A 57,671-nucleotide genomic window follows, 5' to 3' on the forward strand; every position below is an offset into this window, starting at 1 on the left:
TTCAAAATAGCATCGAAAAAAACTTCCGGGAAATCACTGGTAAACTTGCCCTCATCATTATAACCGATCAACCTTCAACAAGAAGAGGGTGTGTCACCATGAAGTGAACACGAGAAAACAGGTAGCTTACTGTATATTTTACTTGACTATTTTTTACCCGGTCGTGTTTTTCCAAAAACACGTACGTAATTTTCAAGAAACACGTACGTGTTTTTTCGAAAACATGTACGTGTTTTACTCAAATCTCCATCATAATTTATATCCATCTAATTATAAGCCAGTTATAAACCATTTCAAACAAATGCTTTATTGTATTTTTTTAATCCGTTTACTCTGTAGGCTACTTCAATGGCACAATAGAGTAAACTATTCATCAACTTGCACCTAATTATCACAAAAGACTTCGTATATTTACACCTTCTATTAACGTTAGTTAATCACAAAATTCGATGCGAAAAAGCCCTCTTGCACTCCTATTATCGCTTATCTGCCTGATCTCGTCTCATAACGAGATACAAGCGCAAGGACATCCCCCGACAGATTCATTGCGACAACGGGCCGCAGCGAGCGTGGGTAAGGAAAAGCATGATCTACTGATGCGTATAGCCATGTCCACCAACGATATCGCCGACTGGGACGCTACGCTCAACGACGCTATCGACCGGTGCGACACCCCGGCCATCTGCCGATCAAGGCTGAATCGCATACAATGCCTCTTTAATTTCTACTCCGTGGATTCGGCTATCATCGAGGCACGAGAGAGCCTTCCTTTTATATTGAATGCCAAGCAATACAGTTTCTACTTCTCCACCTATAATACTTTTATATCCGGATTGTTCAAGCAAAGACGGTTCGACGAGGCCCGTGAGGAAGCCACAGCCATGTTCGAGACGGCGCAACAGGTTAAACAACCGGTAGGCATGACGATGGCCTTGCAGGTACAAGGCAGCATGTATTATAAACTCGGCTTGTACGACCAAGCCCTCACCTCGCTGGAAAAAGGGATCGCTATATGCCCCACTTACGAGAATGGCGAGAACCAAGTACTCTACATCTCGGCCGTTCTTTACGAATGGCTCTTCATGACCGCCCTGAAGGTAAACGACACGGAACGCATATCCCGTTATGCCGACAGCTATGCCGCCCTCGTCAACTGGAGGGACGAGCATGGGAAAGTGGATCCTACCGGACATTATCCTGTCACCTCCCGCTCTCTCCAAGCCTTCTCTTTCCTAAAGAAAGGGCAAATAAAAGAGGCGAGACGATTGTTGGATGAGGCAGTCCGGTTTATTCATCCCCAAATCCCGGCCAACGCCTATGAGCATTTTTACGAAGCTCGCCGAGAATTACGGGAAATGACAGGAGATTACCAAGGGGCTATCAAGGATATGGATATCCTGTTAGCTGCTCATGAGGGCGACCTATCTTTCTATATGGACGATTTGTTGAAGAAAGCGGAACTTCTGGCTCATTCCGGAGATCCCCGGTCCTGTATATCTCTCTATCATACGTATATACAGGTGAAAGACTCGGTAAACCGGTTGGATATCGCCTCTCGGATGGATCAACTACGGACTATTTACGAGGTAGACCGGCTCAACCAAGAGAGGCAATACGCAAGGAACTGGATGTTCGCCGCCTTTACCGGTTGCTTGCTCCTTGTCCTTTTGCTAGCGGGATATATCATTTATTCCCAATGTCTAAAAGCAAAGAATCAAGTGCTTTACAGACGTATACAGGAACAGATCCGGCAGGAGAATAAGGCGGTGGAAACCATTAAGCAAATACCCGAGAACGATCTTTCCCGGGAATTACGTTTATTCATAAACTTGAACGAGTTATTGGAAAAAGAAAAGCTATACACCGATCCCACCTTGAACCGGGATGATCTGGCACAACGTTTGGGGACCAACCGTACCTACTTGATGGAAGCCGTACGTACTTACAGCGGGAATATGACCGTCCGCGAATATATTTATGACTTTCGTCTAAAGCATGCCGCCGAACTGCTCTCCTCTCCCTCCGCCCTCTCGATCGATCAAATATGCTATGACTCCGGGTTCGCTTCCCGCTCGGTATTTTACCGCCTTTTCCGACAGAGCTATGGCCTGTCTCCTAACGAATATCGAAAACTTGCGGAGAAAGAAAAAGAAAATTAAAATACTATATTTCAAAAACTTGCGCCACACGGACAAATGTTTTGCGCCACACGGACAGCTTTTAGGATTACTATTCGCATATTGAAACGATATCTGTTAATCCTAAAAACAAGCTATATATGAAGACAAATTATTTTTTTCTCCTTTTCTTTCTTTTGATTCTGATGGGATGTTCGGATGACAAAAACATTCCGGATATCCCGGCCTCCACAGAGGATACCTATGAAGGAGTACACGATCTGATCAGTTTCACGAAAGAAACCGAAGATTTCACGTATGGAGACCTGACTTTCCACATCAAGACTCCCGACGGGAACATTATCCAACGGAAAGCCAAGCACCGGCGATTATCCGGGACTTCCCTATTCACTATGGAAAAAGGGCTGAAGGAGGGTAAATACCAGCTACTATATATGGAATATACCATCCAATCGGATTGCCCGGACATTGACGGGCGGAATGGGGAGTTCGGCATGGGGTGCTACATTACCGTCAATGAGAATGGGATCTCCACCGAAACCAACCGTGACGAGCGAATCGGCCTGTATGGGAACGGTACGCCGGAAGATCCGTACCGGATAACCTCTGCCGATGATTTGGCGAAGATACAAGAAGCGATCCTCAACTTCCACAACAATGGTAACCTTGTTAATTCCTACACCTGCTTCGAACAACAAAATGACATTAGCATGGCCAACTATAATGACCAATGCGGCTGGGAGGGCAACTGGTACCAGATCGGATTATCAGCCAGTTATCCTTTCACGGGCTATTATGACGGCAACGGCTATACGATCCGGGATTTGAAAATGTTAGATAAAAACGCCGTGGGCGCTAGTTTGTTCGGCTTCGTAAATCAAGCCATCATCTCGAATCTCACCATCGAGAAAGCCACCATAACCGGCTATGGAGCGCTATCGGCTATCGTAGGAGCCGTTACCACCAAGGGGGGAAGCATCAATAAGACATTTATAAAAGGGTGCGTAGTAAAAAAATCCACCATCGAAAGCCGTAGCGATGGCGTAGTCACGGACGGCATGGCCATAGGCGGGATCGCCGGCATGGTAGACCCGAACGTAAATCTCTGGATAGATTCCTGCTCGGTAGAGGATTGCACTATAAACGGGGCGATTGCCGTAGGAGGAATCCTTGGCGGAGGAACAGTGTACTCAATGACACAAATCACGAACTCCCACAACCGGAATACCAAGGTAACCGCATCTTACAATTGTGCCGGAGGAATCGTTGGGTACGCCGATACGCTCTATGTATATTCATGTAGCAATAATGGCACTATCAAAGGTGCCGCATCCACAACCGCTCCTCCCGGAAACCTTCCTGCCAATTCTATATATAATGTAGGAACGGGCGGGATCGCCGGAGGAAGCGGATTGAGCACCATCATTTCCAGCCGAAACAGCGGGACGGTGCAAGGAAGCAGGGGCGTAGGGGGAATTATCGGAAGCACACTGGTAACTACCCAGCCGAAAACTTATTATAATAACACGTTTATCGGTTTTTGCTCGAACTCGGGGAATATAAACGGCGACAGTTATATAGGAGGATTATGCGGTGAGGCGCAACTTGGCGCTTATAAATCGTATAATGAGGGTATGATCGAGGCTAATTCATCCTTCGCTGGTGGAATTTTAGGATTCGCTCCCTTGGCCTCCATCACCAACACGGCGAATTTCAATAAAGTAATCGCCTCCTCTTATAGCGGAGGAATAGCCGGTTCCATCCTTGCCGGCTCGTTGGGTATTAACACGAATCTAGGGGAAGTAGCCTCCTACCATGAATATGCCGGTGGTATGATAGGAAGGGCAGGGAATACGCTTGCCATGAACTATTGTTCCAATTTCGCGCCGATATCAGGCTCCTCATACCTCGGTGGTATGATCGGCGAGGTAGGCGACGCAAAGAAATGGACGATCATGGATGGCGTATCCTTGGGGTTTGCCACATTCGAGCTGGCGTCTACTCTTGTCGGATTTGTCCCTTTCGCTAAAATCGTGGGAGAAAGCGGAGAAATCCTTGTTAACTGCGCCCTTACAGTACTTAGCCTCGTCTTAAATGATATCGATATTTTATCAGAAGGTTTTAGCGTATTCGGGCTTATTTCACACGGTCATCCGGAGATTATAGAAACAGAGAGGCTGAAAGGTGTCATTACCCATGATATCGCCATGTTGGAATCAGACATGGACACGAAACTGGCCAATAAAATAGATAACCTATCGTTCGCAAGCATCAAACTGAGGAGCAAAGATATGACAAATAGGTTCATGTCTAATCGAAAGGCATTAACAGAATGGTTTGAAAGTGGGGCAAACCACCAGATTTATAGTGACGCGATGAATTATAAGAGAGGGTTGCTCTCCAAACAGATCCTTAAAAGCAAAAAAAACGAAGAAGTTCTACATACGGTTGTCAGTGGTGTTTGTTGCGCGGTCAATTCAGCCTTGCTTTTTGTTACAGTTATCACTTTCCCCGAAGGTGTTCCCGCTGTAGCCTTGATGGGAGGTGCGCTAGCGTTAGTCAGTTTCGGCAATTCGGTTTCGGCCACTCTTGATGATTTCGTGGAAAACTCCGTCGTTATCACACAATGCTTAAACGCCGGAGAGATTGGCCAATATAGCAGCGGAGGCTTGGTAGGCCAACTTCAGCAAAGCTGCCTTATCTCCGATTGTATAAATATGGGACGCTCAAATAAAAGAGCCAATGCCCTAATTGGAGTTGTCAATCCAAACGTAAGGGTAGGCAGGAACTTGAATGTCGGGGAGAATTGGTATCTTTTCGCACCTCCCGCATCCGTTTCTTATTTTGGGAATTACTGCATGCTGGGCACTGTAGAGCAACCGAATCCTGTGATTATGAACATATTCAGCTTACAAGACTTAAAGTCGGAAAAGACCTTTACTGGATGGGACTTTGATGTAAAATGGGAAATACCATCCAACGAAACAGGCAGCTTTCCGATCCCTAAGAAATCCGAGATGCAATTTGATAAACCTAATTTATAAATAAACGAACAAACATGAAAACATACACTAAAACAATATGGAATATATGCGCATGCATGCTTATCATCTTGCTCGGCGGATGCGCAGACGATGACATCATACGAAACGACTGCGGATCGACCTTGCAAGAGACAGAATCTCATCTAATAAGCACGTTCTCCTTGCCGGAAGGCAAAACTCCCATACAAGATACGAGAGAACAGATCTTTTTCCAGTTGAGATCGCTGAGCGATAACTCCATACAGCTCATGGAAGGTAAGATCCGGAAAAACGCGGGGATTCTTTCCTGTGAAATGTTTATCCCCAATAATCTGGTATTAGAAGATGGAGACTATATACTTTGGTTAAAATTCGATGAAGAAGGCAGCGTCTATCCACTAAGCTATCATCTGACATTCCGTGACAAGATGGTCAGTATGGTACGTGATACTAAATATATTTACGAGATGCTGAATGGCGAAGGTACAGAAGAGAATCCTTATCTGATTACTTCCACCAACGATTTCGCCTATCTCGTGTCTCAATTAGCCACGTACGACAGTAATTACGGATACGGGCAATTCTTCAAGCAAATAGCCGACATCAAAGCTCCTATCCCCAATTGCCTGTATCAAGGCAACGCTTATAAAAGCGCCCCGTTCGCAGGAAACTACGACGGTGATTCCCATAAGATACTAAACCTAACCTATCTCGGGACGAACGGCGGAGAGCAAAGCGACGCAATCGGGCTTTTCTCCATTTTACACGACGGGGCAGTGATCCGGAATCTTGATATAGAAGGAGCGGATATAGAGTATCCGGGGAATTGTTGCGGATTGCTTGCGGGAGTAGCTAACGGAAATATACGAATCGAGAATATAACCTTAAACGGGAATATCAAGTCCACGAAGGATAAGGTTGGCGGTTTAATAGGCTATATCGAGGGCAACGCCCAGTCGTTGGCACAAATCAGTATCCGGAATGTGCGATTGGGCGTCTCATTCTCGGAATCCGGCAGCTCTTATATCGGAGCGTTGATCGGCTGGGCCGAGAACGCTTCCATTCAAGTGGAGGATATCAGTAGCGACGGGATTTTCAAAAACTTGAGAGGGAATAATCATGTGGCCGGTCTGATCGGGAAATTATATGGTCAAATCGATGCCAGAAAAATTAAGCTGCAACATACCACCTTAAACAATTTCCCGATATCCGGAAACCAGAACGTAGGCGGATTGATCGGTGAGGCATTCTTACAGGCGGCATCCAATTTCAAAGACATAACCATCGACATGCCGATCAAAGGTAGCTCCTATGTCGGCGGATTGATCGGTCAGATCCGGTCGGAAACCCCTACCAATATCCTCATCGCCATCGAGAACTTCCAGTTGTCCAATCCGGCAAATCGGTCTCAAATCCAAGGGGGTAGTTATGTGGGTGGAATGATCGGATATTCCCACAAAACACACGCTAACGCATTTACGATAGAGCTTAAAGGGGAATCCTTGTTTCATGCCTCGATAACCGGGCAGTCTGTTATAGGAGGTATTTTCGGTTCTTTAGATGATACCCAAATACAATTTACCCCGGCCTCACGATTGTATATGGATAATGAATCCCTTGAAGCTTCTTCAGGGATTTGTGGCACTTTAGCCGGAGCCTTATCTTACCAAGAACCGGGGAAAGAAATTCTTTTGGATCCGGAAATATTGGTGATTAATCCCAACATCAAAATAAAAGGAGGAAATAACGTAGGAGGAATCATCGGAAAATTATATAATGGGACGTTGACAGGAACCTATACCCCCGAATTCAGTACCACGAACGTAATCGTGAGCAAGATTCCACGACCTATTTTCCCGGGTAACATAAATTCGGAAAAACCCTATCGAGAAAATGCCGCTTCTATTGGAGGAATTGTCGGATATGCCGATAAATCTACTCTCAGAAGACTCTTCACGCAACCTTCCATTTACGGCAGAAGTACAGTCGGAGGAATCATCGGATATGCGAGCGATACTCAAATATCAGATTGCGGCGTGAAAACAGAAACATTTAATAATGGGAATAATAGCGCCATTATGGTAGGAGGAATTATCGGACAAGCATCGTGCTCATCCCACTGTGAGTTTTCCAATCTAGTAAATTACAGTAATATCTCCTCAGGATCCAATTATATCGGAGGCATTTTCGGGAGTATGGTAGCGGGAACTAGCGTAAAGATCAATAAAGTCGTGAATTTAGGTAAGATATCAGCCACAAATAACGTAGGCGGTATCATAGGGAAAACTTCAGGAAAAGACATAGAGGTTTATGACGCAGCTAATTTCGGCGTAATCCAAGGTATCGCAGGAGATAAAGAATGCGGAGTGGGCGGTATAGCCGGTGCCGCCGAGGATGCCATTACAATTTATAAATCCGTTAACCACGGAAATATCACCATAAACAGGAATGCCAAGTATTATGGAGCAGGAGGTATCTTGGGGTATGTGAAGCAAGGGGGAGCACATGTCCGTTACTGCTGTAACCGGGCAAATATAGACTATCCGAAAGATAAAGAAGACAGCCATGGCATTGGAGGTATCGTGGGTAGCATAGAAAAGGCTAACGATAACGACGACAGTTACGTACTGGATTGCTACAATATGGGAGAAATCAACGGACAGCAAAAAGCGACCAGCACGCTTGGTACCGACTACCGGGGAGGGATCGTAGGAAACCTCGGAAGCCACGGGAGATGTTACCGGGCCGTGAACGGGGGTTATGTCCGCTTTGGAAACGCAGGTGTCGGATACGGCAACAAGAAGAACCTGACACATATCTATATCTCGCCCGGTACAGGCAAAGACTTTGGGGCAACGTCTATCCCTCTACCAATCAGAGAAGATAAAAATATTTACCAAGGATTCGACTTCACGGGAGATCATGATCCAAACCGGCAACCGGTCTGGGTTCTGGGTGGCACATATAGCTCGGAGAATAAAATGCTACCCTACTTGCATTCAGGAAAATGTTATTTCCAGTTCGCAAAATATGCCCCATAGAGGATTGACAAACTATACAAGGTAGCAAGCATTCCCATAGCTATAACGTAAAGCTGGAAGATTGGTAAATTTCAAGGTCTCTCTGAGAAGTACCGAGAAAATATTATGGATGGCATGATAATTCTAGAAACAAATTTATATTATGAAGACAAATTATTTTTTCCTATACTTTTTCTTTATCATCCTTACCGGATGTTCGGATGATAAAATAACACCGGAATTACCCCCAAATACAAACGATACGTATGAAGGGGTTCATGATCAAATCAAGTTTTCAAATGAAACCGAGGACTTCACGTATGGAGAACTAGCTTTCTATATCAAGGTACCAGACGGAAGTATTATCGAACGAAAGGCTAAGCACCAACGGATTTCTGGAATATCCCATTTCATCATGGAAAAGGGACTGAAAGAGGGTAAATACCAATTACTCTATATGGAATATACCGTGAAATCGGATTGTCCGGAAATCGACGGACTGAAACGCCAATTCGGATTATGTTGCCAGATAAACATAACCCCGGATGGTATCCGGATAGAAAGCACCTATAACTCCAATATGAAACTTTACGGAGCCGGTACCCCCGATGATCCTTATCTGATCGGATCAAATGATGACTTGAATAAGATCAGAACCGGAATATCCAACCGATATGTGTCCTCTTCCACTTGTTATTCCCAACAAAACAATATTGACATGACCGGCTATAACGACAAATGCGGCTGGGAGGGAAATTGGTACCAGATCGGGCAATCCGCGACTTATCCATTTACCGGATATTATTACGGGAACGGATACTCGATAAAGAACATGACCCTCAAAGATCCAAACAAGATTGCCGCCAGCTTGTTCGGATACGTAAACAAGGCTGTCATCATGGACCTGACAATCCAAAACGCAGACATCACCGGCTATTGTGCCGTATCCGCCATAGCTGGAGCGATCGTCACATCGGGAAGCGGACAAGATCCAACCTTTATCAAGGGATGCACGGTAAAATCATCGACCATCCAAAGTCAAGGGGACGGTATGGGAATCGGTGGAATTGTAGGTTCCGTAGATCCAAACACTAAATTATGGATCGATTCATGCAAAGTAGACGATAATACCGTACAAGGAGCTATAGCCGTAGGCGGTATTCTTGGCGGGGCCAACGTACTTTCGACAACACAAATCACCAACTCCAGTAACGAAAAAGGCAAGGTAGAGGCATATTACATGAACGCAGGAGGAATTGTCGGCTACGCTGATTCCTTATACGTCTATCTCTGCACGAACAAATCGCAGGTAAAAGGCGGCACACACTCACACAAACCTGATCGATTATCTGGTTTCATGGGTACCGGAGGTATCGTCGGCGGAAGCGGAATCAGCTCAATCATAACCTGCCGGAACGAGGGGAGCGTAAATGGTCAGAGAGGTGTTGGAGGGATCATAGGAAGTACTTTAGTCATTCTTAATCCGGCAACATATAATAATACATTTATAGGATATTGCTCTAATAAGGGCAGAGTCAACGGAAAAGAGAATGTAGGCGGACTATGCGGTGAAGCACAATTAGGAACTTACAAATCTTACAATGAAGGAAAGGTAACAGCAGATGGCTACTATGCCGGTGGCATAATCGGGGCTACCCCATTATCCAGTATCACCAACACGATCAATTTCGGAACTGTATCTGCCTCACGGTTCAGTGGCGGCATGAGCGGACAAATACAAAGCGGATCATTGGCGTTAAATGTGAATATGGGCAAGATCTCGGGGAGTACATATATCGGAGGGATGGCCGGTATCGCAGGAGGTTGCCTATCCATGAACTATTGCGCTAACTTAGCAGATGTAGAAGGAAATGGGTATATCGCCGGATTAATCGGAGAAGTCGGCGATTCAAGGGAATGGACAGAGGCCGAGAAACGCTCCGCCATATTCGCCACTATCGAGCTTGGCCTTTCAGTTTTTAATACCGTTGTCGGTATCGCTGATGCGGGAACGACAATCCTTAACAATCTAATCACGTCACACGACGCAGTAATGGAAAGTATCAGTGCCTATTCATTGGGAAAAGAAATGGCCGACCTTTTCCGTCCAATGCAACGAAAGGACTACACAACTTCGCTTAGTGGATTAGTCACCAAGGGGATGGAAAAACTGGAAACAGATATGGATAATATACTGCGAAATAAATTATCAGCTCTTCAGTTTAGTACACCCAATCTTCAATATGGGCGAATGATCGATCAATTCATGAACGAATACAGGAAAAAAGTGATTGCTTGGTATGAGACCGGCAAAAACCATGAGGATTTCCGTGACGCGATGAATTACAAAAGAAATCTTCGCTATAATCAAATACTGGATATCAAGAAAACAGAAAAGATCATCCATACCTTGGCAGACGGGGTATGTTTTATAGCCAGCACAGCCGCTTTTGTCGCCGGATTCGTTGCCACAGGTGGTGTCAGCACGATAATCGCCGCGGCCGGTGTGGTCGTCAGTGTGGTCGGATACGCAAACTCCATAACAGCTATAGCGGACGATTTCCAAGAAAATGCTGTGGTAATCAGCCAATGTGTCAGCTTCGGAAACATTAGGGCGAAAACAGGCCCGTACGGCGATTACAACGGAGGACTCATCGGGCATTTTGATGAAGGTTGCCTGATATCGGATTGCCTAAACGGAAGCGATGGCAATAAAATAGGAGGAGCTACGGTAGGAAGTCCGGAAAAGCAAGCTGTCGTAAAAAAATGCCTGAATATCGGTAGCCAGTGGAAAAATTTCGCCTATACGGGTAATGCACTAAGCCGATTTGAAGATAACTATTGCCTAGAAAATACGATCGAAAATAGAAATATCCATGGTGCCACCGGCTTAACCCTGCCACAATTATCGACCACTTCCACATTCCAAGGCTGGGATTTCCAAAGACTTTGGAAGATTCCCTACACAGGACTGGGCTACTTCCCGGTTCCTTATCAATCTGAGATGCAATACAAAGAACCCCAATTATAAAAACAAGCAAATATGAAAACGATTAATAAGCCTATCTGGCACTTACTTCTATACCTGTTCATCTTATCGCTGGCCGGAAGTTGTTCAGATGACGATATGCGGAGAAACAGCATCGGTTCTTCCTTGAAAGAAAACGGCGACCATTCGGTCAGCTCCTTTACTTTGCCCCAAGAGAATAGTGAAATCATCAATAAGGACGGGATCATATACCTACAACTCACGTCATTGAGTGACAATAGCACTCTCGATTTCGAGGGAAACTTAAGATTCCTTTCGGGAAATCTCACTTGCGAAATCTATATCCCGAACAATCAAGAAATCGCCGACGGGGATTATATAATGTGGATACGGAGCGAAATGGAAGGAAATTTATACCCTCAAGGTTATCGCCTTACGTTCCAAGAGCAAATGGTAAGCGCTGTACTTGCCACTGTACATAAATATGACCAATTGCAAGGAAAAGGCACAGTAGATCATCCCTATTTGATCACGTCCACCGAGGACTTCGCATATATGGTACAGCAGCTCCTTATGTATGACAGTAGCCATGGTAAAAACCAATATTTTAAACAGGTAGCCGATATTTTAGCGCCTGTCACCGACTGTCTTTACCAAGGAAATGGTTATAAATGCGCCCCCTTTGCCGGCATATACGATGGAAACTCGAAACAAATACAGGGTATGGCGTTCACTGGAAGTTCCACGGAAGAATCAGTTGGCCTATTTTCCACGCTCCTTGACGGAGCCATCATCCGTAACCTTACCCTTATGGGTGCGAATATCCAAAGTCCAGGCTCCAAATGCGGTCTTCTTGCAGGAGTAGCACAAGGGGAGGTACGTATAGAGAACGTGGAGGTACGTGGTACGATTAATATGGGAAAAGATAAAATCGGAGGGCTGATTGGCTATGCGGAAAAAGCAGGCAACAAACAAGGCCACCTCACGATCAATGATACTAAATTCTATGTAACCTTCGTTGATAACGGATCTTATGTCGGAGGATTGGTTGGATGGGCCGAAAGCGTACAAATGGATATCAATAATATAACAACATCCTCTCCCTTCGGCATATTAACCGGAAAAGATAATACAGGAGGTTTAATCGGTAAATTGTATGGTACAATATCCGCCAATAACATTAAATTGACACACACCACCGATGATCCGAATATGAAAATCATCACAGGAAATAATCGTACCGGAGGATTGATAGGTGAATTCTATATGACCAATTCTTCCTCTTTAAATAATATCACGGTTAATCTGCCTATTGATGGACACGATGAAGTGGGAGGATTGATTGGGAAGTTGTATGTATCTTCAACGAGTTCTTTCACGCTAAGCATAGACACTTATAACAAATCTACGGGATCTCAAGGAGATCAACCTATTAAAGGAGAAAGTAAGATAGGAGGACTAATCGGTTTATCATCCGCAAAACAAGGTAATATCATTTTAAAATTAATCGGGGAATCCACAATCACATCCCCTATCACTTCTTCTGGCAAATATGCGGGGGGTGTTTTAGGCCAAGCGCAACAAACAAAGATAGAATTTAACAATTCCGCCAAAATAAATTTAAACATCGCAAACATAAAGGCCAATCAGTATGCGGGAGGTTTCGCCGGTTCATTGGAAAACGGTGGAACAATTAATGTAAATACACAAAAAGTACAATTAAGCCCTTTAATGTCTATTAGAGGAAACAGTGGATTAGGAGGTTTCTCCGGAATAATTGTATCAACGAATCTCAAAGGAGACTATAAGCCAAACTTCAGCGATACCGATGTGATAACCAATAAGGACAATACGCCATTCTTCGCAGGTAAAATCAATTCTGACGACAAGAGTTCTAGTGCCCAATACATAGGTGGTATAGCGGGAAGCGTAGATAATTCAAGTATAGAAGGCTTCTATGTCACTCCTTCTTTATGTGGCAATCGATACGTCGGTGGAATTGCCGGAAGCGTAAATAACACAACCGTCTACAACTGCGCAGCCAATTGTGGCGTATTTAACAACGGAAGTTATAGCGAAGCCTATTCGTTGGGTGGAATCATCGGATATTTATCCAACAACAAAGCGTGCAACTACGAGAATTTGGTGAATTATACATCCATTAATGATGTCGGAGATGGTATAGGAGGTATAATCGGACATGCAGACTGTTCCTCAAACATTACATTGAGAAAAGTCGTAAATCTCAAAAATTTAACCGCTAATTATAGAATAGGTGGTATTATTGGGTACATTTCGGGAACAAGCGTAGTTAAAATTTATCACTCCGCAAATTACGGAGATATCAGCGGTAAAAAAGGAAGATGGGATAAAAACGATGCCATAGGTGGTATCGTTGGCTACTCTTCGATGAATGTGCAGATCCATAACTCCGTAAATCACGGACATGTCACAGCAAGTAAAGACTATTGGGGCGCAGGTGGAATTTTAGGATACGCAAACTGTAGTATTCCATGGGTTAATTGTTGTTGTAACTGGGGAAATATAGATCTCTCCAGAGACTCTGAAAAAGAAAATGGCGGTATAGGTGGTCTTATCGGTAGCATCGAACATACGAAAGCAGGCAATTGGAACATAACAGATTGTTATAACCAAGGAACTGTCACAGGGCAAAAGCACTCAACATCCTGGGGAAGGAGAGATTACAGAGGAGGTATTGTCGGAAATATGGGAAAAGACGCAAATTGCCACTTCGTCATAAACGCCGCAAAAGTGGACTATGGGAATGCCCTTGCCGGGTATCTTACCGATAAAAACATGAAGTCGAGCTATTTAGTAAAGGATACGGGAAAAGATTTCGCAGCAACCGCAACCCTGCCAGATAGCCGTAAAGGAGACGAAAGCGAAAAGACTTTATATTCCGGATTCGATTTCCAAGGAACTTGGCAGATAGGAGGAACACACAACCAAATATGCGCACAACTCCCTTATTTGCAATCTTGTTATTTCCAATTCGCAAAATACAACCCATAAGATACGCCCCTTTTAACATCATCTATATATATCCAAATCGGGTGCAAACTATTCATCGGTTTGCGCCCGATTATCACAAAAGACTTCGTATATTTGTGAAGTTTATATCTCATATACATTACTTAATACACGAATACAAAATGAAAAAGTATCTTATTCTTGCCGCATCAGCCCTGCTCCTAGCCGCATGCAGCGAAAAACCGGGTTACGAGATCAACGGTACCGTAGCGAACACCGATCTAAACGGAAAATACGTTTACCTGTATGAATATGGCGTACAAGACGCCGCCCCAATGGATAGCGCATTGGTGCAGAACGGCACGTTCACGTTCAAGGGAACACAGAACGCCCCCGCCTTACGCAAGCTTGCCTTCGCCGAGGATGTCGTGGAACCCAAACGTGCCGCTTCCGGCGAGAACGCCCCTTTCACAAGCATATTCGTATTGGAAAATGGTAAATTACAGGCTATTCTTGACGAGGCAGCTTCCGCCGTTTCTGGAACACCGGAGAATGACGGATTGAAAGCCCTGCAAGCACAAATGAAGACTTTGCGTGCGAATCTGGAGAAGCTTTCCGCCGACATGAAATCAGAGGATAAGGAAGTCGTAAGCGCCGCCGAGAAGAAATATGACGAGATCGACCAAAAGGTAACCGATGCCGTCAAGACTTACATATTGAATAATACGACCAAGCAATCCGCCGCCAAGTTATTATACGATTTCCGTTATAGCTTGGACGAGGCGGCCCAGAACGAGATTATCGCCAAGGCGGACTCCGCTTTCAAGGCCGTTCCAAACATCGATAAGCTCATGGCTCACCTAGATGTACTGAAAACCGTAGCCGTAGGCAAGAAGTTCGTGGACTTCGAGATGGCCGACCCGAACGGTAAGACGCACAAGCTATCCGAGTTCGTAGGCAATGGCAAGAACATCGTGTTGATCGACTTTTGGGCAAGCTGGTGTCCTCCTTGCCGCCGGGATATGCCAAATTTGGTAGCCGCTTACAAGAAATACAAGAACAAAGGTTTCGAGATCGTCGGTATCTCCTTGGATAGCAAGGCTGACGCATGGGCGAAAGGCGTAAAGGACCTAAATATCACATGGCCCCAACTCTCCGACTTACAAGGCTGGAAAAACTCCGGTGCTCAACTATACGGGGTAAACAGCATCCCTCACACCGTATTGGTGGATAAGGACGGAACGATCATCGCCAAGAACCTACATGGCGAGGAGATCGACGCTAAACTTCAAGAAATATTGAAATAATAATAACAATAACACGATATGTCCGCCCAAATCACGTTAAACTGGACGAAGGACTCGACTTTCGAGACCTTGCTGGACGGCCATAAGGTTACGATCGACACAACAGCCGAGAACGGGGGTAATAATGAAGGCCCCCGTCCCAAGGCTTTAATGCTGGTCGCCTTGGCCGGATGCAGCGCAATGGACGTAATCTCCCTTTTCCTTAAAATGAGAGTACGTTTCGACAAAATCTCTATCGACGTAACCGCAGAGACTTCGGATACGATCCCGATGGTATATACCGCATTCCACGCTACATACCATATCGACGGGAACATCGGGGACGCCGCCAAAATAGAGAAAGCGATTCGCCTTTCACAGGAAAAATACTGTGGCGTAGGACTTATGATGAAAAAGATAGGCCCGATTACCTACGATATCTTACTGAACGGCGAACCGCTTAAACCACAAAAACATGAAGATTAGAAAACAGTTCTTACTTTTATTTATCTCTACCAGTCACTTGTTCGTATATGCGCAAAACACGGAACCTTCAATGTTTACGAAAGAGGCTAACGAACAAGTGGTGAAATCACTCCCGTTTGATAACAAACAAGATTTTGAAGACGCTACCCGTGGCTTTATCGCCACGATAGACGAACCTTCCATTACCGACGAGACAGGAAAAGAGGTGTATGGATTAACCGTCTGGGATTTCCTGCGTCAAGAGACTCCGGCATCCGCCAACCCTAGTCTTTGGCGACAAGGGCAACTCAACCGCATACACGGCTTATTTGAGGTATTACCCGGTAAAATATACCAGATACGAGGATTCGACCTCGCAAATATGACGTTTATCCGTAGTGATAACGGTTGGATCGTCATAGATGTATTGCTCTCGAAAGAGACGGCCCTAGCAGGTTATAATCTTCTGAAGAAACATGTAGAAGATCTTCCGGTCAAGGCGGTTATCTATACGCATCCTCATGTGGACCATTTCGCGGGAATAGACGCTATATTGGAGAACGCCCCCAATAAGCCCGAAACGATCGAGATCATTGGCCCCAAGGGTTTCTTTGAAGATGCCGTCAGCGAGAACCTGATGGCGGGTGTAGCCATGGGGCGAAGAGCGACCTATATGTATGGCCGCAGTCTACCTAAAAATGAGAAAGGAAATATAGGTACTGGTTTAGGACAAACTACCGCGGCAGGAACTACGGGCTTGGTCCCTCCTACCCGTGAGATATCCGAGGAGGGCGAGACTTTACGAATTGATGGTGTCGAGATCGTATTCATGTCCGTACCCGGCGCCGAGGCTCCCTCGGAAATCATGATGTACTTCCCTGAGATGAAAGCTTTCTGCGTAGCCGAGGAAATCAACCGTACCCTGCACAACCTGCTGACCTTACGAGGGGCGAAGGTCCGGAACGGCCAATTATGGAGCAAATATATCGACCGGGCGATCACGGAGTGCGGCGATCAGGTAGAGGTATCCTTCTCTACCCACCATTGGCCGACTTGGGGCAATAAGAACATCGTCGCTTACTGGGAAAAGCAGCGGGATCTATATCGCTACTTACACGACCAGACACTTCACCTCGCCAACCAAGGATATACACCTCGAGAAATAGCGGAGATGATTAAATTACCAAGCTCTATCGCCAACGAGTTCGCCAACCGGGGATATTATGGAACCGTTAGCCATAACGTAAAAGCCCAATATCAAATGTATTTCGGCTGGTTCGACGGCATCCCCGCCCATCTGAACCCACTCCCGCCGGTAGAAGAAGGTAAAAAATACGTAGAGGCTATCGGAGGAGAGGACGAGGTAATGAAAAAGGCGCGAGAGGCATACAATCAAGGAGAATACCGTTGGACGGCTACTTTGCTGAACCATCTCGTTTTCGCTAATCCAAAGCATAAACCCGCCCGCCAATTACTTGCGGACACGTACGCTCAATTGGGCTACCAAGCGGAAAGCGGCCCGTGGCGTAATTTCTACCTGACCGGAGCTATGGAACTGACCGAAGGCATCGCTGGTAAAGGCAAGGCCAACTCAAACCGGGCACGTATGTCCCAGAACCTAAGTCCCGAAATGCTATTCGATTTGCTCGCTATCCAAATAAATGGAGAAAAAGCGGCCGATAAAGACTTAATAATAAATATTATCTTAACCGATACGAACGAACAAGCCACCTTGATCTTAAAGAACGGCGCCTTATCGAACCGTATCGGCAGGCTCCATCCGGCCCCTACCGTAACTTTGGAAGGAGACAAACAAGTCATCTACGCAAGCCTCATGCAGCCGGAGAATATAGCGGCAAATCTGCAAGCCCATAAGTTATCGGTAACCGGGAAACTTGAAAGCCTAAAAGAGCTATTCTCCACTTTTGAGGCTCCGGACGCTTATTTTAATATCATCGAGCCTTAAACCTTTCCCGCCTCTTGCATGGCTGGATTAAAAAATTTATCTTTGTGCGATCTTTAGAGAAAGCGATATTACTATAAAATTAGCATAAGGTTTTATTACACTTTAATATAATAAATTAGCGATTATGATTTATTCACATGAAGTTCAACACATGTGTGTTGTAAAGAAGGGAGCTAACCACCAGTGCGCTCCGATTCCTGAAGAAGGAAAGTGGGTTAGAGCAACTCAGATCACTGATATCTCTGGTTTGACTCACGGTATCGGTTGGTGCGCGCCGAAACAAGGTGGATGTAAGCTGACATTAAACGTTAAAGAAGGAATCATCCAAGAGGCTCTTGTAGAGACAATCGGTTGTTCCGGTATGACTCACTCAGCTGCTATGGCTTCTGAGATCCTTCCGGGTAAAACCCTTTTGGAAGCATTGAACACAGACCTTGTTTGTGACGCTATCAACACCGCTATGCGCGAGTTGTTCTTGCAGATCGTCTACGGTCGTACACAGTCCGCTTTCTCAGAGGGAGGTCTGCCTGTAGGCGCTGGCTTGGAAGACCTTGGTAAAGGTTTGCGTAGCCAAGTGGGTACGATGTTCGGTACATTGGCTAAAGGTCCCCGCTACTTGGAGATGGCCGAGGGATATTGCACGCGCATGGCATTAGACGCTGATGACGAAGTAATCGGTTATGAATTCATCCACTTGGGTAAATTCATGGATATGGTTAAGAAGGGTATGGACGCTAACGAGGCACTGGAAAAGGCGAAAGGCTCTTACGGTCGTTTCAAAGAAGCTGTAAAATATATCGATCCTCGTAATGAATAAGAAAACATTTACACGTGTCCTCATCGGGCTGAGCGTTATCACGGCTGTGGCTACGCTTATCACGTATTTCGTGATGAAGCCGGAGAAACCGTGGTTGGCGTTTTACGTGGCTTGTTGTGGCGGTGTATTGGTTTTCAACTTTCTGATATCTTTATTCCTAGTAAATAAGAATTTTAAAAAGTAAAAAAATAATATGGCTTTATTTGAAAGTTATGACCGTCGTATTGATCATATCAACGCGGTATTAAACGAATATGGTATCAACGGTATCGAAGACGCAAAGGCTATCTGCGATGCTAAGGGTATCGACCCTTATACAATGTGTAAGGAAACTCAACCGATCTGTTTCGAGAACGCTTGCTGGGCTTACGTAGTAGGTGCCGCTATCGCTATCAAGAAAGGTTGTACGAACGCTGCCGAGGCTGCCGAGGCTATCGGTATCGGTTTGCAGGCATTCTGTATCGCTGGTTCTGTTGCGGATGACCGTAAGGTGGGTATCGGCCACGGTAACTTGGCCGCTCGTTTGCTTCGCGAGGAGACGAAGTGTTTCGCTTTCTTGGCTGGACACGAGTCTTTCGCCGCAGCTGAGGGCGCTATCAAGATCGCCGAGATGGCAAACAAGGTTCGTAAAGAGCCGTTGCGTGTTATCTTGAACGGTTTAGGTAAGGATGCCGCTAAGATCATCTCTCGTATCAACGGTTTCACGTATGTACAGACTCAGTTCGACTACATGACAGGTGAGGTGAACGTTATCGAGGAGAAAGCTTACTCTAACGGTCTTCGTGCGAAAGTTAAGTGCTACGGCGCTGACGACGTTCGCGAGGGTGTGGCTATCATGCGTAAGGAAGGTGTTGACGTATCTATCACGGGTAACTCTACGAACCCGACTCGTTTCCAACACCCGGTAGCCGGTACTTATAAGAAAGAATGTATGGAGAACGGTCACCCGTATTTCTCTGTTGCTTCTGGTGGTGGTACGGGCCGTACTTTGCACCCGGACAACATGGCCGCTGGTCCTGCTTCTTATGGTATGACGGACACAATGGGCCGTATGCACGGTGACGCTCAGTTCGCCGGTTCTTCTTCCGTACCTGCTCACGTAGAAATGATGGGCTTCTTGGGTATGGGTAACAACCCGATGGTAGGTGCTACGGTTGCCGTAGCGGTTGCTATCGAGGAAGCTATGAAGAAGTAATCAACTAAACAATAAAATAATTGTTTATATATAGACTCCTGTAATCTTGATGGTTGCAGGAGTTTTTATTTTACTTATCAAAAGGAGGAAAAGGATGACACTAAACATAGACCAAGAGAGTTGCATCAAATGCGGGAAATGCGTACGGGTATGCCCTTCGGATATATTCACGCAAGAAAGGGCCGGAGAGACGATCGGGCTGGTACGTGTGGAAAGCTGCATCGTTTGCGGGCATTGCGTGGACGTATGTCCGACGGGCTCCGTGTCGCACAGCGAATTCCCGCCGGAGAAAACGCACACGATCGATTACAGCCAGATGCCTACGCCGGATCAGGTGATGTTGCTGATCAAGTCACGCCGTTCCAACCGGACATTGACCTCGAGGCCCGTCCCCAAGGAGATGCTGGACAAGATCGTGGAGGCCGCTCATTGCGCACCGACGGCGACAAACTCCCAAAGCCTCTCGTTTACCGTCGTCACCGATCCGCAAAAGCTACGGCAGGTGAGCGATTATACGATAGGCGTGTTCGACTCCTTGGCGAAGCTATTATTGAATCCCGTCGTGAAATGTGTGGTCAAGCCGTTTATGAAGGATGTCTATAAATACGTACCGGTATTCAATCGGTTGAAAGAGGAACACAAGGCGGGTAAAGACCCGATTCTCCGGAAAGCCACCGCCCTGCTACTGATCCATACACCGAAGTCCAACCGATTCGGAAGTGAGGACGCTAACCTCGCTTATCAAAACGCCTCCTTGATGGCGCAATCGCTTGGGGTAAGCCAGATCTATATGGGCTTTGTGCTCACCGCCATCCGGCAGGAAGGAAAAGATACGCTCGCCAAGACGCTAGGGATCGACGGCAAGATACAAGCGATCATGGCGCTCGGCATACCGGCTTTCAAGTACCCGAAGTATACGGACCGGAAAGAGATCGTCAAGAACTATATCGAGTGAGACTTGATGGAGACAACCTTGTCGACCGGGGTGTGCGATCCATTGGATTACGCATCGTAAGTCAATGGATTACGATACGTAAGTCATTGACTTATGGTTCGAATCTCATAGGTTTACCGGGCTAGGATCACTCCCGATCACCAGAACTTATTATGCTCCGGGCTATATTCGAAACCAGCGTCTTTAAGCTTTGTAAGAAGGGATTTCTTGTTCACTTGCAAATCCTCGCATAAATCGTCGAGGGAGGGATAATTGTCACGAAGTTTCATATTGATGAAGCTGAATAGCATCATCGGATCGTTTGGTAATGACATAATCTTACGAATAAAAATGTTATCTATGTTTTACAACACAAAGATAATGCTTTTTCGCCAGATGGAACCCAGACACGATCCTTATTATTTGAATATCGGTTCGCAACAAAACAACCCACAAACTGGTTTTAAATAACGAGAACTTATAATTCAATTGAATGACATGAAAAAATATGTATTAGTAGTAGCGGTAGCCGCAGCCCTATTCAGCTGTAGCGGCAACCCAAAGGCAGACGCCACGCAAACAGACAAGAACAAGCAGGAAACCGCCCAAGTACCGGATATGCACAACGCAGAGACCTCCTTGGATTACTGGGGTGTTTACGAAGGAACATTACCGGCCGCCAGCTCGCCGGGTATTAAAACGACCTTGACATTGAACAAGGATAAAACCTTTACCCTCCGCTCCGAATATATTGACGAGAAAGACGGTATTTTTAATGATAAGGGAACTTACACGCTGGACGGTAACATCTTGACGGCGAAACAAGAAGGGGGAGACATCACGTATTATAAGGTAGAGGAAGGCCAACTGAAAATGCTGGACCAGCAGAAGCAACCCGTCACGGGCGACTTAGCCAAGTTCTATATCCTTAAGCAAACAAAGAAATTCTAGGATTTATCCCCATAAGTATATACTTTCAAGGGCAAAAGCATACCCTTTTGTACATGAAAGTATATACTCATTTGCCTAAACCCAAAACTATTCCTACCTTTGCGTCCCTATATAACTATATAATTACTCCAATGAGAATAGCCGCTTAATTTATCTCAAGATGTCGTTCTTTCCATCCGGAAAGCCCTCTATCCGTATAGAGCTGATTTCGTGACGACAGATTCGAGGCTATCGTGAAACCGATCATCATCGGTATTTCTTATCCATTTTAGTATCTCACATTTTAAATCAGTTCACACTATGAGTATCGTAGCGCAAAAAATCACGTATATACATCCGGACAACCAAGTCTTATTCAAGGGGATCGACTTGACGATCAACAAGGGGCAAAAGGTAGCCTTAGTCGGGAACAACGGATCGGGAAAATCCACCTTCCTCCGTATCTTGGCTGGAACCTTGCAAGCGCAGGAAGGGGAGATTATCTATCCGACCCCACCCTATTACGTACCCCAGCATTTCGGGCAATATGATAACCTGACGGTGGCCCAGGCCCTACGTATCGACGGGAAACTAGAAGCCTTGCGGGCGATTACCGAGGGCGACGCCTCCCTCTCTAATTTCAATACGCTGGCGGATGACTGGACGATCGAGGAACGGAGCCTCGCCGCCCTGCACGCTTGGGGTTTGGAGCATATCCTCCTTTCCCAACCGATGCGCACATTAAGCGGAGGCGAGAAAACCAAGGTTTTCCTCTCCGGAATCGAGATCCACCAACCCTCGATCCTGCTATTGGATGAGCCGACCAACCATCTGGATAGGCGTAGCCGGGAGAAGTTATACGATTTCATCACGTCTTGCCGTATCACCTTGCTGGTCGTCAGCCACGATCGTACCTTATTGAACCTATTATCTTCCATAGCGGAATTATCCGTCGGGGGGATCACCCTTTACGGGGGGAATTATGATTTCTACAAGGAACAAAAAGAGCAGGAACAGGCGTCCATGCAAGAGAGACTGGAAGCGAAGGAGAAAGAGCTTCGCAGGGTCAGGAAGACCGCCCGTGAGGTAGCCGAGCGAAAACAAAAGCATGAATCCCGGGGAGAGAAGCAAAGCGTCCGGAAAGGAATCCCCCGGATCATGATGGGCGGATTGAAGGAGAACGCCGAGAAAAGCGCCTCCAAACTAAAAGAGGTTCACGAGGACAAGATGGAGAACCTAGCCAACGAGCTAAAGCGAATGCGCTCCTCCCTACCCGACCTTCAAGGCATGAAACTGGATTTCAGCGCATCCGGCTTACACGAAGGCAAGATATTGGTTACCGCCAAGGAGATCAATTTCGGTTACGCCGAGGCCGGCGATCTATGGCCCTCCCCGATGAGCTTCCAGATCAAGAGTGGGGAACGGTGGCTGATACAAGGCGATAACGGTTCAGGCAAGACGACTTTGCTGAAGTTGATTACCGGCCAGTTACCGCCTCGTAGCGGTTCCTTGATCCGTGCGGATTTCTCCTCTATCTATATCGACCAAGAATACTCGATCGTCCGGAACGACCGGACGGTGTACGAGCAAGCGCAAGCCTTCAACGAGCGTCATTTCCAAGAGCACGAGATCAAGACATTGCTAAACCGTTTCCTCTTCCCGCACGACACGTGGGAGAAGAGCTGCGGGAAGCTGAGCGGAGGCGAGAAAATGAGGTTGGCATTCTGTTGCTTGATGATCAGTAACCAGACTCCGGACCTGTTTATCCTAGATGAGCCGACCAATAATCTCGACATCCAAAGCATCGAAATTATCACCTCCATGATCCGTGCGTACAGGGGCACGATCTTGCTGATCTCGCACGACGCTTATTTTATCCGGGAATTGGGTATCCACCAAATAATAACTACCTTCGCGGGTAGGTTAAAGACGAATTTATGAAGACGTTACTTGACGTGCATACCCATACGGTAGCCAGTGGGCATGCCTTTAGCACCCTGCAAGAAATGGCAGCGGCCGCCTCCGAGAAAGGATTGAAGTTACTAGGTATAACAGAGCATGCCCCCGGCATACCGGGGACGTGCTCCCCGATTTACTTCCGCAACCTGCACGTGGTTCCCCGCCGGATATACGGTGTCGAGTTATTGCTCGGGGCGGAATTGAACATCATCGATTATAAGGGTACGATCGATCTGGGCGAGGAGTACTTCCCTATGCTGGATATCCGGATAGCGGGCATCCACTCGCTTTGCTACAAACCGGGAACGGTCGAGCAGAACACGGAGGCGATGATCGGGGCGATCCGCAACCCGCATGTCCACATCATCAGTCACCCGGGAGACGGTACGGCCGAGGTGGATTTCGAGCCTATCGTATTAGCGTCCAAAGAGCATCACACGTTGCTGGAGATCAACAACAGCTCTCTCAACCCGGTCCGCAAGAAACTCACCGCCAGAGATAATAACCTCACGATCTTGCGCCTATGCAAGAAATACGAGGTTCCTGTGATTTTAGGTAGCGACGCGCATATATCTTTCGATATAGCCCGGTACGATCATATCTACGAGTTATTGCAAGAGACACGATTTCCGGAGGAATTGATATTGAACGACAAGGTAGAGGCGTTCAAGAAGTTCATAGGGAGATAAGCGGTGCCTTACATCCGGGCAGATACATTCCTGCAACCGCGCAGATACGGACCTGCAGCGAGGTAGATACGGACGTGCATCCGTGCAGATACGTACCTGCAACCGGACAGATACGTACCTGCAACCGGACAGATACGTACCTGCAACCGGACAGATACGGACCTGCAACCGGGTAGATACGGACGTGCATACCTGCCCGGATATCTCGTCACTTACAATGTTCCTTTATTAATTTGTCCACGACAGGATCACCCAACTCCTTCGCCTTGTTGAAAGCCTCGCACGCTTCCGCCTTCTTACCCTGACGGACGTAGCAGATGCCTCGCAGACGGTAGCAAGAGGCGAAATCCGGAGCGATCCGCAAGGCATTCTCCAAGCTCCTCAACGCCTGATCATAGTTTTCCATACGGATATATACGGACGCTTCCTCCGCCGGATAAGTTGGGTCGCCCGGATTCAAGCGGATCGCGGATTGGATATCGGCCAAGGCGCCGGGGAAATCGTTCATGCGGAACTTCGCTTGCTCGCGGTAATAGAAGAAGCGGTCGCCGACCTGTCCTTTCAAGAGATCGTAGTATAAATCATAATCGTCCACGGCCTCCTTGTATTGCATCAGTTTCAAGCGGAGATCCACCCGTTCCAAGATATAGGGAGCGGCCTCGTTCGTTGGCGGGTTCCCGCATTTGGCGATGGCGCTATCCAGCAAGGCGATGATATCCCCGAAGTTAGCGCCCCGGATATTCGCCTTCGCCTTCGCCGCCCAATACCAAGAGGTAGAGGATGCCATATCGCTATCGTTCACCTTCATATAATCATCGAACGCCTGCTCGAAATCTCCTTTATAAAAATGGATGTCCCCTTCCAATTGGCGATAGACCGGCAAGTCCTCCTCCCCGATCGCTTTTTGTATCGCCTCGGTAGCGGCATCGACGGTCCACTGCTCCTTATTCAAGGTCGTATCCGCGGCGGCCACGCCGTAGATCAGCTTGGCTCGGTTGAACCAGATATCCCCTTTCCGCTCGCTGAAGCGGGAAGCCGTGTTTATATCTTCCAACGCCTTATCCAGATAAGCCCCCTGCTCGGCCTCCGTAGGAGCCAGATCCGCACGGTGGTAAGCGTAATGATTGGCACGGTTCAAATACCCGTCGGGAGAATCCGGGAAAGTGGCGATGAAATCATTCAAGGTAGCCAGATACGTCTTCGGGTCTTGCGAGCTTGCCATCAGGTATAAGGAGAGCTGCGCTTGGCTCGCGTCCGACGGCCACGCCTTCCGGATACCAATCCGGCTATAGGTGGAATTAAAGGCGTCCGCCGACTGAATCGTCAAGCTATTCGCGTATCCCGCCGAGACCGCGTAGGAATCTTCCTTCTTCCCCGACGCGTCTTCCTGCGCCAAGCCGAACACCTCGCCGTCCGCCGTCAATACAGGAGCGTTTACCTGCCCGCTCTCCAGCGCCATCGACAATTTATAATAGCTGAACGGCTCCTTCAACTTACTGACCTCCGAGACCGGTCCTTCCCCGAACTTCGTGATCTTACCGGTCGAGTAAGGCATCAGATAAGCGGTAACTCCTCGCGAGATCGGCTCACGGGCGATCGGCAAGAACACAGCTTTCTTCGGAACCTCTACCTTGAACTTGATCACGTCATATAATTCATCAGCCCCCAAGATGCGGCTTACCGGATATTCTTTTCCGTCGGCGTCGGTCACGGTCGCCCTCGCCGCGTCCTTAAACAAGGAATAGCCGGACAACGCCTCACCGGTCTCGGTAATGAAAAATCCCGTACCAGACGCTTTCTTCTGGTTATCTTTTCCATAAGTAGTGACGGTAACCACCGCCTTTCGTTGCTTATCCATCCATTTGGGCGCTTTCTTTTGCGCCGCCACCCAAAATACTTGGCAACAAATCGTAATCAACAGAACAATTCTTCTCATTTCGTTTTCATGTTATCAGAATATACGTCGCAAATGTAAATATTTATACCGGATAGGCGAACAAATTAGGGAATTAATCTATTATGAGTATATTCGCGGAAACACTTATAAAAAACCGCGAGATTATGAGACTAAAATCATGTATGCTTATGTGTAGTTTATTCATGGCGAGCTTAGCCTCCGCTAGTAACTTCGCCTCGGATTCTTTCAAGACCAAGAGCGGAAAAGAACTGATCATCACGTTCATCAAGCACGGCAGCCTGATGCTTACGTACGACAATCATTCGATACAGGTAGATCCTGTCTCCGAATACGCCGATTATACGACTTTCCCGAAAGCCGATATCATCTTGATCACCCACGAGCATGGCGACCATCTGGACCCGAAAGCGATACAAGCCATCGAGAAAAGCGGTACGGAAATCATCGCCAACGAGAATAGCCAAAAGAAGCTGGGAAAAGGGAAGGTCCTAAAAAACGGCGATACGGATACCTCCATCAGCTATATGAAGATAGAGGCCATCCCCGCCTATAACACCACGCCCGGCCGGGATAAATATCATCCCCGCCACCGGGATAATGGCTATATCCTCACGTTCGACGGACTAAGAGTCTATATAGCCGGTGATACGGAAGACATCCCGGAGATGAAAGACCTGAAAGACATCGATATCGCTTTCCTTCCCGTCAACCAGCCTTATACCATGACCGTCCCGCAAGCGGCTAAAGCGGCCCAGATGTTCTCGCCTAAAATCCTATACCCTTACCATTACGGGGATACGAAGATCGGCGAGTTGAAAGACGCCTTGAAAGGTAGCGGCATCGACGTTAGGATACGGGAGCTACAATGACGACAAGGCACGGCTCGCCTTTAAGATATTCCGCCGGTACACCCAGCAAGCCAAGAGGAAATAAACGACACATTGTACCCACAACGTCACGTACTCCACACCGACTTGCTCAATCGACGCTCCCATCGAGTTGAGCTGTACATAGGCCAGCGTAGCGGGAGCCGCCGGAATGATATAATGGGCCATTTGCCAATACCAAGGCATCAATTCCAAGGGATAAGAGACTCCGGAAAGGAAGATCAAGCCTACCGAGAAGAAAGCGATCATCAATAACGGAGCCTCCGAGTCCGTAAAGAAATAAGAGGCGGCCAGCCCAAAGAAGCTGGTAGCCAACAGGAAGGGTATCAGCAGGATCAAGGTGTTCAGATAATTACCGATATCCGGCAGGCCAAACAATAGAGGTATCAAGCCCAACAAGAACAAAGCGAAAATCGTATACAATACGCAATACACAAAGGTCTTGCTGATTATCACCCTAGCGATCCGGCCAAAGGATAATCCCTCGGAGGCGAAACGAACGATGGTACCCGAATCCCGCTCTTCCCCGCTTATCATACCGATCACCATCAACAAGGTCTGGAACATAATGACGATCAATACCGCCGGGATCAAATAGGTTCCATATCCTTCCGTAAAATTATACAACGCCGTCCCGACCACTGATATGGGTTGCGCCGAAACGATCTTGGAAGCGTCTTGCTGGGGCAAGAACACCAACATCTCCGGACGATACCGATCGTTCAACGCCAACATGGCACCGCTGGAAGCCTCCTGCATCGCCATATAATATAGGAAAGCGCTTGTCGTCTGGTACATGATAAACAGGGACTCATTCCCTCGTGCCACCCGGGTCTCGAAATCAGAGGGAAGATACAAGATACCTACGGCATCCCCCTCCTTCATCCACTCCTGCGCCTCGGCGTAATCCAAACCATCGGCGATTACCGAGACTTGCGGAGTGGCGTTCAGCAAACGGATGTACTCCCGGCTCAAGTCGGTCTTTGAGTCATCGACGACTACCACCGGGGCGTTACGCACCAGATCCGGGGCATACATATAATTATACAGCAGGCCATAGAGAAATATACCTCCTACCAAGACGAGCAAGATAGCGTAGCTCGTGGAGATCGTCTTAAACTCGTCCTTGACCAAGGAAGCGATATCCGCCAAGGTTCCTTTCATATTATCGGATGTTCTCATATTTATGACTTAAAATAGCGGTTTTCAAATGTGGCAACAGCACCAATGCCAATAACATAAACGCAAACAACGAACTTACGTTTACCCATGTATAAGGGAATCCGTAATCGCCATACAATAAGTTCTGGTTGATCTCCACGAAATGCCGTACCGGAAACAGGTACGAGGCGTAATGTACGGGAGCGTACATGGAATCGACCGGGAAAGTAACGCCGCATAAAGTAGCCCCCAGCGAACCGACCATCGACACCACGCTAATCACGATCGCTATAGCGGGAAACAACGAGAACAGGAATACCGCCAACGCTTGCGTAGCGACCACGAATAAGATCGCCGTCAAGTTCAATGGCCAGAAACCGCAAGCGAAAGGAATATGCATGACCCCGAACATGATATAGTTAGCGAAGACGCTCATGATACAAAAGATAATCGTATAAGGGAGCAGTTTGCCCACCACCGCCACGAACATGTTCATCCGTGCCGCCTCCAGCCACTCATCGCCTGTCCGGAACTTGATCTCGCTACCGATAGCGTACACCGTAACCAGCAAAATGATCACTTGGAAAAAGACAAAGAAAAAAGGATTGCTCAGATAAACGGAATAATCCAGATCCGGGTTGAACAGCGGGTGGCTACTGGATCGTACCGGTAATAGGAAGGTGGTTATCTGATTCTCCCCCAGCCCCATCGCCGTAGCTTGCACAACCACCGGGGCGAGGGAAAGCGTACGCAGCAGGGTCTCGAAGGCCCCACGTACCTCACCGCCCACGCTCAACAAGGCATAGTGGTAATAATACGATAAAGTAGCGTCACGCCCCGCCGTGGCATCCGCCTCAAACTGATTGGGGATCACTAAATAACCGTAGATTTCTTTTGCTTGGGTAGCATGGCGAGCGGTCTCTTGGTCCGTATAATGCCGGGTTACCCGGAAAGTCGGTACCGCCTCTACCTGCCGGATGATCTCCCGGGACATGGAGGTGTTGTCTTGGTCCACTACCGCTATCGGTATGTTCTCCATCTGCCCGCTTCCGAAAATCGTAGACATGAAGAATATACAGAACAAAGGCAACACGATACACACCCCGAAATATAACCTCCGGGAAACCATGCGATCCAGTTCCCGACGTAAAACCATATAGAAAGGACTCTTCTTTAGCATAGCGACAATAAATTATTTAGTTGTAGAGACGGGGCGTGCCCCGTCTCCCACCGTCCGACAGTAACTTTAAATACTATTTCGAGGGGATGAGACGGAGCACGCTCCGTCTCTACAACTGGATAGTATCAAGGGAGTTGATAGAGTACGGACATACCGGGACGCAATCCCTCCACCTTCTCCACCGGTAAGGCATGTATCTCGAAGGTCCGCAAGTCATAGCTACCAGTCTGCTTGGTAGATTTCCAAGTAGCGAAACTGCCCAACGGACTGATATAATTGATCTTGAACTCAATATCCTTCTTATCGATCGCCGGTACATCGGCGACAAACGTTCCTCCCATCTTAAATAAAGGCAAACGATCCTCACGTACGTTCAATACCACATGCACGTCATCTAATACGACTAAGTTCATGATTGGCATCCCGGCCCCAACCAACTCTCCCCGTTTCGGGAAAATAGCTGAGATTTGTCCGGATTCCGGAGCCGTCAACCGAGCGTCCTGTAAGAGAGCCGCCACCTCCTCCACGGTTCCTTGCGCCGCCGTCACCAACGAGCGGGCGCTCTCCTTATCTTGTATCTGCGCCCCGTCTACCGCCATTTGATATTGGCTATAAGCGGCACGTTCGGCGGCCTCAGCCGCTTTATACATGGCCTCCACCTCATCTTTACGCTGTGAGGTTACCACGCTATCTTTATACAAGGCATTGACCCGATCATAGGTAATCTTCGCCAATTGTAAATCCGATTTGGATTTATTCCACAATTGTTGCAAGGAAGCGATGATTTGCTTTCGTGTACCCTCATCCACTTTCTGGTGCTGATACTTCGCTATGTTCTCCATGGCGTTCACCTGTTGATATTTAGCCAACGCCTCCGGACTATTGATGACTACCAAGGTATCGCCTTGGCGTACATTCTGTCCCTCTTTTACCAGAAAGGTATCGATACGCCCCGGTAACTTACCGGAGATACGTATTTCCGTTGCCTCGATCTGCCCTTGCAAGATCACCGGCTTCTTTTTCAACAAGATCATCCCGATCAACGAGACAACTATAACAATCGCCAAGACTGCGACGAAGGCCACACTCAAATATCTCTTAGTTTTATCCATAACCCCTAAATTTTCAATTTTCAATTCTCAATTTTCAATTCCCCAAAAGCTCCTCGGTCTTTCCCTCCATCTTGTATTGGTGGAACTGCTCCGGCGTACCGCAGACAGACAGCAGATTAATCAAGGCTACATCATACTGATAATAAGCCAAAAGAAAAGCGGTCTTCACCTTCGCCAGCATAACCTCAGCATCGACTACCTCCGTAGAAGTAGCCATTCCCTCTTGGAAAGATTTCTTCCGCACCCGGACCAGTTCCCGGCTCATCTCGATCGTCGTATCCAAAGCTTTTACATTGTCCAAGGCATTTTGTAGCTGGCTGTAGAATTTATCGATACCGACCTCCAGATCCGTAATCGCCTTCTCCTTACCCAAACGAAGCGACTGACTAGCGATCTTTGCCTGCCGGATGGTTTTCTCCCGGTTCAAGCCATCAAAAATATTCCACGTAAAACCAACTCCTACCATCGTACGAGGCAACAAATATTTATCCAGTCCATCAGCGTACAAAGTCTGTTTGCCGAATAAAGCGATATTCGGGACATAAGCGGACCGGCCGATCTTTAGTTGATTATCGGCTACAACCTGCTGCAATTTCAATTGATTGACTATATAATTATTCATCGGAACCAGATCCTTGAAGTATTGGGCCGGAGGAAGCGCCTCATTAATAAATAAAGGAGTCGTGGTACGTACGTCGCTCCCCTCCTCCATATTAATCAAGCTTTTAAACGCCTGTTGGGCGACCGCTAAATCCTTACGGGCCGATTCCAGTTCTCGTTTCGCCTCGTCCATACTCACCTGAGCGAACAGACGCTCGGCCCGATTGATCATCCCGTTTTGCTCTAATTTAAGGGCTTGGTCATAATGGGTTTTCAAAGAATTGTACACTTCTGTTTTTACGTCCACCACGCTTTGTCCCAGACGAAGCCCGAAATAAGCCTCGATCAATAAGGATTGTTGGTTAGCATCCACTTGGCTCCTATTCACCTCCGCTATAGAGACCATCGTCTTTCCGATCTTGTTCGCGTAGATACGTTTTCCTCCCGTGAAAACAGGCCACGTCACCGTAGCGTCTATAGAAGTGATGTTTTGGGAGATCAGCGGAAGCGAGAAAGTACCTTGCCCGATCTTATCCAATACCGACATGATCAACTCATTATCCGGGATATAATTATGGACAAACTCCTTCGCCGGTTCCGTATATTTACTCAGCGACTGCCGTACCTCTATCGGATTCGACATATGTACGAAAGCACCCGCGGCGTTCACCGACGGATACCAAAAAGCGTTTAGCTTTTGATGCTCATTCCGAGCCCATTCCACTTCTTTCCCGGCTATTTTCAAGCTTTTATTTTCCTTATGAAGCAGGTCGAGAGATTGTTCCAAGCTTAAATCCACATCGTTCCCTTGGCTCCATGAAGCGCATGGAAGAAGATACAGCAAAAGAATACTGTAAGATACTATATTACTCACCATAAACTCATTTAGTAATTGACGTTCAGTTGGAGTAATAACAGCGAAAAAGGGAGGATTGTTTTTACTTCTTTTTCAAGTTGGGAAGGAACCAAGTAACCAGTCCTAAAAGAGGCATGAAGCCACATACGTTGTAGACAGCCTCTATTCCATAATGATCCGCCATATTTCCTAATACGGCCGAGGCTATACCCGCCACACCGAAAGCAAATCCAAAGAAAAGTCCCGAGATAAGACCTAATTTATAAGGAAGCAACTCTTGCGCATACAACAAAATAGCCGGGAACGCCGATGATAAGACCAACCCCACGCAAAAACTAAGCACGATCGTCCAAACGAATCCCACATGCGGCATCAACAAGCTAAATGGGGCTGCCCCTAGAATCGATCCCCAAATCACATATTTCCGTCCTATCTTATCACCGATAGGACCACCCGCCAAAGTTCCCATGGCCGTAGCGATCAGGAAGACGAACAAACAGATCTGCGAAGTCTGTACACTCACCCCAAATTTATGGATCAAGTAAAAGGTATAGTAGCTATTCAAACTAGCCATATAGATATATTTAGAGAAAATCAAGGTCAGCAATATCGAGATCGAAAAGACTGTTTTTCCCAAAGAAAGAGGCATCTCCACATGCGTCTCACCCGACTTCTTCTGCCATTTCACCCGACTCAAATACGCCTTATACCAACGGCAGATAGGAATCATCACCAAAATAGCGACGAATGCCAGTATAGAAAACAAAGCGATATGAGTCCGTCCATAAGGCGCCACCAATAAAGCAACCAGTAGCGGACCTAACGATCCGCCCAAATTACCACCCACTTGAAAAAGCGATTGTGCCAATCCCCTACGCCCTCCCGACGCTAGCGAGGTAATCCGGGACGCTTCCGGATGCAAAACCGAAGACCCGATACCTATCAAGAATACGGAGATCAAGACCCAATGGAGCGTAGAGGAAAAAGCGAGATTCAACAAGCCGACCAACGTAAAACTCATACCAATAGGTAACGACCAAGCCACGGGACGCTTATCAAAAACCAAACCGGTTATAGGCTGGAAAACAGAAGCGGATAATTGATAAACAAGCGTAATCAACCCGATTTGGGCGAAGCTCAACGCTAAATCATCCTTGAAAAGTGGATAAACCGCCGAGATAACGGATTGCAACGAATCATTCAAACAATGCGTAACACTTAACGCCACCAATACCCGGAATGCTGTTTTATTTACCGGCTGTTGTTTAGGAACCTGCTCCATGACTGTCCATATTTCTATTTAACCTCGTGCTCATTAACATTTCAAAAACCACACAAAAAGTTAGCTAATTTCTAGAAAAACAAACCCTAAGAGCCTATTTTAACCATAGTTAATACAACTATTCTTTCGGTTCTTTTCATTTCTTTATGTTAATCGGCTTAATCTTAATACCTATGAGCCTTGTTTTCTCAGTGATACTTCAGAGCTGTATCCCGGAATGAGCATATATCTTATAACTCACTCCCAAAACAAACGCCAAAATCCCTTATCTGCCATCATTCCGACCCGAAGTTAAAGATCGAGATCATTAACGGGAACAGCCTCTGAAGTTTTTTATATTTATTCCTCTTCTTCTCCCTCGTTCGCCGAATGTAAGATAAAAGTAGTAGCGCCAATCGTTACGATCGTACCCTCCCCGATACGTACTTGTTCTTTTTTACCGACCAATACATTTTTCACAAAAGTCCCGGTCAAGCTAGGAAAGTCACGCACCATATAAACGAACTTGCCATTAGTGTCTTTCTTTACATTAATCACACAATGCTTACGCCCCATACTTGGATCGCTCGTGATAATAGGGACATCTACACCTTCCGTATCCTTATTACGGCGACCAATCACATTATCTCCCATCACTAATGGTAGATCTTGCTTAAAAGCAAAACCATTCTCGATAATGGTAATATAACCACAAGAGAAATCCGGTTCCTTCACCTCTTTTTCCTCACCGGTAGCCGTCTTCACCACCTTTCGGCCCAATTTAATCTTAAATTGCGCTCCACACTGCGGACAGACGAAGGCTAATACCTTCCCTTCCGGATATTTGGTCTCATCAAAAGACAACTGATTATCACATTTTGGACAGAATACTCTTTTCATACACTTAAATACAGGATCTAGTATTACAAACGGAGCGCAAATTTACGAAAAAACCTTCAGCTACACTCCTAAAATCTCATGGTTATGATTTTTTGAAACAAAAAAGGCTATCCATCACGGACAGCCAATCTCAATTGTTAACCTTAAATCTAATACCATGAAAAACACAGTGCAAATATAGAGGTTTTATGTTATGTAGCATAATATTTTATTTGCAAATCTCATATCCTTAACCAGATTTAACAAAAACCATGCTTTAAAACATATCCGTAAAATAATATATATCCCCTTAGAACTTAGGTTCATTCTCTTTAATCTCCTTCAAAGGCAAGGTAAACCAAAAAGTGGAACCTACTCCCAATGTAGATTCTACCCCGATTCGTCCCCCTAGTTTCTCGATAATATTTTTGCAAATCGCCAATCCTAATCCGGTACCTTGTTTGCAAGCGTTCAACTTAACAAAGCGATCGAATATAGTTCTACAATCTTCCTCCGAGATTCCCATTCCCGTATCCGAGACCGAAACTCGTATTTCATCATTCGATACCTTATAGGCTAATTTGATCTCACCTTCCGAAGTAAACTTAATCGCATTTGTCAAGAAATTAGAAATAACCTGTACGACTCGTTTCGGATCTGAGAAAACAGTCACGGGTTGTGAGCCCCGATCGAAAACAAATCGAACGTTTTTCGGAATCTTCAAGGCATGTACCGCATAGGTTTCCTCACAGATCTCCTTAAAATCAAAATTTATCTTCGTAATGTCAAAAGTTCCCGCCTCAATCTTTGAGAAATCAAGGATATCCTCAATCAATTGCAGAAGCAATTCACTATTCTTGTCAATGATATCCACATAAAACTCTCGTTCCTCCTCCTCTATCTCCTTGGTCTCTGCCAGTATATTCGCGAAACCAACAATAGCATTTAAAGGCGTACGGATCTCATGACTCATATTCGCCAAGAACATAGACTTAAGCCGATTCGCCTCTTTAGCCTTAGCTAACTCATATTCTTTCCGTTGACGCTCTCGTTCCACCCAGCGCAATTTATCTTGCATGGCGATCTCATCCGTTATGTCCATCAAGTAATAAAGGATTTTCGCTGGTCTTCCCGCCTCATCATATTTATAAGGGTACGCATACGCTCTCACCCAAACATATTGCCCCTCAAAAAGCTGTCGGTATTGAATACTATATTCACCGATCTCACCCGTAACAATCTTTTCAAAGCCTTGTACAAGTACCCTTTCCCGATCTTCCGGATGTACGATCTCACAAAAATCTTTTTTCGTTGTCAAGTTACTTGCTCTCAATCTGGATTTATTACCTAAAACACGTAAATCCAGATCGATATGCATCTTATCGGTTTTAACATCATATTCCCACAGCAAGGAATCACTGCAACGCATAACCGTTTTCAACTTCGTGAACAGTTCCTCTACTTTCTCCGACTTTTGATATTCTTCCGTCTCATCCGTAAACATTAGTACATATCCACAGATATCTTCAGCCTCTCCTTTCAACGGCACACATTTAATAGACAGACGTAAATTTGTACCTTCCTTTTTTGGGTCTATGTTATAGTACTCATTCGTTTGTATATTATCAAATTCATAATTACAATCGAACACAACCATTTCTCCCTGTTTCAGACGAGCGATCTTGTCCTCTGGAAAATTAGGATTCTCGAAAAGATTTATTCCCATAATATCCTTCCGGCTTATAGCGAACAAATTCTCGTCCGTCCTATTGAGATCCACTAGCTGCCCCCTCTCGTCATAAACTTCAATTCCAACAGGTAATTTCTGGAATAGGGCATTAAAGCTCATTTCCTCTAGCATTTTATTACATTGTCCCATCGTCATATTAAATTATAACCACTAATTCCCTACTTTAAATCAATCAAGCAATCTCCTCTGTTATTTATACAACAAATGAACGATAATAACGATTGCAGCAGAAGTTTAAAGTTATAGAAATAATATGAAAATCAAACATAATCATGTTGAGAATATATGTTTTCGATATTGAGAAAGAGTCATTCCCGTCCGTTGACGAAAAAAGCGATTCAATGTCGATTGAGACGGAAAATTAGTCAATATAGCGATCTCCTGTATATTTAATCGAGAGTCACGTAGCAACGACTTTACCTCTAACACTATATAGATAGATAAAAACTCCTTGGCTGAAATGCCACACCTTTCATTCATGATCGCACTTAAATAAGTTGTCGTTATATTCAATTTATCCGCATAAAATCCGACATTCTTGTGATTCTTGAAATTCTCTGCCACGAGACTACAGAAATCATAGATCAATTGCTCTTTTCTCAAACTAGTCCTGAAAGGGATTTTCTTACGCACTTTCACATAATAGTCGTAAACATCCATGTAAAAAATCCCCAAGTAACATATAATCCGCTCCCTCAGAAGCCCATTACCCCGATACCGCTCAAGCTCATTCTCTATCAATTTGCAAAATGATTGAAAACGCTCAATACCATTATTATCCTCTATATTATAGTAAAAATGATCCTTCACGAAAAAATGAAATCCCGGATCAAAATGACGTAAGGAACTTAATACATCCCCATGTAGTACATGTGGTATGATGATAAACTTCGCCGAGAAGTCCTCACTCACGTTCCGCATTGAGCATAACTGTCTCGGAAATAAGAAAATCAATTCATTCTTATTCCATACATGCTTATTATCAAGCAAATGAATGATCGCACTACCTCTATTACATACTGCTATTATCCCGTAATCCAAAAAAGAAGGTTCTGAAGTCAATGGACTATCTTCAATCTGTTCCGTAATAATAAAGTCTTTTTCTAATCCGCCTAAAAAACGATCACATGTATTATACCTATTCTCTTGCATATACTCTTATAAATTAAGGGAATACGAAATCTTACCTTCAACAACAATCAACAGAATAATATTATATTTTGTTCTGTCCGTTAAGGTCCCAAGTATATTCGTTTGATATTTTTCTTTCCTTACCCCCTCTTCTATTAGCCATCAAACCTTATATATCAATTGGTGCTAACAGCTAACCAAGGAAATCATAAAAAAACACAAGACAAAATTATATAATAAAAAATTGACTATTAAATGCATACCTAAACTAAAAGCGTACAAAAACACATCAATTGTATACAAAATCGAAACAGACAAAGAATAACCGAAAAAGATCATAAAAATACAGTTAGCTTCATTGACAAAGTAAGTTAACTGAAACACCAAAGCAAGTCAACTTACTTTGCCGATGAAATTAGCTTACTTTGAAAGTATGGATGTTACCCTCGGAAAGGGGCGCTTAAGCAGTGTTCTCAAAAATTCGTGTATTCATGCCTCTATACAAAAAAAGGCTATCCGTCACGGACAGCCAATCTCAATTGTTAACCTTAAATCTAATACCATGAAAAACACAGTGCAAATATAGGCGGTTTTATGTTATGTAGCATACTGAATTATTTGCAAAATTCTTTCACTTAACTCGATTTAACGAAATCATGCCCTAAAACATAGTTATTAACAAGAAAACTATTCGTTCAGATCTAATAGCTTCCCAAGAAATCGTCGAGGGAACGAGTATCATCATCTGGCATCAATTCTTTTTTCAAACGAAATTTGCGTTTATAGATAGCATCCTTCGTCACATTCAAGACTGACATCAGCTCCGCCGAAGTTAGCCGCAATTTGATCAAGCAACAAAAACGAATGGCATCCTCCGTCAAATCCGGATAAGCGACACGTAAACGACTTATAAAATCATCATAAAGAGTATTTACGATCTCGATCAAGTTTCTCCAATCTGAATCCGGCAATATCGTTTCCGATTTAGAAAGTATCTTCAGCTTCTTGAACGTATCCAACTGTTCCAGCAAACACTTCGCCAAACGCTCCTTTTCCTTGATCAAGGATTCCACGTCACGATGCGCTTTCCACTGAGCCGCATGCTGGTATTCCTTCAAACATTTCTCCTTCGCTTCCAATTGCTCCTTGATGTGCGACATCTCACGACTATAACGTTGTATCAAGATTTCATTTTTATCCACAAGACTCGCTATTTCTCTCAGTTCTTTCTCCTTTTTTGTCTTATAAAGGTGATAACGCAAAAAAGATAACAGAAGCAGGGTAAAAGCGACGATGATTAAAATGATCAGATAATAAATATCTACATAGAAATGCTCCGGCTCCTTTAGAACCGAGCTTATGGCAGTAGATGTGTGCAGCGCAAACTTCATATAAATAGTATTTATTATCTTAATACTTCTTTCTTAGAATTCCCTCTCTCCAAATCGCTTCCAAAAAGCCTGTCCCATATCCGATCAATTGGACAAAAGCCGCTATGATAGATAACAACGCAACGATTCCGTTCTTATTTCTCACTAAAGCGTCAAAAAAGATCAGCGAAATATAAAATAACAATAGCCCCCATACCTTTGGAACGAAAAAAGCGGAAATACATACCCCCAGCAGACCTACCACAAATAAGGCCGGCAGGCAATGTACCCATTTCAATGATTCCGGGTACTTCTGGTACAAGATAATCCTAGCGTACCCCGAATGCCATACTTGCCGGAAAAACTGGACGAAATTTGTTCTTCGCTTATGATAGACCCAAGCGCCCGGAAAATAACGGCATTTATAGCCTGCCGCAAAAATCCGGATACTAAAATCTATATCCTCTCCATAACGCATATCAGAGAAACCACCCAAGGCTTCATACACCTCTTTCCGCATTCCCATATTAAAACTCCGGGGATAGAATGCATCTAAATGCCTCCGGCTTCCTCGGATCCCTCCTGTCGTAAAAAAAGAAGTCATCGAGTAATTGACCGCTTTCTGTATAGCGGAAAAAGAAGAATGCGCCCTGTCAGCACCACCAAAGGCATCCACCTTATAACGCATTAAGGACTCGTGTACTTGTTCCAGATAGCTGGCCGGAACGATACAATCCGAATCCAAGACAATCACGATCTCTCCTTCCGCATAACGTACCCCTTGATTGCGAGCCAAGCCTGGACCTGAATTCTCTATATAGAAATAGCGAATCCTCAAGCGGTTATTATAGGCATTGACTATGGGCTCACAAGGTATAGAAGAACCGTCGTCCACTACGATAACCTCAAAATGTACATATGTCTGCCGGGTAAGGCTGTTTAATAAATCGTCTATCTCCTCCGGACGATTGTAGACAGGAATAATAATTGAAAATACTTCCATTAAGCTAGATTTAATCTGCCGACAAAAGTAAAGAGTTAAAAAGCGTGTGTCAAAAAAGGGCACTGGACAAATAGAGGACATAGCTGGACATCGAATACCCCCTATTTTTTACCCCATAATAGAAAAACTGGACAAAATCCATAAGATACGCTCAGTTTATCCATACGGAAAAGTCTATTTATCAACAGCTTACAAAATACAATACTATCCGCTACTATTTGGACAAAGACTGGACGCACACAATATTATTTCATTCGCACATCTGCCCCCCACATTAATTTTTCCCGAAGCGTCTGATAAAAAGTATGGTTATAGCGTTTGATGACTTTCGTCGTATAATCGGCCTTGCTCATCTTTAATTCGATACCTGCCGGGAATATTTCCGAACGTCCATCCAAAGAGATCAGAAAATATTTATTCCGGCTCTCTACCCGAAGCGTTATTATATCTGAATCCGGAATCACCAACGGACGCACGTTCAAGGAATGCGGAGCGACCGGACTCAAGACAATGCTATTACTTTGTGGGACGATAATCGGCCCATTTACGCTCATCGAATAGGCTGTGGAACCGGTAGGTGTAGCCACTACCAAACCATCCGCCTGATAGGAAGTCAGATATTCCCCATTCAAGAATGTATGAATCGTAATCATCGAGGAACTATCACGCTTCAGCACGGCGATCTCGTTCAAGGCGTAATTATATCCGCGAAACGCACGGTCTTCCGTATATAAACGCAAGAGGGTTCGTTCCTCTACCTTATAGTAATTCTTAAAAATCTCGTCCAGCGTATCCTCAACCTCATTACTGCTGACATCCGCAAGGAAGCCTAGCCGTCCGGTATTAATACCTAAAATAGGAATATCTTGTTTATTTACCCGGGCCGCCGTACGAAGGAACGTACCATCTCCTCCCACGCTAAGCGCTATATCCAGATCAAACTCATCACCCACTAATAGCCCGCTCACCACTGGCTCAAAACCAAAAGCATCTGTAAGGAATGTATAAAAAGGGCTGTCCACATAAATATCAGCCTCTTGTTCACGAAGCTTCTCAAACAAGCGTTTAATCAGATTCTGTCTCTCGATCTGATATTCACTTCCAAATATTCCAACTTTCATTCTACGCTCCTTACTTTACATATTCATATAATGTAATAACTCATTCATCCGCTGCCGCAACATATCATCCACCATCCCCTTCTCCATAAAATGATAAAGCACCGTATAATTGAAACGCTCGAAACTACGGATCACGGGAGAGGCATCTTCCAAATCAATCTTAAGGGTTATAAGCAGACGGCCCGTATCTTTATCTTGATGGGATAACAAATTAAGGACATGGGCATTATTCGCCTCTACCAAACGGGCGATATCCGTTAATGAATAATCCTGTGGCATCATTTCCAATACGATCACGCTTCCAGCCGCCTCCGCATTACATAGCTCGGATAAAGCATCTACCAAACGATCCCGGGTAATCGCCCCCAAATAAGTTCCGTCCACGGAAACCACAGGCAACAGGCTCAATCCATATCGGGTTATCATTGCCAACGCTTCATGTAAATGTCCATTTTCCGAAATCGCCGGAGCGAATAAAACCGGCTCACCGATCGTAGCCGAAGGATCCGGCATCGCCAATAAGTCTTTTTCCGACACTAAACACTGGTATGCGTTATCACTCAATAACGGAAGATGCTTGAGTTTAAAATCCTCCATTAACGCCAACGCATATTCCGCTGTGTCAAAACTTTTTAACACCGGAATTTCCTTTGTTATGAAATCTTTCACCAACATTATTCTGTTAATTCCCTAAATCCTGCTAAATTTGCCGATACTTTTGTGCAAATGTAATGAAAGAAAAAAGATATACGATATACAATGACAAATTTAAGTGTAAACATTAACAAGGTTGCTACTATTCGTAATGCGAGAGGTGGCAATATGCCAAACGTGCTGAAAGTAGCGCAAGACTGTGAATTATTCGGGGCACAAGGAATTACGGTTCATCCCCGTCCGGATGAACGACACATACGCTATAGCGATGTTTATGGACTAAAACCTCTTATCCGGACAGAATTTAACATAGAAGGTTATCCTTGTGATAAATTCATCGACTTGGTATTGAAGGTAAAACCGACCCAAGTCACACTGGTTCCGGACGCTCCGGATGCCATCACGTCGAACTCAGGTTGGAACGTAAAGGACAATTTCGATTACTTAAGCGAATTGGTAGACACCTTTACCTCACAAGGAATCCGTACATCCATCTTCGTCGGAACAGACTTGGCGAATATCGAACTAGCGGCGAAAACAGGTACGGACCGTATTGAGCTATATACGGAACCTTATGCGACCTTTTATCCGGAAGATCGTGACAAAGCGATCGCTCCTTTTGTAGAGGCCGCTCAATTAGCTAAAAACTTAGGATTAGGCGTAAATGCCGGACACGACTTGAGCTTAGAAAATCTGGCTTTCTTCAACAAGAATATCCCTTGGCTGGAGGAGGTTTCTATCGGCCATGCCTTGATTTGTGATGCGCTCTATCATGGTTTGCAAGAGACGATCGCTTTATACAAGGCATGCTTGAATAATTGAGAATGGAGAAGAATTGAATATTGAAAATTATAACCTATAATTCAAAACGATGAGTATTTTACTTTCACTACAGGCCGTAGGCTCTCAGGCGGCAGATCAAATGCCGGATTTAACGGCTGTAACCCTTCCTACGGAAGCGGAAATCAATGTGATAGACCTTGCCTTTAAGGGAGGTTGGATTATGGTGGTATTGTTACTGCTCTCTCTGATGGCTATTTATATTTTTGTTCAACGTCTGATCATCATTCGCCGTGCGGGAAAAGAAGACGAGACGTTCATGAATCGTATTAAGGACTATATCCATGAAGGAAAAGTGGACTCGGCTCTCAATTTATGCCGGAGCACCAACACACCTTCCGCCCGTATGATCGAGAAAGGCATTACCCGTTTGGGCCGTCCGATGAACGATGTGCTCGTAGCGATCGAGAATGTCGGAAATTTGGAGATCGCTAAACTGGAAAAAGGTTTCCCCTTGATCGCGACGACCGCCGCCGGCGCTCCCATGCTTGGTTTCCTTGGGACAGTAACCGGTATGGTACGTGCTTTCTTCGATATGGCAAACGCAGGTACCAATGTTGATGTCTCCTTATTATCCGGTGGTATCTATGAGGCCTTGGTGACAACCGTGGGTGGTCTAGTAGTTGGTATTATTACATTGTTCGCGTACAACTATCTGGTATCTCAAGTAGATAACGTCGTGAACAAGATGGAGGCTCGTACGATGGAATTCATGGATTTATTAAATGAACCGGCTAATTAATTGAAAATGGAGAATTGAAAATTGAAAATGAGCCAACTCTCCTCTATTTAATTTTCAATTCTCCATTTTCAATTTTCAATTATAAAAAATTATGGCTCTAAAAAGAAGAACAAAGGTAAACGAAGCGTTCAGCATGGCCTCTATGACCGACGTCATATTCCTCTTGCTGATCTTCTTCATGGTTACCTCTACCGTAGTAATCCCGAACGCCATCAAGGTTACCTTGCCGCAAGCGCAAAAGCAGACAGCGGCGAAACCTCTTACGAGGGTAACGATAGACGCGAACTTGAATTACTACGTGGCATTTGGAAAGCAAAAAGAGGTACAGGTCTCATTTGATGAGATCACTCCTTTCTTGCAAGATAGTTACGCGAAGGAACCGGAGATGTTCGTCGCCTTATATGCCGACGAGACCGTGCCTTACAAAGAGATTGTAAAGATACTGAATATAGCGAACGAGAATAAATTCAAGATGGTGCTTGCCACCCGTCCGCAGAAATAGCAGATATGAGACTGAATAAGGATGACATATACAGTTTGATCGGTACCGTTGCTTTTCACGGTGTCATTCTACTGATACTTTGGTTTACCGTATTGAAAACCGAGGTACCGGATGAAGACGGGGGTGTACTCGTTAATTTCGGGAATGTAGATGCCGCCGCCGGAATGTTCGAGCCTAAGTATACCGGGCAAGAACCGCCTCAGGAAACGACCACTCCCCCTCCTCCCGTACCGGAGCCGCAAGTGGAAACGCCCAAGCAGGAACTCATCACTCAAGATATCGAGGAAAGCGTAGCCCTTGAGGACGCTAAAAAGAAGAAAGAGGAAGAGAAACGCAAGAAACAAGAGGCTGAGAAGAAACGGAAAGAAGAGGAGGAGAAAGAACGTATCCGCCGGGAAGAAGCCGAGAAGAAACGTCTGGCCGAGGAACGCCGCAAGAAGGAACAAGCCATTAGCAACAAGGTGGCCGGAGCTTTTGGTATGGGAAACGCCGAGGGTAACAGCCAAGGCGACGCTGAAAGCGGAACCGGTAACCAAGGAAGTCCGTTCGGTAACTCTGATCATGGGGCGAATGAAGGCGTAGGCGGTTACGGATCATTTAATTTGAACGGCCGTTCCATTGGTGCCGGAGGTCTCCCTCGTCCCGCTTACACGATCCAAGAAGAAGGTCGTATTGTTATCAATATAACCGTAGATCCGAAAGGCAATGTTATATTTGCCGAGGTAGGTCGGGGAACTAATATCGACAACGCCTCCATGCGTAAAAGCGCTTTGGACGCAGCTCGAAAGGCGAAGTTCAACAGTATCAGTGGCGCTAATAACCAGAGTGGTACTATTACTTACGTGTACAAATTTAAATAATTGAATCTTATGAAGAAAGCGATCGTATTCTTAGCGAATGGCTTCGAGGAAATGGAAGCCACGGGAACCGTAGACATTTTGCGTCGCGGAGGTATAGACACGAAAACAGTCTCCATCACAGACGACCGTAAAGTGGTGGGTGCCCATCATATGGAATATATGGCAGATGCCCTACTTTCCGAAACTGATTTTTCAGGTATAGACGCCTTGATCTTACCGGGAGGTATGCCCGGAGCATCCAATCTAAACGAGTCTGAGGCGGTAAAGGAGGCCTTATTGCAACAATATCGCCAAGGAGGTATCGTAGCCGCTATCTGCGCCGCCCCGATGGTATTGGGCGGCCTTGGCTTATTAAAAGGCCGTAAAGCGACTTGCTACCCCGGGTTCGAACCGAAATTGATTGGTGCCACGGTAACAGGCGAGGCTGTCGAGGTAGATGGAAATGTGGTAACCGGTAGAGGACCGGGCTTGGTATTCAATTTTGGCCTAGCTTTAGTATCTGTACTAAAAGGTGACGCGGTTGCGGAGGAAGTTGCGGCCGGATTACTATTATAAGATTTAGATCATCAGTCGAAACCCAATAGAATAGGGAACGTAATCCATTGAGTTATGTTTCCTATTCCATTGAGTTTTATCACCTATCCTATTGACTTACGAGATATCCCCCAAAGAGCTCCCTGCCCTATTCTATTTTGATCGTTTCAACCGCTTGTCGCTTCGTCCCATCCATGGATACCGCACGATAACGAACCGTGGAGAAATCAATGGAACGTAAATCTATATTCCGAATAACGCTATTGTACATCGTACGGTAATAAATCACATGGTTTCGCATATCCGTAACCGAAGTCCATTGAGTAGCGCTCGGTATATCGCAAGGTACTTGCCCTAATGGGAATTCGATCCCTACGGGAATATCAAAATTATTCAATATCTGGAAACACTGGAAGACCGTTTCCAATGCGGTTTCTTGTTGTGGGGCCGAAGCTTGGTAAAAAGCCGCACGAACGAAACGTGACGGTGGAGTTACGTCGCCCGGAATCCCAAGGAAACCGCTTCCCGCACCCAATGAAGACAACTCGATATTTCCTAATTGTTGATTGGGGGCCGTACCCGGGAAAAGATTAACATAATTATTCAGGTTCGTCAGATGCCACTCGAAACTGGGAGAATTAGTCAGAACTCCTAACGTATTCTCATAGAAGTGTAGCTCACCCTTAATAATCTCAAGAACCAGTTGACGCCCCGACGGCTCGGCAAACCGCCAATGAACGGTAGACGCACGGGGATCTATATTGATAACATGCACTTTCTTAACAGCCTCTTTCACCTCCTCTACATTTGAACATTCCCCCAACAGCCAAGACACTAATTGCAGATCAGAGATACTTTTATCCCGAACTGCGGCATTATATTTCTCATATTCACCGTACTTTGGAAAATAAAACAATCCAGCCGATAACCCAACCTCATTGAGTCCTTCAGCGATAAATTCCTTTTGCTCCACTGCCAAGCCCACATATCCATAACGTGCCGTGAAAGTCATTCCATCAACCCCATTCGGAGTATACGATCGTTCGGTGTATCCTCTTGGAACCACGACATACTGGCTGTTCAAATTACTTCCACCCCATTCTATCGTACGTGCTACAATAGTCGTACTGTCCTTGCTTTTTAAGGTAATACCGGTGCAAGCCTCTGCAGCGGAAGGATTAATAAGCAAGCCGGCAATCGCAAATAAAATAAAGAAATATCTCATAAACATCATTTTTGATAAAAACAAGCGACAGGAGAAGGTTGTTTTCAAGATTTCAAGACTTTTTCGTATGTTTGCGGTCATTTTATCAAAAAGTATAATATGAATAATAATCTAAAAGGTTTCGCTTATGGAATAGCGACTTCTGTTACATTCGGTTTAATCCCTTTGTTTACATTGCCTCTTATGGAGAAGGGTATGCGGTTTGATTCGATATTGTTCTATCGTTTCTTATTCGCGGCCATCGCCTTATCGGGTATGCTTCTAGCAAAAAAGGAATCTTTCAGAACAGAGATGCGAAACCTACCGATATTGATTTTATTGGGTGCTTTTTATACAGGCTCGGCAATGTTCCTGTTTTGGGGCTATAATTTTATGGCGGCGGGAATCGCGACAACTCTACATTTTACATATCCAATATTTGTAACCCTTTTCATGCTTTTTGTATTTAAAGAAAAAACATCATGGATCACGCTTTTAGCGATCGGACTCGCTATTTGTGGAGTAGCCCGCCTATCAATCGATGGAGGAGAGATGCGATTAAACGGGCTAGGCGTGATCATCGTATTACTTTCCGCGGTCGCTTATGCCCTCTATATCGTAACCGTCAATAAATCAAGGGTACATGATATGCCGGGACGAAAACTTACGTTCTATGTATTTATCGTCAGTACCTCTTTATTTTTCATAAAAGCACAGGCAGGAACAGGAATCCAACCCATTCCAGACCTGCCCTCTTTTATTAACCTCGTCTTATTAGCCTTCTTGCCAACCGTAGTATCTAACATTACATTGGTACAAGCCGTACACCATATCGGTTCCACCCTAACTTCCGTACTGGGAGCAACAGAACCCGTGACAGCCGTCTGCGTGGGTGTTTTAGTCTTTGGAGAGCCTTTCACCCCTCACCTCGCTTTAGGAATCTTACTGATTATCGTAGCGGTTACATTGATTATCCTGTCCAAATACATACAGAAAAATCTCCATGAGGCCAAGCGATTGTTCAAAGCACGGCACATCTTAAGAACCAAATAACAATACAACTGAAAGCAATACGGCATAGATAAATACATTCCGTGCCGTATGCCCTAAAGTTCTATTAAGCTCACGGCCTTGATACTGTTTCATCTCCAGCCATGTGGCGGCAAACAGCACGCTAAAAGCCGCGAATAAACAAACAAGCCAAGGTGAGGCATCCATCAATAAAGGAAGAGTTATCAAGACAGCCAATATACCGTTCAGCAAATAAGTTACCAACCCGAACGTACGCCCGAATAGCACAATCGTAGTCCGTTTACGAGCCGCCTTATCTTGCTCATAATCCCGGTAATTATTCACGATCAAAATATTAGCGGACAACAGCCCCAATGACAACGAAAGCAAGAATGACAATAAGGAAAACGATAATGCTTGTACATAATACGTAAAACAAACCGGAATAATCCCATAAAACAATACGACACACACATCCCCTAGCCCGTTATAAGCCAAAGGAAACGGCCCTGCTGAATAAGCCAAGACACAAATCGCGATAGCAATTCCTACACCGATGAGCTCCCAGCCGGCAAAGAACAACAAGAAACAGCCACATAGACAAGAAAGCCCCAACGTGATAAAAGTCCCCCATAGCATTGCCTTAGGAGTTATCCAACCGGAAGCCACCGCTCGCTCCGGGCCTAACCGGTCCTCCTTATCCGCCCCCTTCTTAAAATCAAAATAATCATTGGCAAAATTACTGGCTATCTGGGCAAGTAAAGCCACCAAAACACAAAGGATCGCCGGAGCCAATTTAAATACTCCATCCCTGTAAGCCAGCGCACACCCAACTAATACCGGACTAAATGATGCCGGCAACGTTTTCGGACGTGCCGCCTCTAACCAAGCTTGAATTCTCGATCTGTTATTCTCCATTCTATTGTTTTATTCTTAAAATAACTACAAAAATAAAAAACAAATAACATATACTGTTGTTATTATCTAAAGAAATACTTGTATATTTGCGCCATGAAGAATTTTCTATTCATATTAGGTCTGTTGATTAGCTTCATGCTGTTTGCTCCCGAAGAAGGGACAAAGAGTATGGATGAGGTTATGTCTGCTACTAAAGAGGCCGTTATGAAAGAAAAAAACACGGCAGATGCCCAACGTCGTTTCGAAGTATTAAGTAACGAGCTGAAAAGCAGCAACTGCTTAACTCCCCGCAGGATTTCACAAACGACAAACAACACTATCGAAATACGGATATGGAAAAATATGGAGAAATCCCTTCAAGACATGCGTTTGAGAGGAGTAAATCAACTTCATAGAGTATCTCAACATATATCCACTTATCAGATCATAAATTTATCCACACTTCTGTGTCGTATGGGAGAGCATGTCTTTGCCCTACGAAAACTCATTATTTAGTTTTTAATTGTTTCATATTTGTATCTTTCGGTAAGTCATTGATATGTCTTATCGATAGGAATATTGCATTTATTAAATCAATATTTCCGGGGAGTTATTGCCCATTTACATTATTATAAACAATTAAAAATTACAATTATGACAACTAATAAATCAGGTAAAATACGTATATATCTTTATGTTCTTCTAACAATCGCAGGTTGTGTATTCGCATGCAGTTCTATCATCCCTAACGACTATATTAAATTAGTAGTAGTTATGGGCACTCTATGTGTTGGTCTATATGGCATAATGAAAGGACTGAGTAGTACCGGGACGTCATCGGAAGAGGAAGTCTTGGAAAAAGAATAATAAAATACAACAATTATCGAATCCTAAAAAAATAAGAAGATCATGAGAATAAATAAAGATTTGGCTGATGCAATCATGATGGTTTCATTTATCGTATTGGTATTAGTCGGAACTACAACATTTGACAATGAGGTTACTAAAAACGTAACCATGGGATCCCTCGGTGTGATTACGGTAGCGATGTTAGTTCTTCGCGTCATAGGATCACGCCAAAAGGAAGAGGAAGAAGCCTTTTAGTAGTTAGTCCATTGGTTTCCTGTTGTTGTCCCGGGGTGACCCGGGATTATCTGAGATACGTTTTTCTACCTACATTATAATAACTTGCTGTTTGACTTGGGTATAGCGTTTTTACGCTTGACAACAGGAAACCGGACTTATATACCTTACACTTTTCGACTGAACTTTTTCTCTTTGACAAGACTAACTGCGGCAGCGGCGAAAAACAAGAAAACACCTCCCGTTAACAAAGCGAACACGGCATGCCCATGATAAACATTACGTACAATCCATCCATGAATGATTCCATTCGTGATCTGAGGTATCGTTATAAAGAAATTAAATATACCCATATAAGTACCCATCTTATCTGCGGGAAGACTATCGGAAAGAATAGCATAAGGCATCGCCAATATACTTGCCCACGCTATACCGATGCCAATCATCGAAAAGACCATCATTCCTGTGTTATTCAACAAATAGAGAGAAACCAACCCTGCCCCTCCTAGGCATAAACAGAGGGCATGAGTCATTTTCCGACCTAAATGACGGGCAATCGGGATCAATAATAAAGCGAATAACATCGCCACAAAATTATAGATACTGAATAACTCACCTACCTTATCGCCAGCCATCGCATATTCGGCGGAAGCAGGATCTGTTGCCCCATATACATGTTCAGCGATAGCAGGCGTAGAATAAACCCACATGGAATACAAGGCAAACCAAGCGAAAAACTGGCATAAACCTAACTGTAACATTATTTTAGGCATATGATAGATATCATGCATGATCTCCATAAAACCATTGCTATCCCGCCTTTTTTCAATGACCTCACCACCGGAAAGCCGAAACTCTGCCATCTCTTCTGGGGAATATTCCTTTGTCTTAAAAATTGTCCATAATACGCTCGCTAATAAAATCGCCGCACCGGCATAAAAGGCAAATTTAACATTATCGGCAACCTCACCAGCAACCGCCGTATTAGATAAACCAAACACCTTATTCATAATACTCGGCAACAAGGAACCAACGACAGCACCGATGCCGATCAAGAAAGTCTGGATCGAGAAGCCAGTCGTATGCTGCTCATCGGGTAGCATATCCCCTACCAAGGCACGGAAAGGCTCCATCGTTACATTGATGGAAGCATCCATGATCATCAACATACCCGCACCAATCAATACGGGAGATAAAATAGCCGTCTCTGTACCGGGTGACAAGAACAATCCCGCATTCGGCATCAATATCAAGGCAATCGTCGTAAAGATAGCTCCTACCAGAAAAAACGGACGCCGACGTCCTAAACGGCACCATGTTTGGTCGGAATAATGACCAATGATAGGTTGTATGATCATACCTGTCAGCGGAGCCGCTAACCAAAATAAGGATAGTTGCTCTACATCCGCTCCATAGGTTTGAAGTATTCTACTTGAATTTGCGTTCTGAAGGGCGAAACCGAATTGAATGCCCAAGAAACCGAAAGTTAGATTCCAAATTTGCCAAAAACTCAAAAATGGTTTTGTTTTCATGAGAATTATGTTTTTTAAGGTATTTATTTGTTTGGTGACAAACATACGGAATTATTCCGAAACAGGACGTCGTCCCTATTCAAATTCATGCAAAGAAGTAGAGCAAACGTTTTCGGAAGCCACTTTTTTAACGGGTAGACTGTCTCACCACCAGATTTGTCTTGATAATCTTGCTCACGATACGATCCCCGTCACGCAAGCCATTCAAACGTTCTATCAGCAAACGCATAGCGATAGCTCCCAACTCATAACCATGTTGATCCACGGAGGTCAGCAGGGGATCGCTAACTTCCGCTAAGCTATTATTCGTAAACCCACAAATCGAAACCTCATCGGGTATCCTCAATCCTTTGGCCTTGACAACATTCAGCACCCCAATAGCGGTCTCATCATTTACGGCGAAGAACGCATCCGGACGATTGGGCAACGACAATAATTCCGGGGTCAACCGAAGCGCCTCGGTATAATTATCACAAATCTTGATTAACTCTTTATCTACCGGTAATCCATTTTTACGCAAAGCATCCTCATATCCCATCCTACGATTATTAGAGATCGCTAAATGAGAAGGAGATCCGAAAAAGGCGATTCGCCGGCAACCGCTACGAATCAAGTATTCAACAGCGGAACAAACCCCGGCATAATCATCAACGACCACCCGGTCTGTCAAGATCCCCGTGCATATACGATCGAAAAACACCATGGGTATATCGCTATCGATTAGTTCTTGGAAATGATTGTAGATTGTCGTCGTTTTAGCGACAGAAGCCAAGACACCGCAAACACGTGCTTCCAATAAAGCTTGCGCACCTTTTACTTCTTTCTCATAATTCTCATTACTTTGACAAATAATAACACGATACCCTCCCTTTTCCGCCTCATCCTCTATACCGGATAAAACAGAAGAAAAGAAATAATGTACGATCTGCGGTAAAATAACACCGATTGTTTTCGTATTATTTGTCCGTAAACTCAAGGCTAAGGCATTGGGCTTATATTTATGTTCACGAGCGTAAGCATTCACTATATTCTTGGTTTCTTGGCTGATATCCGGATGATCAGCCAAGGACCGAGAGACTGTTGACGGGGAAATATGCAAGGCTTTCGCTATATCCTTTATCGTGATTTGACGCTTTTTCATGGTTCTCTTTTTTATAAAATCAAAGATATGTATTTAGGTCATACAATGCAAACGTTTGCGAGAACGTTTGCGTAAATTTATAGGGGTATCGACAAACATTTTAACAACATGAGAGGTTTGATAAACATACATTTGCATTCATATACTATGGCTAAAATTCAATAAATATAATAGAGTATTAATCTTAAACTGTCTAATGCATGAAACAAAAAATGTATTCTTGCGACGCAAGAGTAATCTTATCTATCTTGATAGGATTGTTTCTCTCCTGCAATGTTTTCGCACAAGACGTCACGATCAAAGGCAACGTGAAAGACGCGAAAGGTGAACCCATCATCGGGGCTAGTATCCTTGAAAAAGGAACTACGAATGGAACTGTTACCGATTTCGACGGTAACTTTATGCTCTCGGCGCCTAAAGGAAGTACGATCGGTATTTCTTACATAGGCTACAAATCACAAGACATTATCAACCAAGGACAAAGTAATTTAATTGTCGTATTACAAGAAGATACGGAAGTATTGGACGAGATTGTCGTAATCGGTTATGGTACGGTGAAGAAAGATGACGCTACCGGTTCCGTGACGGCCATTAAGCCAGATAAGATGAACCGGGGTTTGACCACTACCGCAACCGATATGATCAACGGTAAAATCGCCGGTGTAAATATCACGACTGACGGTGGAGCTCCGGGTTCGGGAGCCAGTATCCGCATCCGTGGTGGTTCTTCCTTATCGGCCAGCAACAACCCGCTGATCGTTATCGATGGACTTCCGATCGACAATGACGGTATCAAAGGGGTATCCAACCCGTTGAGTACGATCAACCCGAACGATATCGCAACATTCACCGTATTAAAAGACGCATCCGCCACAGCGATCTATGGTTCGCGTGCCTCTAACGGTGTGATTCTTATCACCACTAAGAAAGGTGAAAAAGGCTCCCGCCCACGGGTTACGTACGATGGAAACGTTTCTATCAGCACGAAGACCAAATCAATCGATGTTATGGGAGCTGACGAATATCGTAATTTCGTAACGGATCGTTTTGGGGCGGAATCAAGCGCCGTTAAGTTATTAGGAAAAGAAAATACGGATTGGCAGAAAGAGATCTTCCGTACAGCAGTGGGAACCGATCATAATATCACGGTATCCGGAGGCTTGAATAATATGCCTTATCGTGTATCCGTCGGATATACAAACCAAAATGGTATATTGAAAACCTCTAAGTTCGAACGTTATACTGGATCTGTAAACCTAGCTCCCAGTTTCTTCGAAGATCATTTAAATATTAACTTCAACGCCAAGGGAATGATCTCAAATAATCGTTTCGCCGATACGGGAGCTATCGGAGCGGCAATCGCATTCGACCCGACTCAACCAGTCATGAACGGCAACAGTAAATACGGAGGTTATTTCGCTTGGGAAAATGCCGGTGAATTTATCTCAATCGCTACAAAAAACCCGGTAGCGATGCTTCAACAGAAAAAAGAAGAGGCTAATTCTAAAAACTTGGTCGGTAATATCCAAGTTGATTATAAATTCCATTTCCTTCCCGAATTACGTGCGAACTTGAATTTAGGTATGGATATGGCTACCGGTACACAAGATATTTACTATCCGAAAGAATCTCCATTAGGTTACGTGGATAACGGCAAAACAGGTTATGAGACGATCGACAAATACAATCACCTATTGGATTTTTATTTGCAATACGCTAAGGATTTCAATGAAAAGCATCATTTTGATATCATGGCTGGTTACTCTTGGCAACATTTCCATCGTTCCACAGAGAACGCATACAATAACTTAAACGGAGATAACCCGACTTCTTATATTTTCAAGACAGAAAGTTATTTGATCTCTTTCTTCGGACGTGTCAATTATTCATTCATGAATCGCTATCTTATCACCGCTACCTTACGTAACGATGGCACTTCCCGCTTCTCTAAAGACAACCGTTGGGGATTGTTCCCTTCCGTGGCTTTAGGATGGAAGATCAAGGAAGAGGGCTTTATGAAAGACGTGGACGCTGTATCGGATTTAAAACTACGCTTGGGTTATGGTATTACCGGTCAACAGGATATCTCGCAAGGAGACTACCCGTATATGGCGACTTATTTCGCAGGACAAGACGGAGCCTACTATCAATTTGGCGACCAATTTGTTCCTATCGCCCGTCCCGACGGTTACAACCCGAACTTGAAATGGGAGGAGACTACTACTTGGAACGCCGGATTCGACTTCGGATTCTTAGATAACCGTATCACTTCATCCTTGGATTATTATTACAGGGAAACTAAGGACTTGATCAATGTGATCGACGTACCTGCCGGAACAAACTTCAAGAACCGTATCGTCAGCAATATCGGTTCTTTGAGAAATCAAGGTGTTGAGTTCTCCATCAACGCTAAAGCGATCTCAACCCCTGATTGGAAATGGGATCTAGGCTTTAATGTCGCTTGGAACAACAACGAGATTACCAAGCTAACCGCACAGGATGACGCCTCATCCATCGTATTGACAGGAACCGTAGAAGGTGGTACCGGGACCATGATACAGGCACAAGGCGTGAATCACCCGGCGAACTCATTCTATGTATACGAGCAGGTATATGATCAACAGGGAAATCCGATCGAAGGATTATACGTGGACCGCAACGGAGATGGCGTGATCAATGACGAGGACCGTTATTTCTGCCATAAACCGGCGGCCGATGTAACGATGGGCTTTACTTCTAAATTGGTATGGAAAGCATGGGATTTCAGTTTCTCACTTCGTTCCAACCTCGGGAACTATGTATATAATAATGTAGCCTCATCCAATGCGGCATTAAGTGAAGGTAGTATTAACAATAAAGGCTATCTATCCAACCGTCCGCTATCCGCTTTCGATACGAATTTCCAGAACATGAACGTATTGTCCGATTATTATGTACAAAACGCATCCTTCTTACGCTGCGATAATATCACGTTGGGTTACTCTTTCAACAAATTATTCGGCGTATTGGGCGGACGCATCTACGGAACCGTACAGAATCCTTTTGTTATCACGAAATATAAAGGATTGGATCCGGAGGTAGCGAACGCAGCTGATAAGACCTTCGGTATCGATAAGAACGTATATCCTCGCCCATTGGTAGGTATACTCGGTGTAAGTCTTAACTTCTAATTTTAAATCAGGATATCTATATGAATACGAAATTCTTTAAATATATAATACCGGCTTTATCGCTGGTTTTCAGCGTAAACTTCACCTCTTGCCTAGGTGATCTCGATGTTACGCCTATCGATCCGAACCTAAACGTAGAGTTCGATCAGAACGCCAATTTCGCCAAGATCTATGCGGGATTAGCCATCACAGGAAATAAAGGTCCCGACGGACAAGGAGATATCGCCGACACGGATGAGGGAGCGTCGGGTTTGATGCGTATGCTATTCAACCTAAATGAGCTTCCTACGGACGAGGCGATTTGCGCTTGGTCTGGCGACGTGGATGTATATCCCTTGAACTTCGCTAAGTTTACCGCCTCGAACGGTGTGGTATTGAATATGTTCAACCGTCTGTACATCCAAATCGCTCAGTGTAATAACTTCTTAATACAGACAGAGGGCAAGGATGACGAGGAAAGTCTTACACAGCGTGCTGAAGTTCGTTTTATCCGTGCCTTGGATTATTATTATTTGATTGATTTATATGGCAATGTCCCGTTCGTTGATGAGAACACGGGTATCGGTACCTATGTCCCCGAACGGATTACCCGGGCGAATCTCTATACCTATATAGAGAAAGAGTTGAAAGAAATCGAGCCACAAATGAAGGCCCCCCGTGCAAATGTATATGGACGTGCCGATCAAGCCGCCATATGGATGCTACTTTCCCGCTTATATCTGAACGCAGAAGTATATACAGGTACCCCTCAATGGTCTGCCGCCGCTGAATACGCAAAGAAAGTCATGGACGCCGGTTTCTCTCTGGCTCCTAATTATGGAGATAATTTCCTTGCAGATAACAACACCTCTCCCGAGATGATCCTGCCGATTTGTTATGATGGCGTACAGACTCGCTCTTGGTCCGGATTGTTCTTTATCGCCAGCTTTATCAGTGGTGACATGAACGCACTGGATGATTTCGGGACTAAAGAAGCATGGGGTGGTAACCGTGCCCGCATGGCATTGGTGAAAAAGTTCGCTTCTGACGGAGACTTATCGAAAACAGCTGATACACGTGCCTCTTTCTGGACTACAGACCGTACATTCGAGATCAATAAGCCGACCGAGTTTACAGAAGGTTATTCTGTAACTAAATTCAAGAATATCACGAAATCCGGACAAATCGGTCACGATCCGAATCAGCAGTTCCCGGATATGGATTTCCCATTGTTCCGTTTAGCCGAGGCTAATCTGACCTTCGCCGAAGCCACATTACGGGCAGGAGGCGATAAACAAGCCGCTTTAAGCGCTATTAACCAGCTACGGAAAAGAGCGAAAGCCACGGAAATTACGGCAACCGATCTTACTTTGGATTTTGTGCTTGATGAGAAGGCCCGTGAGTTCTATTTTGAGGCGCAACGCCGTACGGATTTGATCCGCTACAATAAGTTCACCTCCAATTATACTTGGGATTGGAAAGGCGAGACAGCGGGAGGTACTTCAATCTCCAGTCACTTCTCATTGTTACCGATTCCTTCGACCCAACTCGTGGCAAACAGTAACTTGAAACAAAATCCGGGTTATTAATCGTAAAACCTATTAATAAGTAACAATTATGAATAAAGTCAATATATTATCCATCGTGTTTGCGGGCATCTGTGCTTTTTCTGCCTGCACGGACGATAAAGATCCGGTTATCAATGACCTAAAGGACTCAGAAGGTAATAATATATCTTTTACCCTCAATGCTCCGAATAACAGCTCATATACTTTAATGCCGGAAAATGCCAGTAGTATCATCGATATTTTTACCTGTGAACAACCGGATTACGGTTTCGCGGCAGGTGTAACGTATACCGTACAAGTCTGTGAAGGAGGAACTGAATTCGAGAAATTCGAGTCGCTGCCGACTACCGGTTCCGGCGAAAAAGTCTTGATCAAGACATTCGAGCTGAATGATGCCATGAACAATCTGGGAATGGTTAATCCCACCGTAGCTTATAATGTGGACTTCCGTCTTAAAGCATTTATTAACGACAGTGTTCCCGAACTTTATTCGAACACGGTAAACATGGCGATCACTCCATATAGTGGCGCCCGTACCCAAGTTTATTTCGTGGGTGACATATTCGACAACGGATGGAACAATAACGACCCATCGATGCGTATATTCGCCGACGACGATGTTAATAATATGTTATTCACTTACACGGGCTTCGTAAAAGCCGGTAGCGCATTCAAGATCATTCAAACCCCGGGTGATTGGGGCATTCAATGGGGTTACGACAGCGACGGAGCATTAAGCAATGACGGCGGTAGCGGTAATATCGAAGGCTTCACGCAGGATGGCTATTATACGATCACGTTAGACTTGGCAGGTAACAAATACAGCATCGAACCTTATACCGGAGCGACAACCGAATACAAACAAATCTCCCTGATTGGAGACTTCAATGATTGGGGTGGTGATCTAGATTTACAACAGGCTAGTTACGACAAGCACATCTGGATCGGCGAGAAAATAGAGATTCCGTCCGATGGCGGTTTGAAATTACGTGCGGATCATGACTGGGCCGTAAGCTTCGGTGGCAGCAATAGTTTATGGAACGATAAACAAGGACAATTCGCCAAATTTGACGGAGGTGATAATGTAAAGGTTTCCGCCGGTACCTATTTTATCAAGTTTAATGACTTAACGAAACATATCATTCTACTAGCCGAATAAGGCATTACTTAAATTACCATCCTTTACTTGATTTAAAAGTCAAGTAAAGGTGGTAATAGATAAAAGTAACGCTTGTGTTTATGAATTATGTCTCAAAAGATATGTTTTAGAACATGATTTTGTTAAATCACGTTAAGCAAATGAGATTTCCAAACTATTCGTTA

General features: G+C 44.9%; 46 protein-coding genes. 27 read left to right on the forward strand and 19 right to left on the reverse strand.

Annotation, left to right across the window (positions count from 1 at the left end):
- The first annotated feature begins 449 nt into the window (after window positions 1-449).
- The 12 genes from DWY79_RS07995 to DWY79_RS08050 all read left to right on the forward strand — a co-directional run bounded on the left by DWY79_RS07995 (window position 450) and on the right by DWY79_RS08050 (window position 20,845).
- Window positions 450-2,159, forward strand: a complete 1,710-nt coding sequence (locus DWY79_RS07995) for a helix-turn-helix domain-containing protein (RefSeq protein WP_122369162.1) — start codon at window positions 450-452, stop codon at window positions 2,157-2,159.
- 119 nt (window positions 2,160-2,278) lie between these two features.
- Complete coding sequence (locus DWY79_RS08000) at window positions 2,279-5,182, forward strand: peptidase M26 (RefSeq protein WP_122369163.1); 2,904 nt, start codon at window positions 2,279-2,281, stop codon at window positions 5,180-5,182.
- Between the two features lie 14 nt (window positions 5,183-5,196).
- Window positions 5,197-8,202, forward strand: a complete 3,006-nt coding sequence (locus DWY79_RS08005; RefSeq protein ID WP_122369164.1) for a hypothetical protein — start codon at window positions 5,197-5,199, stop codon at window positions 8,200-8,202.
- Window positions 8,203-8,344: 142 nt separating this feature from the next.
- A complete protein-coding gene (locus DWY79_RS08010) occupies window positions 8,345-11,212 on the forward strand; it encodes a peptidase M26 (RefSeq protein WP_122369165.1) in 2,868 nt (955 codons plus the stop codon).
- 12 nt (window positions 11,213-11,224) lie between these two features.
- Window positions 11,225-14,203 carry a hypothetical protein gene (locus DWY79_RS08015; protein ID WP_034530494.1) on the forward strand — a complete coding sequence of 993 codons (2,979 nt, stop codon included), beginning with the start codon at window positions 11,225-11,227 and terminating at the stop codon, window positions 14,201-14,203.
- Between the two features lie 140 nt (window positions 14,204-14,343).
- Complete coding sequence (locus tag DWY79_RS08020) at window positions 14,344-15,468, forward strand: redoxin domain-containing protein (protein WP_009017794.1); 1,125 nt, start codon at window positions 14,344-14,346, stop codon at window positions 15,466-15,468.
- An 18-nt stretch (window positions 15,469-15,486) separates the two neighbouring features.
- Window positions 15,487-15,933 carry an OsmC family protein gene (locus DWY79_RS08025; protein ID WP_005855911.1) on the forward strand — a complete coding sequence of 149 codons (447 nt, stop codon included), beginning with the start codon at window positions 15,487-15,489 and terminating at the stop codon, window positions 15,931-15,933.
- Window positions 15,923-17,878 (forward strand): alkyl/aryl-sulfatase, encoded by a 1,956-nt coding sequence (locus DWY79_RS08030; RefSeq protein WP_122369166.1) that lies wholly within the window; start codon window positions 15,923-15,925, stop codon window positions 17,876-17,878. Before DWY79_RS08025 ends, DWY79_RS08030 begins: the two co-directional genes overlap by 11 nt.
- A 124-nt stretch (window positions 17,879-18,002) precedes the next feature.
- Window positions 18,003-18,695 (forward strand): iron-sulfur cluster assembly scaffold protein, encoded by a 693-nt coding sequence (locus DWY79_RS08035; protein ID WP_005855907.1) that lies wholly within the window; start codon window positions 18,003-18,005, stop codon window positions 18,693-18,695.
- Window positions 18,688-18,879 carry a hypothetical protein gene (locus tag DWY79_RS08040; RefSeq protein ID WP_005855905.1) on the forward strand — a complete coding sequence of 64 codons (192 nt, stop codon included), beginning with the start codon at window positions 18,688-18,690 and terminating at the stop codon, window positions 18,877-18,879. The genes DWY79_RS08035 and DWY79_RS08040 overlap by 8 nt, the downstream gene beginning before the upstream one ends.
- Window positions 18,880-18,888: 9 nt before the next feature.
- Window positions 18,889-19,890 (forward strand): GGGtGRT protein, encoded by a 1,002-nt coding sequence (locus DWY79_RS08045; protein WP_005855903.1) that lies wholly within the window; start codon window positions 18,889-18,891, stop codon window positions 19,888-19,890.
- Window positions 19,891-19,984: 94 nt separating this feature from the next.
- A complete protein-coding gene (locus DWY79_RS08050; RefSeq protein WP_122369167.1) occupies window positions 19,985-20,845 on the forward strand; it encodes a nitroreductase family protein in 861 nt (286 codons plus the stop codon).
- 137 nt (window positions 20,846-20,982) lie between these two features.
- Here the strand turns inward: DWY79_RS08050 and DWY79_RS08055 are convergent, their stop codons facing one another.
- Window positions 20,983-21,159 carry a DUF4250 domain-containing protein gene (locus tag DWY79_RS08055; protein WP_122369168.1) on the reverse strand — a complete coding sequence of 59 codons (177 nt, stop codon included), beginning with the start codon at window positions 21,157-21,159 and terminating at the stop codon, window positions 20,983-20,985.
- A gap of 163 nt (window positions 21,160-21,322) precedes the next feature.
- Here DWY79_RS08055 and DWY79_RS08060 point away from each other — a divergent pair, with 163 nt between their 5' ends.
- From DWY79_RS08060 to DWY79_RS08070, 3 genes are all read left to right on the forward strand, one after another.
- Window positions 21,323-21,775, forward strand: coding sequence for a copper resistance protein NlpE (locus DWY79_RS08060; protein ID WP_005868028.1), 453 nt, complete (start codon window positions 21,323-21,325; stop codon window positions 21,773-21,775).
- Window positions 21,776-22,075: 300 nt separating this feature from the next.
- Window positions 22,076-23,695 (forward strand): ribosomal protection-like ABC-F family protein, encoded by a 1,620-nt coding sequence (gene abc-f / locus DWY79_RS08065; protein WP_122369169.1) that lies wholly within the window; start codon window positions 22,076-22,078, stop codon window positions 23,693-23,695.
- Window positions 23,692-24,402, forward strand: coding sequence for a phosphatase (locus tag DWY79_RS08070; RefSeq protein WP_005868026.1), 711 nt, complete (start codon window positions 23,692-23,694; stop codon window positions 24,400-24,402). The genes abc-f and DWY79_RS08070 overlap by 4 nt, the downstream gene beginning before the upstream one ends.
- On the opposite strand, the gene DWY79_RS22490 is transcribed toward DWY79_RS08070, so the two are convergent.
- Both DWY79_RS22490 and DWY79_RS08075 read right to left on the reverse strand, forming a co-directional pair.
- Complete coding sequence (locus tag DWY79_RS22490) at window positions 24,389-24,592, reverse strand: hypothetical protein (protein WP_147431803.1); 204 nt, start codon at window positions 24,590-24,592, stop codon at window positions 24,389-24,391. The genes DWY79_RS08070 and DWY79_RS22490 overlap by 14 nt on opposite strands.
- An 18-nt stretch (window positions 24,593-24,610) precedes the next feature.
- Complete coding sequence (locus tag DWY79_RS08075) at window positions 24,611-26,338, reverse strand: tetratricopeptide repeat-containing serine protease family protein (RefSeq protein ID WP_122369170.1); 1,728 nt, start codon at window positions 26,336-26,338, stop codon at window positions 24,611-24,613.
- A 125-nt stretch (window positions 26,339-26,463) separates the two neighbouring features.
- On the opposite strand from DWY79_RS08075, the gene DWY79_RS08080 reads away from it, so the two are divergent.
- Window positions 26,464-27,189 (forward strand): MBL fold metallo-hydrolase, encoded by a 726-nt coding sequence (locus DWY79_RS08080; RefSeq protein WP_122369185.1) that lies wholly within the window; start codon window positions 26,464-26,466, stop codon window positions 27,187-27,189.
- On the opposite strand, the gene DWY79_RS08085 is transcribed toward DWY79_RS08080, so the two are convergent.
- The 12 genes from DWY79_RS08085 to DWY79_RS08140 all read right to left on the reverse strand — a co-directional run bounded on the left by DWY79_RS08085 (window position 27,181) and on the right by DWY79_RS08140 (window position 41,306).
- Window positions 27,181-28,389, reverse strand: a complete 1,209-nt coding sequence (locus tag DWY79_RS08085) for an ABC transporter permease (RefSeq protein WP_005855888.1) — start codon at window positions 28,387-28,389, stop codon at window positions 27,181-27,183. The genes DWY79_RS08080 and DWY79_RS08085 overlap by 9 nt on opposite strands.
- A complete protein-coding gene (locus DWY79_RS08090; protein ID WP_005868023.1) occupies window positions 28,373-29,548 on the reverse strand; it encodes an ABC transporter permease in 1,176 nt (391 codons plus the stop codon). Before DWY79_RS08090 ends, DWY79_RS08085 begins: the two co-directional genes overlap by 17 nt.
- 125 nt (window positions 29,549-29,673) lie before the next feature.
- On the reverse strand, window positions 29,674-30,660 hold the full coding sequence (locus DWY79_RS08095; protein WP_005868022.1) for an HlyD family secretion protein: 987 nt from the start codon (window positions 30,658-30,660) through the stop codon (window positions 29,674-29,676).
- A gap of 34 nt (window positions 30,661-30,694) precedes the next feature.
- On the reverse strand, window positions 30,695-32,137 hold the full coding sequence (locus DWY79_RS08100) for a TolC family protein (RefSeq protein ID WP_034531167.1): 1,443 nt from the start codon (window positions 32,135-32,137) through the stop codon (window positions 30,695-30,697).
- Window positions 32,138-32,198: 61 nt separating this feature from the next.
- Entirely contained in the window at window positions 32,199-33,398 is a 1,200-nt protein-coding gene (locus tag DWY79_RS08105) for an MFS transporter (protein WP_005868019.1), read from the reverse strand.
- A gap of 339 nt (window positions 33,399-33,737) precedes the next feature.
- On the reverse strand, window positions 33,738-34,277 hold the full coding sequence (locus tag DWY79_RS08110; RefSeq protein ID WP_008771771.1) for an FHA domain-containing protein: 540 nt from the start codon (window positions 34,275-34,277) through the stop codon (window positions 33,738-33,740).
- 289 nt (window positions 34,278-34,566) lie between these two features.
- Window positions 34,567-36,135, reverse strand: coding sequence for a PAS domain-containing sensor histidine kinase (locus DWY79_RS08115; RefSeq protein ID WP_122369186.1), 1,569 nt, complete (start codon window positions 36,133-36,135; stop codon window positions 34,567-34,569).
- Window positions 36,136-36,276: 141 nt separating this feature from the next.
- Window positions 36,277-36,927, reverse strand: coding sequence for a helix-turn-helix domain-containing protein (locus DWY79_RS08120; protein WP_226769897.1), 651 nt, complete (start codon window positions 36,925-36,927; stop codon window positions 36,277-36,279).
- 911 nt (window positions 36,928-37,838) lie between these two features.
- A complete protein-coding gene (locus DWY79_RS08125; protein ID WP_005868012.1) occupies window positions 37,839-38,528 on the reverse strand; it encodes a hypothetical protein in 690 nt (229 codons plus the stop codon).
- 19 nt (window positions 38,529-38,547) lie between these two features.
- Window positions 38,548-39,510 (reverse strand): glycosyltransferase family 2 protein, encoded by a 963-nt coding sequence (locus DWY79_RS08130; protein ID WP_005868009.1) that lies wholly within the window; start codon window positions 39,508-39,510, stop codon window positions 38,548-38,550.
- A 245-nt stretch (window positions 39,511-39,755) separates the two neighbouring features.
- The gene (locus DWY79_RS08135) at window positions 39,756-40,631 is read right to left on the reverse strand and encodes an NAD kinase (RefSeq protein WP_005855867.1); all 876 of its coding nucleotides are present in this window, start codon (window positions 40,629-40,631) and stop codon (window positions 39,756-39,758) included.
- 15 nt (window positions 40,632-40,646) lie between these two features.
- Complete coding sequence (locus tag DWY79_RS08140; protein WP_122369171.1) at window positions 40,647-41,306, reverse strand: CBS domain-containing protein; 660 nt, start codon at window positions 41,304-41,306, stop codon at window positions 40,647-40,649.
- A gap of 84 nt (window positions 41,307-41,390) precedes the next feature.
- Here DWY79_RS08140 and DWY79_RS08145 point away from each other — a divergent pair, with 84 nt between their 5' ends.
- The 5 genes from DWY79_RS08145 (at window position 41,391) to DWY79_RS08165 (ending at window position 44,784) form a co-directional block, all read left to right on the forward strand.
- Window positions 41,391-42,107 carry a pyridoxine 5'-phosphate synthase gene (locus DWY79_RS08145; protein ID WP_008771766.1) on the forward strand — a complete coding sequence of 239 codons (717 nt, stop codon included), beginning with the start codon at window positions 41,391-41,393 and terminating at the stop codon, window positions 42,105-42,107.
- Between the two features lie 49 nt (window positions 42,108-42,156).
- Window positions 42,157-42,867: a MotA/TolQ/ExbB proton channel family protein gene (locus DWY79_RS08150; protein ID WP_005855862.1), complete on the forward strand. Its 711-nt coding sequence runs from the start codon at window positions 42,157-42,159 to the stop codon at window positions 42,865-42,867.
- 91 nt (window positions 42,868-42,958) lie between these two features.
- A complete protein-coding gene (locus DWY79_RS08155) occupies window positions 42,959-43,369 on the forward strand; it encodes a biopolymer transporter ExbD (RefSeq protein ID WP_005855860.1) in 411 nt (136 codons plus the stop codon).
- Between the two features lie 5 nt (window positions 43,370-43,374).
- The gene (locus DWY79_RS08160) at window positions 43,375-44,229 is read left to right on the forward strand and encodes an energy transducer TonB (protein WP_008771765.1); all 855 of its coding nucleotides are present in this window, start codon (window positions 43,375-43,377) and stop codon (window positions 44,227-44,229) included.
- 9 nt (window positions 44,230-44,238) lie between these two features.
- A complete protein-coding gene (locus tag DWY79_RS08165; protein WP_008771764.1) occupies window positions 44,239-44,784 on the forward strand; it encodes a DJ-1 family glyoxalase III in 546 nt (181 codons plus the stop codon).
- A 127-nt stretch (window positions 44,785-44,911) separates the two neighbouring features.
- On the opposite strand, the gene DWY79_RS08170 is transcribed toward DWY79_RS08165, so the two are convergent.
- Window positions 44,912-45,988 (reverse strand): linear amide C-N hydrolase, encoded by a 1,077-nt coding sequence (locus DWY79_RS08170; RefSeq protein WP_083790429.1) that lies wholly within the window; start codon window positions 45,986-45,988, stop codon window positions 44,912-44,914.
- A gap of 99 nt (window positions 45,989-46,087) precedes the next feature.
- Between DWY79_RS08170 and DWY79_RS08175 the strand changes: the two genes are divergently transcribed.
- Window positions 46,088-47,020: a DMT family transporter gene (locus DWY79_RS08175; RefSeq protein ID WP_005855838.1), complete on the forward strand. Its 933-nt coding sequence runs from the start codon at window positions 46,088-46,090 to the stop codon at window positions 47,018-47,020.
- On the opposite strand, the gene DWY79_RS08180 is transcribed toward DWY79_RS08175, so the two are convergent.
- Entirely contained in the window at window positions 47,006-47,896 is an 891-nt protein-coding gene (locus tag DWY79_RS08180; protein WP_036613683.1) for a 1,4-dihydroxy-2-naphthoate polyprenyltransferase, read from the reverse strand. The genes DWY79_RS08175 and DWY79_RS08180 overlap by 15 nt on opposite strands.
- Before the next feature lie 93 nt (window positions 47,897-47,989).
- Here DWY79_RS08180 and DWY79_RS08185 point away from each other — a divergent pair, with 93 nt between their 5' ends.
- Both DWY79_RS08185 and DWY79_RS08195 read left to right on the forward strand, forming a co-directional pair.
- Window positions 47,990-48,391, forward strand: coding sequence for a hypothetical protein (locus DWY79_RS08185; RefSeq protein ID WP_005867997.1), 402 nt, complete (start codon window positions 47,990-47,992; stop codon window positions 48,389-48,391).
- A gap of 393 nt (window positions 48,392-48,784) precedes the next feature.
- Window positions 48,785-48,979, forward strand: a complete 195-nt coding sequence (locus DWY79_RS08195; protein ID WP_005855829.1) for a hypothetical protein — start codon at window positions 48,785-48,787, stop codon at window positions 48,977-48,979.
- A gap of 146 nt (window positions 48,980-49,125) precedes the next feature.
- Here the strand turns inward: DWY79_RS08195 and DWY79_RS08200 are convergent, their stop codons facing one another.
- Window positions 49,126-50,490: an MFS transporter gene (locus DWY79_RS08200; protein ID WP_122369172.1), complete on the reverse strand. Its 1,365-nt coding sequence runs from the start codon at window positions 50,488-50,490 to the stop codon at window positions 49,126-49,128.
- Between the two features lie 127 nt (window positions 50,491-50,617).
- A complete protein-coding gene (locus DWY79_RS08205) occupies window positions 50,618-51,631 on the reverse strand; it encodes a LacI family DNA-binding transcriptional regulator (protein WP_121962341.1) in 1,014 nt (337 codons plus the stop codon).
- 200 nt (window positions 51,632-51,831) lie between these two features.
- On the opposite strand from DWY79_RS08205, the gene DWY79_RS08210 reads away from it, so the two are divergent.
- From DWY79_RS08210 to DWY79_RS08220, 3 genes are read left to right on the forward strand one after another with little or no spacing between them, the layout of a single operon-like run.
- Window positions 51,832-54,801 (forward strand): TonB-dependent receptor, encoded by a 2,970-nt coding sequence (locus DWY79_RS08210; RefSeq protein WP_036613676.1) that lies wholly within the window; start codon window positions 51,832-51,834, stop codon window positions 54,799-54,801.
- 20 nt (window positions 54,802-54,821) lie between these two features.
- Complete coding sequence (locus DWY79_RS08215; RefSeq protein ID WP_036613674.1) at window positions 54,822-56,369, forward strand: RagB/SusD family nutrient uptake outer membrane protein; 1,548 nt, start codon at window positions 54,822-54,824, stop codon at window positions 56,367-56,369.
- 28 nt (window positions 56,370-56,397) lie between these two features.
- A complete protein-coding gene (locus tag DWY79_RS08220) occupies window positions 56,398-57,507 on the forward strand; it encodes a SusE domain-containing protein (protein ID WP_005855818.1) in 1,110 nt (369 codons plus the stop codon).
- Window positions 57,508-57,671: the final 164 nt, after the last annotated feature.

This window comes from Parabacteroides sp. AF27-14 (assembly GCF_003635425.1).
In the GTDB taxonomy this organism is placed as follows: Bacteria; Bacteroidota; Bacteroidia; order Bacteroidales; family Tannerellaceae; genus Parabacteroides; species Parabacteroides distasonis.

Coding starts and splice junctions, on each gene's coding strand:
- DWY79_RS08005 (WP_122369164.1), top strand. CDS start 5,197: ATGAAAACATACACTAAAACAATATGGAATATATGCGCATGCATGCTT.
- DWY79_RS08055 (WP_122369168.1), bottom strand. CDS start 21,159: ATGTCATTACCAAACGATCCGATGATGCTATTCAGCTTCATCAATATG.
- DWY79_RS08170 (WP_083790429.1), bottom strand. CDS start 45,988: ATGAGATATTTCTTTATTTTATTTGCGATTGCCGGCTTGCTTATTAAT.
- DWY79_RS08060 (WP_005868028.1), top strand. CDS start 21,323: ATGAAAAAATATGTATTAGTAGTAGCGGTAGCCGCAGCCCTATTCAGC.
- DWY79_RS08205 (WP_121962341.1), bottom strand. CDS start 51,631: ATGAAAAAGCGTCAAATCACGATAAAGGATATAGCGAAAGCCTTGCAT.
- DWY79_RS08100 (WP_034531167.1), bottom strand. CDS start 32,137: ATGGTGAGTAATATAGTATCTTACAGTATTCTTTTGCTGTATCTTCTT.
- DWY79_RS08105 (WP_005868019.1), bottom strand. CDS start 33,398: ATGGAGCAGGTTCCTAAACAACAGCCGGTAAATAAAACAGCATTCCGG.
- DWY79_RS08215 (WP_036613674.1), top strand. CDS start 54,822: ATGAATACGAAATTCTTTAAATATATAATACCGGCTTTATCGCTGGTT.
- DWY79_RS08030 (WP_122369166.1), top strand. CDS start 15,923: ATGAAGATTAGAAAACAGTTCTTACTTTTATTTATCTCTACCAGTCAC.
- DWY79_RS08130 (WP_005868009.1), bottom strand. CDS start 39,510: ATGGAAGTATTTTCAATTATTATTCCTGTCTACAATCGTCCGGAGGAG.
- DWY79_RS08085 (WP_005855888.1), bottom strand. CDS start 28,389: ATGAGAACATCCGATAATATGAAAGGAACCTTGGCGGATATCGCTTCC.
- DWY79_RS08220 (WP_005855818.1), top strand. CDS start 56,398: ATGAATAAAGTCAATATATTATCCATCGTGTTTGCGGGCATCTGTGCT.
- DWY79_RS08045 (WP_005855903.1), top strand. CDS start 18,889: ATGGCTTTATTTGAAAGTTATGACCGTCGTATTGATCATATCAACGCG.
- DWY79_RS08165 (WP_008771764.1), top strand. CDS start 44,239: ATGAAGAAAGCGATCGTATTCTTAGCGAATGGCTTCGAGGAAATGGAA.
- DWY79_RS08020 (WP_009017794.1), top strand. CDS start 14,344: ATGAAAAAGTATCTTATTCTTGCCGCATCAGCCCTGCTCCTAGCCGCA.
- DWY79_RS08150 (WP_005855862.1), top strand. CDS start 42,157: ATGAGTATTTTACTTTCACTACAGGCCGTAGGCTCTCAGGCGGCAGAT.
- DWY79_RS08185 (WP_005867997.1), top strand. CDS start 47,990: ATGAAGAATTTTCTATTCATATTAGGTCTGTTGATTAGCTTCATGCTG.
- DWY79_RS08070 (WP_005868026.1), top strand. CDS start 23,692: ATGAAGACGTTACTTGACGTGCATACCCATACGGTAGCCAGTGGGCAT.
- DWY79_RS08000 (WP_122369163.1), top strand. CDS start 2,279: ATGAAGACAAATTATTTTTTTCTCCTTTTCTTTCTTTTGATTCTGATG.
- DWY79_RS08145 (WP_008771766.1), top strand. CDS start 41,391: ATGACAAATTTAAGTGTAAACATTAACAAGGTTGCTACTATTCGTAAT.
- DWY79_RS08180 (WP_036613683.1), bottom strand. CDS start 47,896: ATGGAGAATAACAGATCGAGAATTCAAGCTTGGTTAGAGGCGGCACGT.
- DWY79_RS08125 (WP_005868012.1), bottom strand. CDS start 38,528: ATGAAGTTTGCGCTGCACACATCTACTGCCATAAGCTCGGTTCTAAAG.
- DWY79_RS08110 (WP_008771771.1), bottom strand. CDS start 34,277: ATGAAAAGAGTATTCTGTCCAAAATGTGATAATCAGTTGTCTTTTGAT.
- DWY79_RS08090 (WP_005868023.1), bottom strand. CDS start 29,548: ATGCTAAAGAAGAGTCCTTTCTATATGGTTTTACGTCGGGAACTGGAT.
- DWY79_RS08160 (WP_008771765.1), top strand. CDS start 43,375: ATGAGACTGAATAAGGATGACATATACAGTTTGATCGGTACCGTTGCT.
- DWY79_RS08115 (WP_122369186.1), bottom strand. CDS start 36,135: ATGGGACAATGTAATAAAATGCTAGAGGAAATGAGCTTTAATGCCCTA.
- DWY79_RS08010 (WP_122369165.1), top strand. CDS start 8,345: ATGAAGACAAATTATTTTTTCCTATACTTTTTCTTTATCATCCTTACC.
- DWY79_RS08155 (WP_005855860.1), top strand. CDS start 42,959: ATGGCTCTAAAAAGAAGAACAAAGGTAAACGAAGCGTTCAGCATGGCC.
- DWY79_RS08075 (WP_122369170.1), bottom strand. CDS start 26,338: ATGAGAAGAATTGTTCTGTTGATTACGATTTGTTGCCAAGTATTTTGG.
- DWY79_RS22490 (WP_147431803.1), bottom strand. CDS start 24,592: ATGCACGTCCGTATCTACCCGGTTGCAGGTCCGTATCTGTCCGGTTGC.
- DWY79_RS08050 (WP_122369167.1), top strand. CDS start 19,985: ATGACACTAAACATAGACCAAGAGAGTTGCATCAAATGCGGGAAATGC.
- DWY79_RS08040 (WP_005855905.1), top strand. CDS start 18,688: ATGAATAAGAAAACATTTACACGTGTCCTCATCGGGCTGAGCGTTATC.
- DWY79_RS08210 (WP_036613676.1), top strand. CDS start 51,832: ATGAAACAAAAAATGTATTCTTGCGACGCAAGAGTAATCTTATCTATC.
- abc-f (WP_122369169.1), top strand. CDS start 22,076: ATGAGTATCGTAGCGCAAAAAATCACGTATATACATCCGGACAACCAA.
- DWY79_RS08195 (WP_005855829.1), top strand. CDS start 48,785: ATGAGAATAAATAAAGATTTGGCTGATGCAATCATGATGGTTTCATTT.
- DWY79_RS08120 (WP_226769897.1), bottom strand. CDS start 36,927: ATGCGGAACGTGAGTGAGGACTTCTCGGCGAAGTTTATCATCATACCA.
- DWY79_RS08095 (WP_005868022.1), bottom strand. CDS start 30,660: ATGGATAAAACTAAGAGATATTTGAGTGTGGCCTTCGTCGCAGTCTTG.
- DWY79_RS08015 (WP_034530494.1), top strand. CDS start 11,225: ATGAAAACGATTAATAAGCCTATCTGGCACTTACTTCTATACCTGTTC.
- DWY79_RS08200 (WP_122369172.1), bottom strand. CDS start 50,490: ATGAAAACAAAACCATTTTTGAGTTTTTGGCAAATTTGGAATCTAACT.
- DWY79_RS08135 (WP_005855867.1), bottom strand. CDS start 40,631: ATGAAAGTTGGAATATTTGGAAGTGAATATCAGATCGAGAGACAGAAT.
- DWY79_RS07995 (WP_122369162.1), top strand. CDS start 450: ATGCGAAAAAGCCCTCTTGCACTCCTATTATCGCTTATCTGCCTGATC.
- DWY79_RS08035 (WP_005855907.1), top strand. CDS start 18,003: ATGATTTATTCACATGAAGTTCAACACATGTGTGTTGTAAAGAAGGGA.
- DWY79_RS08140 (WP_122369171.1), bottom strand. CDS start 41,306: ATGTTGGTGAAAGATTTCATAACAAAGGAAATTCCGGTGTTAAAAAGT.
- DWY79_RS08080 (WP_122369185.1), top strand. CDS start 26,464: ATGAGACTAAAATCATGTATGCTTATGTGTAGTTTATTCATGGCGAGC.
- DWY79_RS08175 (WP_005855838.1), top strand. CDS start 46,088: ATGAATAATAATCTAAAAGGTTTCGCTTATGGAATAGCGACTTCTGTT.
- DWY79_RS08025 (WP_005855911.1), top strand. CDS start 15,487: ATGTCCGCCCAAATCACGTTAAACTGGACGAAGGACTCGACTTTCGAG.